The organism is Collinsella aerofaciens (assembly GCF_028206795.1).
In the GTDB taxonomy this organism is placed as follows: Bacteria; Actinomycetota; Coriobacteriia; order Coriobacteriales; family Coriobacteriaceae; genus Collinsella; species Collinsella aerofaciens_AX.
Window position 1 is genome coordinate 173015 of record NZ_JAQLFJ010000002.1, and the last position, 51320, is coordinate 224334.

The 51320-nt window shown below is 58.5% G+C and carries 77 protein-coding genes and 10 tRNA genes (2 of these 87 running past the window's edge); 8 read left to right on the top strand and 79 right to left on the bottom strand.

The genetic code is table 11. The annotated features are described in order from the left end of the window. From PMX70_RS01880 to PMX70_RS01945, 14 genes are all read right to left on the bottom strand, one after another. Positions 1-3087: the 5' portion of a phage tail family protein gene (locus tag PMX70_RS01880; RefSeq protein WP_271742662.1), read on the bottom strand. 2001 nt of this gene lie to the left of the window's left edge; 3087 of the gene's 5088 nt are visible here — the first part of the coding sequence; its start codon is at positions 3085-3087; its stop codon lies beyond the left edge, outside the window. 41 nt (positions 3088-3128) lie between these two features. Continuing rightward, positions 3129-3461 (bottom strand): hypothetical protein, encoded by a 333-nt coding sequence (locus PMX70_RS01885; RefSeq protein ID WP_271742663.1) that lies wholly within the window; start codon positions 3459-3461, stop codon positions 3129-3131. A gap of 74 nt (positions 3462-3535) precedes the next feature. Further along, complete coding sequence (locus tag PMX70_RS01890; protein WP_271742664.1) at positions 3536-3970, bottom strand: DUF5055 domain-containing protein; 435 nt, start codon at positions 3968-3970, stop codon at positions 3536-3538. A gap of 46 nt (positions 3971-4016) precedes the next feature. Next, positions 4017-4496 (bottom strand): hypothetical protein, encoded by a 480-nt coding sequence (locus PMX70_RS01895; protein ID WP_271742665.1) that lies wholly within the window; start codon positions 4494-4496, stop codon positions 4017-4019. Positions 4497-4512: 16 nt separating this feature from the next. Next, a complete protein-coding gene (locus PMX70_RS01900; RefSeq protein ID WP_271742666.1) occupies positions 4513-4908 on the bottom strand; it encodes a hypothetical protein in 396 nt (131 codons plus the stop codon). Next, positions 4905-5396: a hypothetical protein gene (locus tag PMX70_RS01905; RefSeq protein ID WP_271742667.1), complete on the bottom strand. Its 492-nt coding sequence runs from the start codon at positions 5394-5396 to the stop codon at positions 4905-4907. The genes PMX70_RS01900 and PMX70_RS01905 overlap by 4 nt, the downstream gene beginning before the upstream one ends. After that, positions 5393-5758: a hypothetical protein gene (locus tag PMX70_RS01910; RefSeq protein ID WP_271742668.1), complete on the bottom strand. Its 366-nt coding sequence runs from the start codon at positions 5756-5758 to the stop codon at positions 5393-5395. Before PMX70_RS01910 ends, PMX70_RS01905 begins: the two co-directional genes overlap by 4 nt. 5 nt (positions 5759-5763) lie before the next feature. After that, positions 5764-6102 carry a phage head-tail connector protein gene (locus tag PMX70_RS01915; RefSeq protein WP_271742669.1) on the bottom strand — a complete coding sequence of 113 codons (339 nt, stop codon included), beginning with the start codon at positions 6100-6102 and terminating at the stop codon, positions 5764-5766. 3 nt (positions 6103-6105) lie between these two features. Next, complete coding sequence (locus tag PMX70_RS01920) at positions 6106-7143, bottom strand: hypothetical protein (RefSeq protein ID WP_271742670.1); 1038 nt, start codon at positions 7141-7143, stop codon at positions 6106-6108. A gap of 11 nt (positions 7144-7154) precedes the next feature. Beyond that, positions 7155-7733, bottom strand: a complete 579-nt coding sequence (locus PMX70_RS01925; RefSeq protein WP_271742671.1) for a hypothetical protein — start codon at positions 7731-7733, stop codon at positions 7155-7157. Continuing rightward, positions 7734-9329: a phage portal protein gene (locus PMX70_RS01930; RefSeq protein ID WP_271742672.1), complete on the bottom strand. Its 1596-nt coding sequence runs from the start codon at positions 9327-9329 to the stop codon at positions 7734-7736. A 134-nt stretch (positions 9330-9463) separates the two neighbouring features. Continuing rightward, positions 9464-11116 (bottom strand): phage terminase large subunit, encoded by a 1653-nt coding sequence (terL, locus tag PMX70_RS01935; protein WP_271742673.1) that lies wholly within the window; start codon positions 11114-11116, stop codon positions 9464-9466. 83 nt (positions 11117-11199) lie between these two features. Continuing rightward, the gene (locus PMX70_RS01940; protein WP_271742674.1) at positions 11200-11796 is read right to left on the bottom strand and encodes a recombinase family protein; all 597 of its coding nucleotides are present in this window, start codon (positions 11794-11796) and stop codon (positions 11200-11202) included. Between the two features lie 85 nt (positions 11797-11881). After that, positions 11882-12112: a helix-turn-helix domain-containing protein gene (locus PMX70_RS01945; protein WP_271742675.1), complete on the bottom strand. Its 231-nt coding sequence runs from the start codon at positions 12110-12112 to the stop codon at positions 11882-11884. Between the two features lie 322 nt (positions 12113-12434). Here PMX70_RS01945 and PMX70_RS01950 point away from each other — a divergent pair, with 322 nt between their 5' ends. The 4 genes from PMX70_RS01950 to PMX70_RS01965 all read left to right on the top strand — a co-directional run bounded on the left by PMX70_RS01950 (position 12435) and on the right by PMX70_RS01965 (position 14001). Next, positions 12435-12761, top strand: coding sequence for a hypothetical protein (locus PMX70_RS01950; protein WP_271742677.1), 327 nt, complete (start codon positions 12435-12437; stop codon positions 12759-12761). Between the two features lie 64 nt (positions 12762-12825). After that, the gene (locus PMX70_RS01955) at positions 12826-13224 is read left to right on the top strand and encodes a hypothetical protein (RefSeq protein WP_271742678.1); all 399 of its coding nucleotides are present in this window, start codon (positions 12826-12828) and stop codon (positions 13222-13224) included. Then, positions 13224-13448: a hypothetical protein gene (locus PMX70_RS01960; RefSeq protein WP_271742679.1), complete on the top strand. Its 225-nt coding sequence runs from the start codon at positions 13224-13226 to the stop codon at positions 13446-13448. Before PMX70_RS01955 ends, PMX70_RS01960 begins: the two co-directional genes overlap by 1 nt. Then, on the top strand, positions 13441-14001 hold the full coding sequence (locus tag PMX70_RS01965) for a hypothetical protein (RefSeq protein WP_271742680.1): 561 nt from the start codon (positions 13441-13443) through the stop codon (positions 13999-14001). Before PMX70_RS01960 ends, PMX70_RS01965 begins: the two co-directional genes overlap by 8 nt. A gap of 844 nt (positions 14002-14845) precedes the next feature. Here PMX70_RS01965 and PMX70_RS01970 read toward each other — a convergent pair. The 55 genes from PMX70_RS01970 to PMX70_RS02235 form a co-directional block, all read right to left on the bottom strand. After that, entirely contained in the window at positions 14846-15394 is a 549-nt protein-coding gene (locus PMX70_RS01970) for a hypothetical protein (protein ID WP_271742681.1), read from the bottom strand. Continuing rightward, entirely contained in the window at positions 15391-15753 is a 363-nt protein-coding gene (locus PMX70_RS01975; RefSeq protein ID WP_271742682.1) for a hypothetical protein, read from the bottom strand. The genes PMX70_RS01970 and PMX70_RS01975 overlap by 4 nt, the downstream gene beginning before the upstream one ends. An 80-nt stretch (positions 15754-15833) precedes the next feature. Continuing rightward, positions 15834-16160, bottom strand: a complete 327-nt coding sequence (locus PMX70_RS01980; protein ID WP_271742683.1) for a hypothetical protein — start codon at positions 16158-16160, stop codon at positions 15834-15836. 44 nt (positions 16161-16204) lie between these two features. Beyond that, positions 16205-16396 (bottom strand): hypothetical protein, encoded by a 192-nt coding sequence (locus PMX70_RS01985; RefSeq protein ID WP_271742684.1) that lies wholly within the window; start codon positions 16394-16396, stop codon positions 16205-16207. Positions 16397-16445: 49 nt separating this feature from the next. Beyond that, entirely contained in the window at positions 16446-16799 is a 354-nt protein-coding gene (locus PMX70_RS01990) for a hypothetical protein (RefSeq protein WP_271742685.1), read from the bottom strand. Continuing rightward, complete coding sequence (locus PMX70_RS01995) at positions 16799-17023, bottom strand: hypothetical protein (RefSeq protein ID WP_271742687.1); 225 nt, start codon at positions 17021-17023, stop codon at positions 16799-16801. Before PMX70_RS01995 ends, PMX70_RS01990 begins: the two co-directional genes overlap by 1 nt. A 135-nt stretch (positions 17024-17158) precedes the next feature. After that, positions 17159-17806: an ATP-binding protein gene (locus PMX70_RS02000; protein ID WP_271742688.1), complete on the bottom strand. Its 648-nt coding sequence runs from the start codon at positions 17804-17806 to the stop codon at positions 17159-17161. 35 nt (positions 17807-17841) lie between these two features. Beyond that, the gene (locus tag PMX70_RS02005) at positions 17842-18684 is read right to left on the bottom strand and encodes a hypothetical protein (RefSeq protein WP_271742689.1); all 843 of its coding nucleotides are present in this window, start codon (positions 18682-18684) and stop codon (positions 17842-17844) included. 51 nt (positions 18685-18735) lie between these two features. Then, positions 18736-18933 (bottom strand): hypothetical protein, encoded by a 198-nt coding sequence (locus tag PMX70_RS02010; protein ID WP_271742690.1) that lies wholly within the window; start codon positions 18931-18933, stop codon positions 18736-18738. Between the two features lie 49 nt (positions 18934-18982). Then, the gene (locus PMX70_RS02015; RefSeq protein ID WP_271742691.1) at positions 18983-19402 is read right to left on the bottom strand and encodes a beta-sandwich lipoprotein; all 420 of its coding nucleotides are present in this window, start codon (positions 19400-19402) and stop codon (positions 18983-18985) included. Beyond that, positions 19395-19688, bottom strand: a complete 294-nt coding sequence (locus PMX70_RS02020) for a hypothetical protein (RefSeq protein ID WP_271742692.1) — start codon at positions 19686-19688, stop codon at positions 19395-19397. Before PMX70_RS02020 ends, PMX70_RS02015 begins: the two co-directional genes overlap by 8 nt. Positions 19689-20325: 637 nt before the next feature. Further along, complete coding sequence (locus tag PMX70_RS02025) at positions 20326-20634, bottom strand: hypothetical protein (RefSeq protein ID WP_271742693.1); 309 nt, start codon at positions 20632-20634, stop codon at positions 20326-20328. Between the two features lie 52 nt (positions 20635-20686). After that, positions 20687-21013, bottom strand: a complete 327-nt coding sequence (locus PMX70_RS02030) for a DUF4406 domain-containing protein (protein ID WP_271742694.1) — start codon at positions 21011-21013, stop codon at positions 20687-20689. Then, complete coding sequence (locus PMX70_RS02035; RefSeq protein ID WP_271742695.1) at positions 21010-21399, bottom strand: hypothetical protein; 390 nt, start codon at positions 21397-21399, stop codon at positions 21010-21012. Before PMX70_RS02035 ends, PMX70_RS02030 begins: the two co-directional genes overlap by 4 nt. Before the next feature lie 26 nt (positions 21400-21425). Then, positions 21426-21644: a hypothetical protein gene (locus PMX70_RS02040; RefSeq protein ID WP_271742696.1), complete on the bottom strand. Its 219-nt coding sequence runs from the start codon at positions 21642-21644 to the stop codon at positions 21426-21428. Continuing rightward, positions 21637-21927, bottom strand: a complete 291-nt coding sequence (locus PMX70_RS02045; RefSeq protein WP_271742697.1) for a Lar family restriction alleviation protein — start codon at positions 21925-21927, stop codon at positions 21637-21639. The genes PMX70_RS02040 and PMX70_RS02045 overlap by 8 nt, the downstream gene beginning before the upstream one ends. Next, positions 21917-22120, bottom strand: a complete 204-nt coding sequence (locus PMX70_RS02050) for a Lar family restriction alleviation protein (RefSeq protein ID WP_271742699.1) — start codon at positions 22118-22120, stop codon at positions 21917-21919. The genes PMX70_RS02045 and PMX70_RS02050 overlap by 11 nt, the downstream gene beginning before the upstream one ends. Before the next feature lie 8 nt (positions 22121-22128). Next, a complete protein-coding gene (locus PMX70_RS02055) occupies positions 22129-22287 on the bottom strand; it encodes a hypothetical protein (protein ID WP_271742700.1) in 159 nt (52 codons plus the stop codon). Next, positions 22284-22439, bottom strand: coding sequence for a hypothetical protein (locus PMX70_RS02060; protein WP_271742701.1), 156 nt, complete (start codon positions 22437-22439; stop codon positions 22284-22286). Before PMX70_RS02060 ends, PMX70_RS02055 begins: the two co-directional genes overlap by 4 nt. A 174-nt stretch (positions 22440-22613) precedes the next feature. Continuing rightward, positions 22614-22874 carry a Lar family restriction alleviation protein gene (locus tag PMX70_RS10125; RefSeq protein WP_416378128.1) on the bottom strand — a complete coding sequence of 87 codons (261 nt, stop codon included), beginning with the start codon at positions 22872-22874 and terminating at the stop codon, positions 22614-22616. Continuing rightward, positions 22831-23079 carry a hypothetical protein gene (locus tag PMX70_RS02065; RefSeq protein ID WP_271742702.1) on the bottom strand — a complete coding sequence of 83 codons (249 nt, stop codon included), beginning with the start codon at positions 23077-23079 and terminating at the stop codon, positions 22831-22833. The genes PMX70_RS10125 and PMX70_RS02065 overlap by 44 nt, the downstream gene beginning before the upstream one ends. A 5-nt stretch (positions 23080-23084) precedes the next feature. Further along, positions 23085-23279, bottom strand: a complete 195-nt coding sequence (locus tag PMX70_RS02070) for a hypothetical protein (protein ID WP_271742703.1) — start codon at positions 23277-23279, stop codon at positions 23085-23087. Next, positions 23272-23682: a hypothetical protein gene (locus PMX70_RS02075; RefSeq protein WP_271742704.1), complete on the bottom strand. Its 411-nt coding sequence runs from the start codon at positions 23680-23682 to the stop codon at positions 23272-23274. Before PMX70_RS02075 ends, PMX70_RS02070 begins: the two co-directional genes overlap by 8 nt. Further along, positions 23679-23942, bottom strand: a complete 264-nt coding sequence (locus PMX70_RS02080) for a hypothetical protein (RefSeq protein WP_271742705.1) — start codon at positions 23940-23942, stop codon at positions 23679-23681. Before PMX70_RS02080 ends, PMX70_RS02075 begins: the two co-directional genes overlap by 4 nt. Continuing rightward, positions 23939-24190, bottom strand: coding sequence for a hypothetical protein (locus tag PMX70_RS02085; protein WP_271742706.1), 252 nt, complete (start codon positions 24188-24190; stop codon positions 23939-23941). Before PMX70_RS02085 ends, PMX70_RS02080 begins: the two co-directional genes overlap by 4 nt. Then, the gene (locus PMX70_RS02090; RefSeq protein WP_271742707.1) at positions 24187-24360 is read right to left on the bottom strand and encodes a hypothetical protein; all 174 of its coding nucleotides are present in this window, start codon (positions 24358-24360) and stop codon (positions 24187-24189) included. The genes PMX70_RS02085 and PMX70_RS02090 overlap by 4 nt, the downstream gene beginning before the upstream one ends. Continuing rightward, a complete protein-coding gene (locus tag PMX70_RS02095) occupies positions 24357-24758 on the bottom strand; it encodes a hypothetical protein (RefSeq protein ID WP_271742708.1) in 402 nt (133 codons plus the stop codon). The genes PMX70_RS02090 and PMX70_RS02095 overlap by 4 nt, the downstream gene beginning before the upstream one ends. Next, the gene (locus PMX70_RS02100) at positions 24755-25387 is read right to left on the bottom strand and encodes a hypothetical protein (protein WP_271742709.1); all 633 of its coding nucleotides are present in this window, start codon (positions 25385-25387) and stop codon (positions 24755-24757) included. The genes PMX70_RS02095 and PMX70_RS02100 overlap by 4 nt, the downstream gene beginning before the upstream one ends. A 47-nt stretch (positions 25388-25434) precedes the next feature. Further along, a complete protein-coding gene (locus PMX70_RS02105; protein WP_271742710.1) occupies positions 25435-26100 on the bottom strand; it encodes a DNA cytosine methyltransferase in 666 nt (221 codons plus the stop codon). After that, positions 26078-26848: a DNA cytosine methyltransferase gene (locus PMX70_RS02110; protein ID WP_334203825.1), complete on the bottom strand. Its 771-nt coding sequence runs from the start codon at positions 26846-26848 to the stop codon at positions 26078-26080. The genes PMX70_RS02105 and PMX70_RS02110 overlap by 23 nt, the downstream gene beginning before the upstream one ends. After that, the gene (locus PMX70_RS02115) at positions 26812-27021 is read right to left on the bottom strand and encodes a hypothetical protein (RefSeq protein ID WP_271742712.1); all 210 of its coding nucleotides are present in this window, start codon (positions 27019-27021) and stop codon (positions 26812-26814) included. Before PMX70_RS02115 ends, PMX70_RS02110 begins: the two co-directional genes overlap by 37 nt. A gap of 81 nt (positions 27022-27102) precedes the next feature. Further along, positions 27103-28221 (bottom strand): RtcB family protein, encoded by a 1119-nt coding sequence (locus PMX70_RS02120; RefSeq protein ID WP_271742713.1) that lies wholly within the window; start codon positions 28219-28221, stop codon positions 27103-27105. 25 nt (positions 28222-28246) lie between these two features. Continuing rightward, entirely contained in the window at positions 28247-28678 is a 432-nt protein-coding gene (gene dut, locus PMX70_RS02125; RefSeq protein WP_271742714.1) for a dUTP diphosphatase, read from the bottom strand. After that, entirely contained in the window at positions 28668-28832 is a 165-nt protein-coding gene (locus PMX70_RS02130; RefSeq protein ID WP_271742715.1) for a hypothetical protein, read from the bottom strand. The genes dut and PMX70_RS02130 overlap by 11 nt, the downstream gene beginning before the upstream one ends. Before the next feature lie 54 nt (positions 28833-28886). Then, entirely contained in the window at positions 28887-29114 is a 228-nt protein-coding gene (locus tag PMX70_RS02135; RefSeq protein ID WP_271742716.1) for a hypothetical protein, read from the bottom strand. Between the two features lie 10 nt (positions 29115-29124). Next, positions 29125-29571: a single-stranded DNA-binding protein gene (locus PMX70_RS02140; protein WP_271742717.1), complete on the bottom strand. Its 447-nt coding sequence runs from the start codon at positions 29569-29571 to the stop codon at positions 29125-29127. Continuing rightward, positions 29571-29885, bottom strand: a complete 315-nt coding sequence (gene mihF, locus PMX70_RS02145) for an integration host factor, actinobacterial type (RefSeq protein ID WP_271742719.1) — start codon at positions 29883-29885, stop codon at positions 29571-29573. Before mihF ends, PMX70_RS02140 begins: the two co-directional genes overlap by 1 nt. After that, positions 29885-30724, bottom strand: a complete 840-nt coding sequence (locus PMX70_RS02150; protein WP_271742720.1) for a recombinase RecT — start codon at positions 30722-30724, stop codon at positions 29885-29887. The genes mihF and PMX70_RS02150 overlap by 1 nt, the downstream gene beginning before the upstream one ends. A gap of 2 nt (positions 30725-30726) precedes the next feature. Continuing rightward, positions 30727-31644: a YqaJ viral recombinase family nuclease gene (locus PMX70_RS02155; RefSeq protein ID WP_271742722.1), complete on the bottom strand. Its 918-nt coding sequence runs from the start codon at positions 31642-31644 to the stop codon at positions 30727-30729. Next, a complete protein-coding gene (locus PMX70_RS02160) occupies positions 31632-32099 on the bottom strand; it encodes a RusA family crossover junction endodeoxyribonuclease (protein ID WP_271742723.1) in 468 nt (155 codons plus the stop codon). Before PMX70_RS02160 ends, PMX70_RS02155 begins: the two co-directional genes overlap by 13 nt. Beyond that, on the bottom strand, positions 32096-32434 hold the full coding sequence (locus PMX70_RS02165; RefSeq protein WP_271742724.1) for a hypothetical protein: 339 nt from the start codon (positions 32432-32434) through the stop codon (positions 32096-32098). The genes PMX70_RS02160 and PMX70_RS02165 overlap by 4 nt, the downstream gene beginning before the upstream one ends. Continuing rightward, complete coding sequence (locus PMX70_RS02170) at positions 32424-33239, bottom strand: phage antirepressor (RefSeq protein WP_271742725.1); 816 nt, start codon at positions 33237-33239, stop codon at positions 32424-32426. The genes PMX70_RS02165 and PMX70_RS02170 overlap by 11 nt, the downstream gene beginning before the upstream one ends. 63 nt (positions 33240-33302) lie before the next feature. After that, the gene (locus PMX70_RS02175; protein WP_271742726.1) at positions 33303-33530 is read right to left on the bottom strand and encodes a hypothetical protein; all 228 of its coding nucleotides are present in this window, start codon (positions 33528-33530) and stop codon (positions 33303-33305) included. Positions 33531-33533: 3 nt separating this feature from the next. Next, positions 33534-33953 (bottom strand): hypothetical protein, encoded by a 420-nt coding sequence (locus tag PMX70_RS02180; RefSeq protein ID WP_271742727.1) that lies wholly within the window; start codon positions 33951-33953, stop codon positions 33534-33536. A gap of 41 nt (positions 33954-33994) precedes the next feature. Then, a tRNA-Trp gene (locus tag PMX70_RS02185) sits at positions 33995-34077 on the bottom strand. Between the two features lie 76 nt (positions 34078-34153). After that, positions 34154-34229: transfer RNA gene (locus PMX70_RS02190), tRNA-Arg, on the bottom strand. Positions 34230-34232: 3 nt separating this feature from the next. Continuing rightward, positions 34233-34323: transfer RNA gene (locus tag PMX70_RS02195), tRNA-Ser, on the bottom strand. A gap of 2 nt (positions 34324-34325) precedes the next feature. Next, positions 34326-34414: transfer RNA gene (locus PMX70_RS02200), tRNA-Ser, on the bottom strand. 5 nt (positions 34415-34419) lie between these two features. Further along, positions 34420-34493, bottom strand: a tRNA-Gly gene (locus PMX70_RS02205). Between the two features lie 2 nt (positions 34494-34495). Next, positions 34496-34571 (bottom strand) — tRNA-Ile (locus tag PMX70_RS02210). 89 nt (positions 34572-34660) lie between these two features. Then, positions 34661-34736: transfer RNA gene (locus PMX70_RS02215), tRNA-Asn, on the bottom strand. Between the two features lies 1 nt (position 34737). Then, positions 34738-34813: transfer RNA gene (locus PMX70_RS02220), tRNA-Phe, on the bottom strand. A gap of 55 nt (positions 34814-34868) precedes the next feature. Next, positions 34869-34943, bottom strand: a tRNA-Met gene (locus tag PMX70_RS02225). A 1-nt stretch (position 34944) separates the two neighbouring features. Further along, a tRNA-Gln gene (locus PMX70_RS02230) sits at positions 34945-35021 on the bottom strand. Between the two features lie 412 nt (positions 35022-35433). Beyond that, complete coding sequence (locus PMX70_RS02235; RefSeq protein ID WP_271742729.1) at positions 35434-35643, bottom strand: helix-turn-helix domain-containing protein; 210 nt, start codon at positions 35641-35643, stop codon at positions 35434-35436. Positions 35644-35787: 144 nt separating this feature from the next. Between PMX70_RS02235 and PMX70_RS02240 the strand changes: the two genes are divergently transcribed. The 3 genes from PMX70_RS02240 to PMX70_RS02250 all read left to right on the top strand — a co-directional run bounded on the left by PMX70_RS02240 (position 35788) and on the right by PMX70_RS02250 (position 37888). Further along, the gene (locus PMX70_RS02240; RefSeq protein ID WP_271742730.1) at positions 35788-36153 is read left to right on the top strand and encodes a helix-turn-helix domain-containing protein; all 366 of its coding nucleotides are present in this window, start codon (positions 35788-35790) and stop codon (positions 36151-36153) included. Continuing rightward, positions 36153-36689, top strand: coding sequence for a hypothetical protein (locus PMX70_RS02245; RefSeq protein ID WP_271742731.1), 537 nt, complete (start codon positions 36153-36155; stop codon positions 36687-36689). The genes PMX70_RS02240 and PMX70_RS02245 overlap by 1 nt, the downstream gene beginning before the upstream one ends. Before the next feature lie 83 nt (positions 36690-36772). Continuing rightward, on the top strand, positions 36773-37888 hold the full coding sequence (locus PMX70_RS02250; protein ID WP_271742732.1) for a tyrosine-type recombinase/integrase: 1116 nt from the start codon (positions 36773-36775) through the stop codon (positions 37886-37888). Positions 37889-38171: 283 nt separating this feature from the next. Here PMX70_RS02250 and PMX70_RS02255 read toward each other — a convergent pair whose 3' ends face one another. Further along, positions 38172-39683 (bottom strand): IMP dehydrogenase, encoded by a 1512-nt coding sequence (locus tag PMX70_RS02255; RefSeq protein WP_055251158.1) that lies wholly within the window; start codon positions 39681-39683, stop codon positions 38172-38174. 192 nt (positions 39684-39875) lie between these two features. Between PMX70_RS02255 and PMX70_RS02260 the strand changes: the two genes are divergently transcribed. Then, complete coding sequence (locus PMX70_RS02260) at positions 39876-40232, top strand: winged helix-turn-helix domain-containing protein (RefSeq protein ID WP_271742733.1); 357 nt, start codon at positions 39876-39878, stop codon at positions 40230-40232. 216 nt (positions 40233-40448) lie between these two features. On the opposite strand, the gene PMX70_RS02265 is transcribed toward PMX70_RS02260, so the two are convergent. From PMX70_RS02265 to pelG, 9 genes are all read right to left on the bottom strand, one after another. Beyond that, a complete protein-coding gene (locus PMX70_RS02265; RefSeq protein ID WP_271742734.1) occupies positions 40449-41441 on the bottom strand; it encodes a PLP-dependent transferase in 993 nt (330 codons plus the stop codon). Between the two features lie 96 nt (positions 41442-41537). Then, complete coding sequence (locus PMX70_RS02270) at positions 41538-43079, bottom strand: glycoside hydrolase family 32 protein (RefSeq protein ID WP_271742735.1); 1542 nt, start codon at positions 43077-43079, stop codon at positions 41538-41540. A 96-nt stretch (positions 43080-43175) separates the two neighbouring features. Further along, positions 43176-43931, bottom strand: coding sequence for a ChbG/HpnK family deacetylase (locus tag PMX70_RS02275; RefSeq protein ID WP_271742736.1), 756 nt, complete (start codon positions 43929-43931; stop codon positions 43176-43178). A gap of 36 nt (positions 43932-43967) precedes the next feature. Next, entirely contained in the window at positions 43968-45350 is a 1383-nt protein-coding gene (locus tag PMX70_RS02280; RefSeq protein WP_271742737.1) for a PTS transporter subunit EIIC, read from the bottom strand. Positions 45351-45591: 241 nt separating this feature from the next. Continuing rightward, complete coding sequence (locus PMX70_RS02285) at positions 45592-46560, bottom strand: LacI family DNA-binding transcriptional regulator (RefSeq protein ID WP_271742763.1); 969 nt, start codon at positions 46558-46560, stop codon at positions 45592-45594. Positions 46561-46676: 116 nt separating this feature from the next. Continuing rightward, on the bottom strand, positions 46677-47342 hold the full coding sequence (locus tag PMX70_RS02290; protein WP_271742738.1) for a DUF4956 domain-containing protein: 666 nt from the start codon (positions 47340-47342) through the stop codon (positions 46677-46679). A 3-nt stretch (positions 47343-47345) separates the two neighbouring features. Next, entirely contained in the window at positions 47346-48137 is a 792-nt protein-coding gene (locus PMX70_RS02295; RefSeq protein WP_271742739.1) for a polyphosphate polymerase domain-containing protein, read from the bottom strand. Continuing rightward, complete coding sequence (locus tag PMX70_RS02300) at positions 48124-49893, bottom strand: CotH kinase family protein (RefSeq protein ID WP_271742740.1); 1770 nt, start codon at positions 49891-49893, stop codon at positions 48124-48126. The genes PMX70_RS02295 and PMX70_RS02300 overlap by 14 nt, the downstream gene beginning before the upstream one ends. Beyond that, on the bottom strand, positions 49883-51320 hold the 3' portion of the coding sequence (gene pelG, locus PMX70_RS02305) for an exopolysaccharide Pel transporter PelG (RefSeq protein ID WP_271742741.1). Its footprint extends 107 nt past the window's final position; only the last 1438 of its 1545 coding nucleotides appear in the window; its start codon lies beyond the right edge, outside the window; its stop codon occupies positions 49883-49885. Before pelG ends, PMX70_RS02300 begins: the two co-directional genes overlap by 11 nt.

The window sequence follows — 51320 nt, forward strand, 5'->3', positions numbered from 1 at the left end:
GCTCTGCGCGGCGGCTCCAGCAGTCTTTGCAACAGTCATGGCGGTCTCAGCGACAGTCATCGCTCCAGTTGCGACGGTGCTCGCGCCTAGCTTGGCCGTGTTTGCGGCAACCTCGGCGCCAGCCTTGAGTTCGGCGGCGGCCATCTTGCCAGCGCCCGCGACGGTCTTGTCCTGACTAGCCGCGTAGTCCATAGCGGCCAGCTTAGCGGAGTTCAGCTTGTCCCTGGACTGCTCCAAGGCAAGGTTGCTCTCGGCAGTCTTGACTCGCATGGCTTGAGTCTTGACGCCAAGTTTCTCGGCGTATGTCGCATTCTCGCCGAGAGCGGAACGGGCCTCGTTCAGCTTGGTTCGCTCGTTGGCGAGCGCATCTGCGGCGTCTGCCGTAACAGTCTTGGCGCGCTCGGTCGCCTTTGCAGCGAGATCGGTCTTGTCCTTCGAGATTCCGAGAGCAGACGCGAGCTTGCCAAGGCCCTCCTTGGCGCTCTCGACTCCGGTTTTGAGGTTCGACTTGAGGTCGGTCGAGAGAAGCTTCACCTTATCGGACGACTCAGCGGACTTGCCGGAGACAATATTCGCCATAGCGCTGAAAGCCGTGCCGATTCCCTGCAGCCCCTTGGCGATGCCGTTGGTGACTGCGAGGGCGGTGAGGGCTGCACCGAGCATCGTCGCTGCGACGCGAGCTGGCTCGCTGTTGACAAGCAGCTCAAGCATAACCTGAAGGACGGCATTGATTGCCTGGAAAGCGACGGCAGCGGTGGTGAACGCAACGTTCGCTACGGACTCCGCGAGCTGCAGCACAAGAGTTGCGCCGATGCCAGCGGCCTGACCGAGCTTGCCCAAGGCGTCCACGTTGCGCGTGAACCAGTCCTGCCAGCTCTGCAACACGTCGATGCACAGGTAGATGGCACCGCGCAGCTTATCGCCAATCCATGCGACCAGCTGGATAATCGCCGTGTCGGTGAAGCCCTTAATCATGGTGCCGACGCCGTTGATTGCAGCGGAGAGCGTCAGGCACATCTGCGCCGTGAGGTCGAACGACAGGGCGATGGTCTCGGGGAAGTTGAGCGCGACGATGAGCGGCCCGATGATTTCGACAATCTGTCGAACCGTGTTGCTGATAAGGTTCGCCACGCCAGCGATCTCGTTCTTGACGGCGCCGACGATGTCGAGTCCGTCGAACTGGTGCTGGATTGCCTTGCCCAGAACCTTAAAGTCATCGACGAGCGGCTGGAACGCCTTGCCGATGCGGTTCAGCATGTCCATAATCTCGTCGTACAGCTTGTCGGTCAGGCCGTCGCCGAGCGCCCAGTCGTAGTCATCGAGCTTGATGTCGGAGATGTTCGGGGCGCCGCCGCCACCGCCTGCGCCGCCACCGCCGCCGGAACCGGAGCCGCCAGTGCCGGAGCCGCTGGAGGTCTCGTTGAACTTGTTGATTTCGTCGAAGCCCATGAGCTGGCGCTTCAGTTCCTCGACCTGCTTCGCGGCCTTTCCGGCCTTGTTGCCAGCGCCTCCTGCGGCGTTACCGGCGTTGCCGATGGCGTCTGCGGCGTCATCCGCTGCTGCGGCGGTGCCCTCGTATGCGCCGCCGTCGCCGAAGCCCATGTTGGCGATGGCGGTGCCGCCGGTCACCTTGGCGAGCAAGTTTGCGAGCGTGGCAACTGCCTTGACGACAGCGACGGCCACCGGGATGATGGCCTGCAGCATCGGCAGGAACACGTTGCCGATCGCCTGAGCGGCGGTCTGCATCTGGCTCTTGAGGACTCGGATTTGGTTGGCGGGAGACGAGATGGTCTTGGCGAGGTCGCCGTGCGCCCAGCTGACCTGCGACATTATCGCCTTGTAGCGGAGCATGGCCTTCTCGGCCTGCGTCATGTTCGACACCTGCTCGTTGAGGCCCATGTTGTAGGCCTCCTGCTGGAGGCGCGCGGTGGTCAGGTCGTAGCCCAGCGCTCGAAGCGGCTCAATCTCTCCGGCGAGGCCGGAGCGGACCTTCTCGAACGCCTCGTCGTTGCTGATGTTGAAGAACGACGCGAGGTCGTAGGACAGCTGCGTGAGTCCCTTGGACATGGTGTACGCGTTGTTGGCCGCGACGCCCATGCCCTGCGCCATGGTCATGAAGGTGCCCTGGTTTTTCAGGAACTCGCCCGAGTTGATGCCGAGCGCGGCCTGCACCGCGTCAGCGTACTCGTGCGCTGTGGCGGCGTACTGGCCGAGCGAGGTGTCGGCGAGGTTGATATTCTCGATGTAGCGGTTGGACTGGTCGACGCAGTAGGCGATGCCCTGCGCGACCTTGTAGAAGGTCGACGCCACAGTCGCCACGGCGCGGATGACCGATGCCGAGGTGCGCATCTTGGATATGAAGCTGTCGAGCGCGGACTCGGCCTGCTTGGTGCCGCTGGCCGCGCTGGCGCCGAAGCTCTTGGACGCGCTCTTTATCGTCCTGAAACCGGACGCGACGCTCGCGAACTTCTCAGGGAGCTTGCCCAGAGAGTCGTTGATAGCATCGCAGGCGGCGCGGAAGGACGTCATGTCCATCTTGTCGAGCGTCGCGGCAAGCTCGGGCAGCTTCTTGAGCGCGTTGACGGTGGTGCCCAGGTTGGACCTCGGCAGGGCGCTCAGCTCCGCGAGCGAGGTGTACAGGCTGTGGAACTTGGTCGCGTCGAAGCTGACCTGGTTCATCTCCGCGACCGAAGCGGCGATTTTCCTGATTTGGTTGGCGATGCTCGAGGACAGCTTGAGTCCGCTCAGCGAGCGGACGGAGTTGACCGTCTCGCGCACCTGGGCGGAGCTGTTCATCTGGGACGCGGCCGACGCGATAGCGGAGACGTTCTTCGCCACGGTGGACGAAATCTTGATTCCCTGCAGCTGTCGGACGGCGTCCGCCACTGCGGCGATGTTCTTGCTGTCCACGCGGGCGGACGACAGCTTCCCGATGCCGTCCGCGACCTTGGACAGCGACGTGCCGACGCCGCGAGTGCCCGTCTTGAGTTCTTTTACGTCATCGGCTAGGCCTCTGACGGCGCTGCGGGCGTTGTCCGCCTTGGTCTCGATAGAGATTCGCAGCTGGTCGATGCTGGCTTCTGCCACGGCTACCCCATTTCTGGGGGCGCAATCCCGCCGTGCTTACACTAGGCTGGCCCATGTCCCATGAGCCATAAAGCCATTTTCTCGTGCGCTGCCTTCTCCTCGTGCGCCGCAGTCTCCTCGGGAGTCCTAGACGACGTGATGCCGTAAGGCTCCTCCGGGTAAGGCTCGGGGTCGGCATTCTTGACGAACGGGTTGAGCGCCGGGACCAGCGAGGCGATGGAGTTGTAGACGTAGAGTCCCATCTGCCAGCGCTCCCACTCCCCGCGCTCGTCGCGCTGCCTCTGGGACTCCCTGAAAGCGGCGTACAGCCAAGGGTCGCCGTCCCAGTACTGCTCGACGGTCATCCCGAATGAAATGGCAGAGGGGAGCGCCATATCGAACGCGTGTCCAAGAGGACAATCGCCCGTATAGCGCTCCCCTCCATCGGAAGGTTTCTTATCTTCCCCGGCTAGACCAGACGGAACTTCATTCGGGACTCGGTAGGGTTTTCGATAAGAGCGGTCATCGGCTGGTTGAACAGCGCGACGAGCAGCGCAATCATGTACGGCTTGTCCTCGATACCCTGCCAGATGCCAAGAACCTCGTTGAAGGTAATCTTGGGCTGCTCCTTCTTGAACGCGGGCATGACGAAGTCGCTGATGAACCTCTCAAGGGAGGTCAGGGTGCTGTGAGAGAGCATTTCGGTGGCGTACTGCGACGTGATGCCCTTCTTCTCCATGTCCTTGACCATCTTGCGGGAGTAGCACAGGGTGTACTCGGTGCCGGTCTCCTCGTCCTCGATGACGATCTTGTCGTGGCCCTTGATGTCCTCAAGCGCCTTGGCAGCGATGTTGATGTCCTCGGCGTTCTCGGTTGCCTCGATGTTCTCGGTGTTCTCGTCCATGTCTTACCTTTCTTTCGGTTTGCAATCCCTATCGGTTCGGTTTTGTCTAGGCGGCGTCCGGCAGGAGCTTGGGCGCGGTGACAGTGGAGACGACAATGGTGGTCTCGCGGACCTTGTCGACCTCTCCGCCGTTCTCGAAGTAGCTCAGGCCGCCCTGCCAGAAGTAGATGCCGTCGTGTCCATCGGGCTTGCCAGCGGCGTCGACGCCCATGACGATTGCCCACCACTCGGCCTCGCCCAGCTTCTCAAGGCCAGCGAGCTTGGTGGAGTCGCCCTTGGTGTAGTTGGCGGTCATCTTGACGGCCTCCTGCTTCTTGACGCCCTTGACGTTCTTCTGGGATTCGTCGGCGAGCGTGGTGGCGTCGAGGTTGTTAGGCTCGCCGCCGAGGTCGCTGTAGCTCTTGATGTTCACGACGTTCTCGGCCTTGGCGAAGTCGGCCGCAGTGGGGGCGGCGGTCAGGTTCTTAAAGTGGAAGAAATAGGTGTTGATGGTTGCGGTGGGAGTGGTGGATGCAGCTACTGCCATGTATTTTCCTTTCAAGTTACCAAGGCGCAACGGTGCCCGACTTGTCGAGCTTTGCGCGCCAAGTCGCAGCGAGACGGCGAACGCTGGGGTCGACATCGGCAACTTCCGTCCAATTCGACCTGCGGAAACCGCAACGGGCCAGCGCCTCGTCCGCTGCAACTAGGATGTTTCGTGCCTCGAAAACGCTCGTGCCGGAAAACGACTGGGCGTCTACCGCCGTCCGCGTCCACAGCTCCACGCCGGAGCTGTCGCGCGTGCTCTCGTCCTCTCCGGGGAACCGGAACTGAACTAGGAGCGCGGGCAGTTTCGAGTCCTTTGAGTTGATCGCGCTGGAGGTGACGGTGCATTTCGGGTACCTCTTGGTCACCTCTTGGCGCACGTAGTTGAAGATTCGGGTGGAGTGGTCGTTCATGACTTGAAAATCCTCTTGGCGGTATTGACGACCTCGGAACGCGCCTCGTCCGCACCGGCGCCCATGAATCGGCTTGCGATATGGCCGTGCGTGAAGCCGTACGTGCCGTCGTCCTTCGGGTAGGTCCAGCCGGACTCTCCCCTGCCGCTCTGGTTGACCGTGTAGCCGTTCTCGGAGCCGTATGCGGCGTCTCCACGGATGCCGGAACCGAACTCCAGGATGTGGCTCAGGGGCACCTCGTATGAGCCGTCGGCGGGCGACAGGACCGGTCCGTTTGCGAAGGCCTCCGCGCCGTCCGCAGTCCTGCGGTAGCCGATCGTCTCGGTCACGCGCGTAGAAGGGCACAGCTCTTTTGCCGTGTCGGCCGCAGTCTCGGCAAGCTCCTCGGCGAGCTGGCCCGACTTCTCGTCGAGTCCGTCCGCGTATCCGCGAAGCCGCTTCTCAAGCGCCGCGAGCGAGCTATAGGACAGCTCTGCCGTGATGTTCATCGGCCGTCGACCCTCGTGAGTCCGAACGCGAAGTAGTTGAGCGACGGGGACACGCGCTTTACCTCGTACGCACCGGACATGGAGGGCTGGCCGTCAGCCAGCAGCTCGGGCTTGTCCCCTAGCCACATGCGGTCGCCCTCGTCGATGCCCCAGCGGTTCGACTCGGCCACCAGCTGCAGGTCGTATGCGACCTGCGTTCCGAACGGGCTGGAGGAGCTGTCGCCGCTGGGGGCGGACGCGTTCACGCGGACCTCGACCGGGTCGGACCAGCCGTTTACGTACTCGCCGGTACCGTACTCGCCGTCCATGATTTCGGTGCGCGATGGCTTCGAGAGCCACATGGCGCGCCTGTTGCGCTCCATGCACCTCACTGGACGGACCTCGACTTGCATCGCGGGACGATGCGCTGCAGGAGCTGCTTGGAGACGCCTGCGTTCGATCGGGTTCGGGTGATGCCGTTCTCGACGTGCGTAATCTCGTTGTCGGCCCCGCGCCAGTTGTACATGTCCGCCGCAATCAGGCACTGCAGGGAGTCGTATCGAGGCTCCCATGCGACCGAGTCCGGGTCGTCGGCGAACGGGTTGCGCGTCTCCAGAATCAGGGAGCGGGCGGCAGACAGGTAGGCTGCGATCAGCCCGCCGTCTGCCTCCTGCCCTGCTCCCGTGAGGGCACAGACCTGTTTCAGCTTGTCCTCGTCGCTAAGCATGTTCTAAGCGACGCCCGGGGTGACGAGCTTCATGAACGGGATGGCGCGGTGCTCGCTGTAAGCCAGCGTCCAGTTGCCTGCGGTGGCGAGCTGGGCGTCGGTCGGCGAGATGACGGGGTTGCCCTTGTTCGGGTTGCTCGCGCCGGTCTCCTTGGGGGCGGTGAAGTTGAAGCCGTTTGGGTGGATGGCCTCGCGCAGGCGGTAGCCGAGGTAGCTGGTGCCGCCGCGCTTAAGCTCGTCGCGGCCGTTGAACACGGGGCGGGCGACGCTGATGTCGGCGTAGCGGAAGGCGCCCTCGCCGAACAGGTAGGTCGTGTAGGTCGCGGCCTTGGCGCCCTCGCCGGAGGTCGCGGGGGTGTGCGGCATCTCGTCGGTCACGAGGACGGTAAGGCCGTTGACCTGGTAGACGTTGAGGTCGGTGGTCACACCGTTGGGGTCGGTGTACTTGAGGTAGTCCACGCGCTCCATGTCCTCGAATGCCTGCGCAACGGAGGAATGCATGAGGGCGAGCTTGACGGTGGACTTGTTGTCGCCGTAGACCTTCTGGGCGGCGTCGGACAGCGTGGTGGCGGTCAGCTGGTCGACGGTGACGGTGTGGTCGGTCATGCCCTTGGCGCCGATAACGGCCTCGGCGATTCCGGCGAGGCGCTTGTTGCGCTTGGTCTGGCGCCACTTCGCGGCACGGGCTGCGATGGCGGCCATGGGGTTGGCGGTTGTGAAGTCCTGCGGGAAGTCGTCGGCGTACCAGCCGTGGGCGCGACCGTAGACGTAGCCGGTCTGCGAGCTGGCGCCGATGGTGGACAGGGTGATGTCGGTCACGCCGTCGTAGTTCTGCTCGTCGGCCTCGTCGAGGGCGTTGTAGAACGGGATGGTGAACTGGTTTCCGGCGTTGACCTTGGACTTGATAAGCGGGTCGTCGACCATGATGCCCGAGGTCACGAGGACGTTCTTGACAAGGTCAGGCTCGTCCTGGTAGTCGGCGAAGAAAATGTCCTCGTCGAACGGGAAGGTCTTGTCGGCCATGTAGAGTTTGCCAGCCATTTAATGCCTTTCTAAGAGAGGTTCTTCCATGCGTCGGGGTTCTGCTGCTTCCAAGCGATCTGCTCGGTGTCGCTCATAGCCCTGAACTGCTTCTTGGTCGTAATCGCGCCGTTGCCCTCGTCGCCGCCATGCGGCTGCGGCATCCCAGCCAGCGCCTGCTTCTTGGCGTCATCGGCTGCGGCCTTGGCCTTGGCGGCCACGACGTCGGCGATTGCCTTTGCGGCTGCGGTCGTCTCGTCGCGGGTGCCGCCGATGACGGAGCCGATGAACGGCTTGTACTCGTCCTCGGACATGCCGGCGCCTGCGAAAACCGCCGCTGCGGTCGCCTCGTTGAGGTCGCGCAGGGCCTGCTTTGCCGTCGCGTTTGCGGCGTCGAGCTGCTTCTGCCACTGCTCGTCTGCCGTGAGGTTCTTGTTGGCCTCGTCCTCAAGGGACGAAATCTTGCCGTTTGCCTCCTCAAGCTGGGCTTTCAGCGTTTCGATTGCGGCCTTTCCGGCGTTGACGTCCTCGCCGTTGGCCCGCATGATCGCGTCGATGACCTCCTTGGAGGCACCTTCGCCGAGCAGGGACTTGAGCTGGTCACGATTCATTTAGTTGCTTTCCTTTCCTTGGCTACGCTTTGTTGACGGGGGTCGCGTCCCCTTGCCTGCGGCGCTGACGCTGCCGCCTGCGGACTCGCCGGGTTTCCCGGCATTGCTATCTGCACCGGAGTCGTCTCCGGGGTTGACCGATTTGGCCTGGGCCAGCTCCATCTGGCGCTGCGCCTGCTCGTCCGCGTAGGACTTCGAGAGGTCGTATGCCGTCTCGGGGTCGGGGAACATGCCGCAGTACTCGAAAGCGAGTCGCGGGTGCACCTTGCCGCAGCCGAGGATGGTCGACAGCACCTGCGCCTTGGACTGGATTGCCTCGTAGTTGCGGCGAGTGAACTTAATGTCGACGTCGCGCGGCCTGAGTCCGAGGTTGATGGAGGTATCGAGGATAGTGGCGACTGCCTGCAGGAACAGGCGCTCGCCGCGCTTGAAGTGGACCTCGGTCTCCTTGCAGCGGCTCTCGCTGTTGGACCAGCCGTCGCGCATGGTGACTGCGGCGCCCGTGTCCGAGGTGGAGCCTGAGCCACCGACGTTGAACGGCATTCCGCAGATGGACAGCGCGGTCTTGTAGAGCGCATCCACCAGCGTCTGCGTCTGGTCCTGGTTAAGCTCGGAGGTGAGCATCTGCACCGAGGCCTTGTTCTCGTCGGTGGAGTGGATTTGCAGGCATCCCATCTCCATGAGCTTCTTGAAGCCCGTTTCGGCGTCATCGTCCTCGAACTCGACGTTCTCGAGCACGAGAAGCGCCTGCACGAACTGGGCGATGGCGTCGACCCTGTTGGACTCGATTTCGTTGATTGCGTCGAGCAGGCTCAGGACGGCCTCGAAAACGCCCATGCGCTCGGAGTTGGCGTCGTACTCGATGATCGGAACCATGCCGAGCGGGTTCACGGCCGTCTTTACGGAGTCGCTGTCGACCGTGAATACGAGTCGGTCGGTGTAGACGCTGTAGATTGGTTCGTTGGTCACGTCATCCATGACGTAGGTGACGGCGAACAGCGGCTCATGGAACGCGTCGTTGGTGTAGACCACGAACGTCCTGCGCGGGTCGAGCGACGCGACCTTGAACGGCTGCTCGTCGTCGATGGTCTTGCCGTCCCCCGAGTTCGGGAGCACGAGCCTGTAGCCGACGCCGCAGACGCACATCCACTGGACAATCTCCATGTCGCAGGCGTGCTTGTCGGCGGCGATGCAGAAGTCGTTGAGCTGCTGGACCTTGTGGCTCAGCTCATCGTTCACCTGCTCGACGTCCTCGCAGTCCTTGGAGGAGCCGTGCGCGCTGTAGGCGATAGGCTCCCCGGCAAGCGAGTCGGCGCGGTCCTTGGCAATCTGGTACGCCCTGTTCTCCAGGACGATGTTCTTGATTTCGGGACGGACTTCCTTCTTGCGGTAGATGACCGGCTGGTAGCCGAGGAAGTACTTCCACAGGTAGTCGATGTCGGAGGAGTTGCAGCCGTGCACCATCGTCGAGCGGTCCAGCACCTCGCGCACGTTCGCGGCGGTGATGTTCTGCTCGCCGCACACGATACGGCGCCTGCCGTGGAGCAGGGTGCTCTTGATGCCCTTGTTTTCAGATTCGCTGTAGGTCTCAGCCAACTTATCTCCGCTTCTCGCTCGATGCTGGCTGGCCGGAAGGAAGGAGGTGAAAACGGCCAGCCAACAGCGATTCAATGGGGATTGCGCCCCTATTGGGAGATGTTCGGTTCGGCGCCGAAAACCTTCGTGCCGGATTAGAACGGCCTCTTGGTTACGCGCGCCTTGGCCCTAAGCGACTTGCTCAGGAAGTCCGCGAGCATCGACAGCGCGTCCGGCGCGTCGTCGTGCTGGTTCTTGCCGTCGAGGACGTACGAGGTGATTTGGCCCATGGCGATCGAGTAGTCGGAACCCGGCTCATAGAGCGTCGTGTCCCTGAAAACGCAGTTGTCGATGACCCACGAGGAGCTTGCGAGGATTCGGGTCTCCTTGTTCGACCCGGTGTACTTTTTGGAGACGGCGCACAGCGCGCCCCTCTCCTTGAGCATGTCGGCGACGTCCTCGGCGACCTTGCCGCCAGCGGCGTTCGACTCGAAGCGCGCCTGCTGTACGCCGTATTTGTCGATGAAGTTCACGAGTCGCTGGTTAACGGTCTTTGGGGCGGAGTGGTCGCACAGGAAGTCGACGATGAACCACTTGTCGGAGCCACGCCACTGCGCGGCGATCGGCATCGCGCAGTAGTCCTCACCCGCGCCCTTGGTGTCGACGACAGCCATGACGCGGTCCGGCTCCCCTGCGGGCAGCTCCAGATAGCGTTCGAGGGAATCCGGGCTGTACAGCTGCCCCTCGCGGACGAACGGCGTGCCGTCGTACTTGGCGGCATAGGTCGCGCTGTCGGTGGTGCGCTGCATGTCGAGGTAGTACTTGCGGTCGAACCCTACGCCGTACAGGTAGTCGAAGTTGCTCTCGCCGGAAATCGGGTCGAGCGCGGGGATGGTCAGGATGTGGAACCCGCTCTCGCCCTCGTGGAGACGGGTCATGCGGCCGATTGGGTCGTTCACGTCCCAGCGCGTGCCGACCATGAGCTGCCTGGAGCCGGTCTTTCGGCGGTCGTAGCACTGGTTGATGTAGGCCTCCCACTTGCCCTGCAGTCGGCGCGGGGACATGGCCTCCTCGAGGTCCTTGACCAAGTCATCCGCATACAGCCAGCCGCCCTCGCCGACCTCGACTGCGCCCGTCAGGGTGCCCTCGACCGATCGGCAGGTGCATGTCGGGTAGGCCCCGTGCTTCTTGAGCGAGAAGGCCTCGTCCTCCGAGGACTGCCACACCAGTGGCGAGTCGGGGAAAATCTCGGAGAACCTGTACTCAGGGTCGATTACGAACTGCAGGCACTGCTGGTAGAAGTGCTTGGTCAGCTTGTCCGAGTGCGCCGTCATCAGGTTGGAGTGGAGCGGGTCGCGCCCGAGGTGCCAGACCATGGCCATCGAGCAGTTGGACGATTTTCCGGTACGCGGAGGCATGGAAACGCTCAGGAACTCTGCGTTCGGGTCGGTCTCGAACCACTGCAGCTCCTGATAGAGCCGCCACAGCTGCTTTCGCCTCGGGAGCCATAGCCTGCTGTCCGGCGTTCGGTCGATTTCCATCGCCTGCGCGAACGAGTCGAAATCCCACTTGCCGTCGAGCGTCAGCAGGTCGCGGTGGGCCTCCATGAGGGCCGAAATGCCCTCGACGTCCGCCCAGCCGCCGCGCATGGCGGCAATCACGGCGTCGAGCGACGCTTTCAGGGCGTCGTGTTCGTCCGTCCCGTCATGCCTGCGCTGGCGCTGCATGGACACGAGGTCGCGGTACGCGCCTATGTCCCTCGGGTTCAGGGAGATGTAGTTGAGTATGTTCTTGGTAAGTGCATCCATGCCGCATAGGGTCGCGGCGGTGCAATTTCCGCTCGTGCGGCAAAGAAAAAGCCCCGCCGGGGAAATCCCGACAGGGCTTGCGTCTAGCCTTCAAGCTCTCCTGAATCGATCAGTCGGCGCCTTATCTTCGTGTAGGTGCTCACGCCTATGCCGAGCTGTGCGCAGGCGTCGCGCCGCTTCTCCTTCTTCGCCTTCACCAGCGCAACGTGGCGCTTGAACTCCTCCACGTCCACCTCAGCTGGCGGCCTGCCCTCGCGCCAGCCCGGTTTCTGCTTGGCGACGGCCTTGCCCTCTGCGGTTCGCTGGGCGATCATGTCGCGCTCGAACTCTGCCATGGCGAACATCACGGAGACCATCATCTTGCCTACCGGGGTGTTGTCCAAGGTGCCCATGTTGAGCACGCGGACGGTTATCCCACGGTCGAGGAGCGACCTCACGACCTCGCAGCCGCCAGTCACGGTGCGCGCGATTCGGTCGAGCTTGGTCACGACCAGCGTGTCGCCGTCCTGCAAGCGTTCCAGCAGGGCATCGAACTCCGGTCGGTCGGTCGTGGTGCCCGTGAACGCCTCCTGCACTATCTCGGTGCAGCCCGCCTCTGACAGCGACTCGTGTTGAGCGTCTAGCGAGTTTCCGTCCCTAAGCTGCCCTTTCGTGGACACTCGGGCGTAACCGTAAATCATGTAGAATACTCCTAGTATCAGCCACTCAGCGCAAAAAAGTGGCCCGGCAGGTCGTGAAAGCGAGCACGCGGCCTGCCATTCTCCCCTACTGACAGTCCAATACGTGAGAGCCGTCCGGCAGTCTCGACCCCACGGGCACCAGTGCCAGCTTGTAGCCGAGCGGTCCCAGGTACTTCGAGGCCGTCGAGAGCGTCGGGTTGCCGTCCTTGAGCGAGCAGGACAGCGAACCCTGCGCTATGCCGATGACCGCCGCCAGCTCACGCTGCGTGTATCCGCGCGATTTCATGATTTGCTTGTAAGCATCCGAGTAGTTCATGGGTTCTCCTTCCGTTACCGACAATATAGGGTATTCCCGTTCGGCTGTAAAGGCCTTTTTGTTTTTTTTGGGTGCTCGGGGGGCTTAGTAGCGGGGTTGCCTTGGGTCGGAAAAACTGCCCGGTACCCCACGTTTATTAGGTGCTATAGTGCAAGCAGTCGAGCAATAAGCCACAAACTCAACGGTTTGCAACTCGCCAACAACGAACGGGTATCGCCTATATCTATAAGGAGTGACAAACGACAAACGGCGATGATTGAACGGCTATAGCCTATATAGCCAACGATGAACGGTTAGAGCCTATATGCAAGGAGGATCAAACATGGCAACAACCTATTACGTCGAGGACAAACGCGGAAACGCCTCGTTCATCCATACCAACGCGCACACCGCCGCCGGAGTTATTACGGCCGCGCTTAATGCATTGAACGCAGACCTATTAGGCAACTATCTGTATTACACCCCGGACGAGGTTGTAGCGGACATTATGGACGCCCTGGAGGTTAACCGCCGCCGCGCCATCTTGTATTACGCCGTGGCGCTGGAGGGTATCGAGGTGTATCCGTGCGCCTATAGCCGCAACGCCGGGGCCTATAAGCGCGGCCACGTTTCGCTAACGCTTGACCTTGAGGCCAACGAGGTTTTTTAACAAAAAAACGGCCCGCACAAACGGAACTTGTGCGGGCCACGGTACAGAATGGAGAACTGATACCATGAGCAACGATACCACCAACGAACTACAGGAGCAAACAAACCATATCGCTGAAATGCTAGTAGCAGCATACGAGGACCGTCTTTACACCGACGAGGACGGTAACATGGAAGTACTAGACGAGGGCGAAGAGCTACCAGACGACTGCGATACCGTTGGCCTCCTCGAATATCTTGACGATAACTACGACGTCACCGCTACCGTAAACATGAGCAACCGCGACGTCCCGACGGGTTATCGCATTATGGTCGCCTGCGGCGGCCCAAATATCTACATCGACACAAACGACTGCGAGGTGCAGGGGTTTTGGTGGACGGACCGCGCCGTGTCGTATATCCCCGGCGAAGTGTGCAGTGCTATCGACGACGAGTTCACCGAACTTTACTGGGGGTGCTACTAGTGAGCCTCATTCACACCGTCGAACTAGTTGCAAACGTCCGCGCGGCCGTATACACCACGGCCGCGCCCGGGCGCTATCTGATAGCAGTCGAGGAGTGCCACGGCGGCAACTGGGAGCCTGCAGGCGACGCCGGTACAACGCCGGTTGATCCCTTCGACGACGTCGCGATTTATTCGATATGTTTCTTTATGTTCTCCGATTACTGGGAGGATCAGAATGATTAACTACCAGCTCACACCGTCGTACCGCGTCGCCGTCGATTACGACTGCGGGCCGCAGGACCCACCGTCGCACCTGCTGGACACAGTTTTTTACGAGGTCGCATCATGCCATAACCTCGATATACACGAGGGCGCGCCCGCCGTTATCAGCGCGCTGGAGGAGGTCGAGAAGGCCGTTAGCGATTATTTCTACACTGGTTACTCCGGCGTTGCCCGCGCACTGGTGAAGCACCTAAAACGCAACGGATACGAGGCCGTATATCACTCGTTCGCTGGTGTATGCCCGTCGGACTGGTGCGACGCCGTCGTAGCAGTGAACCCAGACGAGGGCGTAGCGCTCGACGCTGCTATATCCGAGTGGGATAGATGGTTTACGAACGATTATTACGTTTTGAAACTGGAGCGCCGCCACGTATGGAACGATGCCGCCGGGGATACCCTCGAAACGTGGGACGAGGTCGACAGTTTATGCGGAGTTGCGCTCGAAAACTCGTACGACGCCGCCGAGGTTGAGCGCGTCGCCAGTGATTATTTCGACGTCGAGGAGGTCGCGTAATGCTGTTCGAGCTTGCAAAAACGTCTACCTGGTATGCGTACTGGTTAGGCGTTGCCGTTGGCGTTGCAGCGTGCGCCGTTGTCGCCGTCGTTTTTTCAATCCTCAATAACTAGAGGAGGTGTAGCCCGTGAGAAACGTCTTTATCTACCTGCTAGCGTTGGCACTAGCGCCCGTTATCCTGCCCGTTATCGTTCTCGTTTTCCTACTCAAATACAACTAGACCAGCGGCCCCGGCGTTTGTCGGGGCCGTTTTTTATGCCTCCTGCAACGGCTCACGGCCTACACCGTGGGCCGTTTTTCGTTTCTGATCCTCGTACTAGCGTCACGGCCGTACCACGTGAGCCTATATATGTGCGTCGTTTGTGTTCAACATATGGAGACGCCTACACCTACGCAACGCCCGCACCGGGCATATCAGCGCCACGTTCAAGCCGTTTATAAGGCGATTCTAGCCCCGTTTTACGCCCGTGGCACTGCTGCACCGTCAACGTTTTTACGCCCGTTTTTGGGGGATTGTAGCGCCTTGTACTGGTACGCCGCGCTGACGCAGTGAGCGCACATATAGCAGGTCAAGCCGCCAAAACGCGCTCGATCGCCCCAAAACCCTGCAACCGGAAAACGGCCGTTCGCCAGCCAGTTTCCGTCATAGCCAGAAGTCGGGAACCAGAAAACCCTATAGTGCGCGCGAAAGTCGTGACAGTCGCGGCGAGCGATCGGATTTTCCTCCCTTAGTGGCTGCGAAAGTCGTGACAACCCTATAGTGGCCGCCAAAGTCGTTAGTGGCCCCGAAAGTCGGCACAAAAAAGACCCCTCTGCGTTTTATTGCAGTGGGGTCTTTCGCTTTCTAGTCGCTCGGCGGCAGCTCCTCGACCTTCTCGATCGTCACGTCCTCGGCTGGCAGCGCGGCCATGTACTTGGCCTCCAGCTCGGCCTTGGTAGGCCCCTGAGCTGCATCTTCGTGTTTGATGACCGTCTGGGACTCGTCCCTGTAGCCGAAATTGTTCTTACCGAGAAAGATTCCTGTTACCGGGTTGCGGTAGCCGTTATTCTGCATCGCCGACTCCCAAGAAACTTCCAAACTTTGCAAAATATTTTTGAGTACCACTGCCGATTCGGTGCTCAGCACCTTATCAAGCCTCGTCCTCTTGCCCTTGGCCCAGTCCAGAACGTCGTTGCGCGTCATCCCGAAGCTCTGGCACATTCCGCTCACCAGAATCTTGGAGTCGTGCCTCTCGCACAGGTCGACGTAGTCCTCGAACCGCTGCATCAGCTGCTCAGGGTCGCTCGCGTCGATGGACGGCCACCTGATAAGCTCCCTGATCATGCTCAGAGTCTCGCTGTTGTTGGACGGTGTCTGCGTGTTCGGGCTGTTCCCGTACCTTCCCTGCGTCATAAATCATCCTCCGTCGCTGCACCAGATGCCGAAACGTACATACCCTTGGAATCGCGGAGCGGCTTGGGGAACGTGTCCCTAAGCTCCGAGTACCCCCCTGCCCCGCGCTCGGTGAGCGAATACCTGTTGGTGCCCCTCTCGCGTCTCAGGAGGCCCTTCGAAACAAGCCCGCCGCATATCTCGGCGATTCCGTCCCTGCCGCAGCTGCAGAAGAACTTCCTGTCAAGCTCGTTTCCGCGTCGCGTTACCTCGGTGGAGCAGAACGGCTCGCCCTGCTTGTGGCGCCAGCCCACGACCCGCAGGAACGCCAGCTCGCCGACCGTCAGGGACGCCAGTATGCTCCCGGGACGCCTAGCCAATGCTCTGCCTGTAATGTAATGCTATGCTATGGCAATGCAAGTGCATATGCATTTGCATACCTCCTATGAACGGTTATCACCTATACTTTATCGTTCCACCAACGGGCGTTGGCGGCGCGTTTCCGCTGGTCGGAGATGCTGTTGTACCTCTCGACCTCCTGCTGGAACCCATAGCCGGAAACCGTTCGCTTCTCGTCGTTTTTCACCTCGAAAACACCGCACTTGGCAGCGGTTTCCAGCACACTTTGCGCCTTCTTCCGGCTGATGCCCAAATCTCGGCTCACGGCCCTCGAAAGCTCCGCGAACGTCAGCTCCAGGCCCTCGGCGGCGGCGCGGTACAGCTCGCACTTCGCGGCGAACCACACGCCAGCGCCCTCGGCCCCGCACGAGTCCGTGAGCCTGCGCACCCTTGGGCTGTCCAGCTCGCCGATCGGCTGCGGGTACCACGACATCACGGGCAGTCGGCGTAGCGGCCGTGGCTGATGTAGCGGTTGTACCGCGCGTAGCCGAAAACGCTGGCCCTGCGCCTGTTGTCGGCGTGCTGGCACTCGCGGCACTTGCGCTGCAGCCCGTCGGCGTTGGCGCGGTTGCGGTTGAACTCGGACGCCTCCAGCAGCCGACCGCAGTAGTTGCATCGCTTCACCTTCACCCCCCTATCAATAAAACCTGTTTTAGAGTCTCGCATACGGGGTCTAACAAACGTCTCGTGAGTCGAGCGACTTGATGGCCGCGTAGGCGATCTTCTTGGCCTTGTCGTAGGGTATGCCCATGTCCGCGGACACGTCGTGCCAGTCCTCGTCGAACAGGAAGTGGCGCACGACCAGCTGGCAGGCGGTGTCGCCGCACGTCCACTCGATTTCGGCGACGTCGTCCCACGCGCGGTCCAGAATCTCCTCGCACCTGTCGATGCACCATCCGATGCGCTCCTTGCCGACCTGCGGCTTGGTGGTCTTGAGCTGCCGTTTCAGGCGCTCCAGTGAGCGTGCGGTGACCTGGTAGCCGCGAAAGTCGTAGAGCGACTGGCTGATTTCGCCCTGTCGCAGCACTAGCGGCCGCTCTTGGCGTGGACGGACAGGTTGAACAGGGCGATTAGGTCTGCGAGCGCCCACAGGTTCATGCACTCCACGCCGAACGCGACGGACAGCAGCGTGGATACCAGCCACGCCTCGGCCAAGAGCAGGGCGACGATGACGATGACCATGCCGACGATGGCGGCACTCACGCCGACGATTTGCTTCACGAGCGATGCCTTGGTTTCAGTCTCGTCCAACAGAACTTCCTTCCGAACGAATGAGAGCCGTTTTAAGGCCCCGTTTTAAACAAAAAAGGACACTGACTGGTTTCAAACCAGAAAGTGCCCTTAAATCAAATCCTGTGGCTTTCTAAGCCCATTTGAGCGATATGCTCACCAGCCGAACTCCTTAGCCATGTCCGCGTAGCGCTCTCTCGTTGAGCGCCTGCGGCCCGTGTCCACCTCCAGCGGCAGGCACATCTCGAGGACTCGGCTGTACGTCCTGCGGCAGGCCATGTCATCGGGTGCCGCCAGCTCCCTGCGCGTCAGGTTCGTGCTGATGACGGTGGGCCTGCGGCTCTGGTAGCGGGTGTCGATGACGCTGTAGACGATTTCGCGGCCGTAGTCGGTCTCGCGCTCGGCACCGAGGTCGTCGAGCACCAGAAGCTCTGCCCGGCTGAGCGTCCCGATCGTCTCCGCGACGTCGTCGTACCTGCGGCTGAGGACCCACGGCATCGAGCGCATCAGCACCCTCATGCCCTTCTCCAGCGCCGCGTTGGCGATGCAGCAGCTGAGGAACGTCTTGCCGCTGTCGGGAGGCCCGAACAGCAGCAGCCCCGAGTGCAGGTCGGGGAGTCGGTCGGCGTACTTCCTGCACTTCTCGACAACGTCTTTGCCGAACTCGCCGTCGTCGGCGGCGAAGGTCTGGGACGCCATCTCGGGGACCGGGAAGCACTCCGACCTGCGGGTTTCGAGCGTCGAGCACCTGCACTTGCAGGGAATCAGCAGTTCGCGGCCCACGTCCCAGACCCTGCGCTCCACAGGGAATCCGCAGGTGGGACACGTCCTCGGCTCCATCACAGCGTCCCGGCGAAGTCGAAGGCGTCGAGGGACTGGGCGTCAGCCCCCGTAGCGGTCGCGGAATCGTCCACGTAGTCCTTGAAAATCCATGTCCTGACCGCTCCCTTCCAGTCCTTCATCGGGTTCTTGCCGACTTTCCAGCCGTTAGCATCGTACCACGAGACGAACCTTTCGGCTCGGAACGTTTCCCCAGTTAATCGCAGGTTTCTGGATTTGATGAAGCCCTCGGCGTAATCGGCGACCTCCTCGACGGACGGCTTCACGAACTTCTTCGTCCGCCGTTTTTTCGGTTGTTCGGGCGCGCACGCGCCAAAACCTTTGGGATTAGGTTGAGTATCAACCCTAGAGGAGTTACTAGTACTCTCTCCTAACCTATCCTTACCTAACCTAACCTCGGTATCCATTTTGTCTACCAACTGACAGTCAGGTGTCTCCAGTTTGTCTACCAGTTGGCTACCAAGTGTATCCACTTTGGCTACCGGCTTGAACATATCCGCAGGTAAGCCCGTGTCCGTCGTCATGTACGATTTGTTCTCGTCAATGTAAAGCGTGGCTAACTCGTCTTGGTAGCGAGTTGCGTGGCGCCTGTCCGACCGGACGTAATTGTTGACCCACCACGACTTGATGACCGCCGTGCCGGAGTCGAACGTCAGGATGAACTTCTTCGCCACCAGCAGCCGCAAATCGTCCTCCGACGCGCCGCACATCCTGCGGATTGAGCGCGGGTTGTTGACGAAACCCCAGTCGTCGGCGTTCATCCCGAGGTGGATGTACAGCGACTGCGCCGACATCGGCATGTCGAGGAAGGCGTCCGACTCGACGATGGTCTTGGCGAACATTCTACGTTCCGCCATATAGTGACCCCCTAACAATAAAATATTTATTTGAGCCTATTTTGAGTAGTTCCAGGCTGCGATCAGCTCGCCCTCGTCCGGGTACAGGCCGACAACCATCGGGCAGTTGTCCCTGTAGGCCGAGTCCTCGTCGCGGTGCCTGATTTCGAACTCCTCGGTGCCGCCGATGATGATGACCTCGCGGGCGTACACCTCGCCGCCGCAGAAAGGGCAGCGCCTGAGAGTCGGTGCCATTTTGCCTCCAAAGTGGAGCGCCCGACGTGTTGCCGGGCGCTCCGATCGACTAGTCCTTGCTTGTGATCTTCACGCCGGGCAGCTCCTGCGGCAGGAAGTTGAACTCGTAGTTGTACTTGTCGGTCTTGGTGGAGTCGATTTGCTCCACCGTGTACATAGTCCAATCATTTAGGTAGATGAAATGCTTCTGGTACTTGCCGTTGGGCAGCTCGGCGACAATGTTCAGCTCGTCGGTTTCCGGGTCGGTCTCGATGGAAAGACAGCCCTCCATCTGCAACAGCACCTTGTCAGAGCGCATGTTGATAACTGTCACTCGGCGGCGAACGTTAAAGTTGTCGGCATCTTGGGATAGGTTGTAGCTAACCTGGCTACGCTCGGTGCAGCCAGAGAGTCCCAGCGTGGCGATAATGCCCACCACGGCCAAAATAAAGGCCACCGTCGCGGCGACCGATCGCTTAGTGTTATCCATTTGTAATCCTTACCTTTTGCTGTTCTGCCTCAATGCCCAGTTTGCCCAAGATGAACGCGAGTGCATCGTCTGCGGATATGTCGCCGTGGACAGTCCGATCGGGCAGGCGCACACACTTGCTGGCCTTGTAGTCGAAGTAGAAGTACGCGAGACGCGACACGTCAGGGCCGTCCGGGTACACGATGCAGTCCACCATGTACGCAATCCAGCTTTCGTCGTAGATGTTCCAGCTGTACTGGACATAATTGACGCGCTTGCAATCAGACACGACCCTGTACTTGCACATTTGGCCACCTTCCTGCGGCAGTTCAGGCAGAAGTTCCACGTGCCTTTAACGTAGTAACCCTCGCAATCCTCGACCCTGCATCCGCAAGCGGAGCACTCGAAGCCGTTAGTACATGCGCCGCATTCGCTTTCGTCGTAGACGTTTTCGCAGGTCTGCTCGGTTGGTACATCCATGAGCACTGAGATCGGTACGACACCGGAGAAGCTGTACTCGTCCCAAAATGTCCCAGGCCATTCTTTTCCGTCGTACCTGTTGCGCTTGCATCGCTTCTCGGCGCACACCTCGGCATCATGTTCGTTGTCGAACGCCATATAGGGAGAATCCCATTTGTCCTCCCATTCGCCGCCGTAGTCGACGACGAGATAGACGGTGCGCTTAGCCTTCATCTCCCACCTCCACGCCTAACGTTTTCAGGAAGTCGATAATCATGAGGGTGTAGCAGTCAACTTCGACATTGCAGTCATCGAAAACCACCATGCGTTCCGCGCGGCATTTCGCACATGATGCACCGATAGCCTTTTGGTTGCCAGTGAGCGCTTTAAAGTAATAGCACGGTGCTGCAGCGCCCCTGAAATCACATTCGTACGCATCCTTTATGGCATATCGAAGGTGGCAAATCTGCTTCTCCAGCTCTGGTTTAATCCGCATTGAGTACCACCGCCCCGCACTCAGGACAGTGCTTGTACGGATACCGATCGAAGTCGGGCATGTCGAACTCGCTCATGCAGTTGGAGCACTGGAATGAGTTCTCGAAATCGCCACCAACGTTTGTCATGACGCATGTTGGAATGTCGATTAAGTCGGCGAGCCTTTCGACGATGGGGATGTAGTAGCCAGCAAAAATGTTGCTGTATTTCTCAACGGAATCCGCGATGTTGCGGTAGGCGCTGTTACCGCATTCAACAATGTCTCGGTCGTTTTTGTAGTACTCCCCGTTTGCTCGCATGTATGTGAGTTGGTTCCTCAGTCGCGCCGCTACCTCGTGGCGTTCGTCATCGCTAATCCTCATACAGCACCTCAAGCCCGTACGCGACGGCGGCATCGTGCTCAATACGGCATCCACGTGCGTTCTCCCAGCCTTTGCAGAAGTAGGCCGCATGGCACAGGCTCATGTTCTCAAGCGACTTCGCAAGGTAGCAGAGCGGAATCTGCACAACGCCGCGCTTCTTCATGGCCTCGTCGCTGTACCATTCATCTGTAAACAGGGTATTTACGAACTCGTAACCCATCTCACGCAGCTTAGCGTGCGCCTTGTCCCTCGTCTGCGCGATTTCCTCGTCTGTCTTACCAGCCATGGGCTGAGAAATCATCGCTCGCTTATTCACTGCTGCATCGCCTCCAGCATATCGTTCAACATGGCCGCCTCGGGAGACGCGATGTGCGTCACCAGGTCAGTTGCGTTGCACGCAAGGGCGATGAACAGGATAAGAACAATGATGCCGCAGGTTATGATCGCAAAGATACTGTCATCTGAGTAACAGCACGTCACGTCATGGCAGTAATCCGTATCGCTGTCATCTTTCGAGCGGATGGCCCACATAAGCATGCGAATCGCCACGGCGAGCGCGACCGCCAGAAAAACACAGATGACGCCGCTCTTGGCGACCTGCATGGCCGCCCATTTCGGCGCGAACTCGGACAGGTGGTTCAGCAGGTAGTCGGCACCGACGCCCAGCTGGTTGGCTATCTCCTTGATAGCGCTGGAGTCCATATCCTCCTCCTTATTTGGTTGTTTGGTTAGTGAAGTTCCTCGTACTTGCAGTAGCGGGTGCCGCGAATCTCGGAGCAGAACGTGCGCTCCAGCTCGTCACCCTCCAGTTTCTCGTACCGATCGCGGTATTTTTGGCAGTCACAGAATCCAGTGCCGCGCTCACCGTAATGGTTGATGCACGTCTTGCAAGTCGGCAGCAGCAGGCGCCTGATGAAGATGATGGGGTGGCGCCAGAAGCTAAGCATTGTCGCTCCTAGAGTTCCACCGCTTGACAAGCTCGTCCTTGGTGAACCTGATGACTCCATAGACGAAGTTCTTGTCGCCGCAGTAGGCGACATCGTCTGGAGAAAGATGATGGCCGAGCTGTTTCCACTTCTCTGCGGTATCCTGAGATACAACGTGGATTCGCATCTCCACGCCGCAGTCACACCTGATAACTCCCTGTCTAATCCGCGAGCCTACGTCAGGGCGCGTGTACGGCTTTTTGGTTATCGGCTGTCCGCAGAACGGGCAAGGTTTAAGCTCCATCTTCGCTCCTAGAGTTCCAGGCATACGCAGCCTCCTCCATAGAATGTCCCATCAGCATGGACGTCGCGGGCATGACGAAACACTGCGGGCTTTCGCAGCAGATAATCACAAGCTCGTTATTGCCCCACTTCCCGTTCCTGATAGTCGGTGCCTCGCCGCAGAACGGACACGGCTTAAGATCGAACGTCTTCATCGGTCCTCCTACCACTTCTCTACAGAGCTGCAATATGCCTCGGTCTGGAAAGTGTCGATGAAGTAGTTGAAGTCGTCGTCGATTTCAACAATCGGGTCATCGTTTTCCTCGAACTCGTCATCAGGAACGTCGATGGTGTACTCAACGTTGACGGTGTACTTGCTCATTTTTCCTCCTTCTCCTCGACCGAATCGCAGTAGGAAAAGGACTCGAACATATTGATGAAGTAGTCTGGGTCATCAAATATGTCAACAGAGTTGAACCATGCGTCATCTGGAACTTCGACGATGTGAACCGTGCGAATGATGTACTTGCTCATTTCTCCTCCTTACGAATGGACTTGACGGTATCCTCGATGGCTCGGTAGCAGTCCTTGCAAATCTCCTTGCTGTAGACGCTGAGCATAAGATTGCTGCTGGGCGCACCATTGCGAGTTAGAGATAAGTGCGCTGGCAGACCATTAATCGGGCGATAGCAGAGGTCGCAGAAATGCCTAATCATTCGGCTCAGCCCTTCCGTTCCACAGGTTGATTGACGCGTTGCGGCCAGCCTCGGGAGGTATGCCGAAATCATAAACTTTAACAAGCGGCCCATCGGATGCGCAGTTGTCACAGTGGACGTAATACGCAGACCACGGCTTACCGTCTCCCCTCTCACCGTATGGCCTAGAGTACACGTGAGAACTACCACAAAACGGGCATGGTTTCAGATCAATCATGGTTGAGCATCCCTTCCATGTCGTTGCAATGTTCATTCCATCGCTCGATGACCTCGCTGGTCAGCTGCACGTCATCCGGTCTGTACTCGTCGGCATGCGACCCGGTGAGCACATAGTCCAGCTGCGCATAGGTGTTGCACTCCGTGCAAGCTACCTTTGCTGATAGGGTGCCGTGCAGATAGTCGTCAACAATCGTGATGTGCAGGTGCTCGGTAGAATGGCACCTATAGCATGGCTTCATGGTCGTCATTCATCCACCTTCTTCATAAGATCGCGCCCGCAGAACGGGCAGTAATTGATCGGGATGCTCCATGCGTACGGAGGGTCGACGACGATGATGTTCTCGCCGGTGTCCATCTCGCCAATCCGCATCTCGACACCCTCGTCGTAATCGCCGAAGTTGAATCGCGTCTTACCACACATCACACAACCGTTAGCCATCGTTCTCACCCATCAGCTTGCGGATGCGGTCGGCAATGTCGCGCATAGCAGCTGAGTCGCAGCTGGTTATGTCGCCAATGGCGCACGTGTCGCAATCGGTGGTGTTCTTGCCAAAATATGTGCAGGTGCCGCAGTACATTTTGCTTGCCGCCTTGTCCAGGTCATCCAGCATCCTCTTCCAGCTGTCGGGCTGGACTAGATGCAGGAGATGCGGCAAGAAGTTGCATTTCTCCTCTTCGTCCCCGAATACACCTCTGGTTATCCAGAAGCTTGTCCGTAACGATGGCAAAGCGCAGAGTTTGAACTCGTCCACATTGAACTTCACGCCGTTGTTGTCATACAGCACCTCGGTATCAAGCGGAATCTCGCGGCCTTCATGGTCTTTTGGTAACTCGACACTCATTTACAACGCTCCTTAAGCTCGACAAAACACTTTTCCATATGGCGCCATAACTCCTCTACGGAATCGTCCGCAGACGGCCTATGCTGATGAAGGTTGCACGGAAAGAAAATCTCTCCGTATGAGTCGACAATGAACCATGTTCCAGAATCAGCCATGTAAGAATAGGCGGTGACTTTGACAAGCGCTCCGTCACCATCGTAGAGACGGGTCGTGTCCAGCGGGATATAGTTCCCGTCCATGTCTTTCAGCGGGGTAATCATTTCTCGCCCTCCATCTCGTTCAGAAACTTGCCAGTGATAAGTCGGTGCAGCCAATCTGCGGTCTTGTAGATGTCCTTGTCGGCATCGTCCTTGAGTCCGATGCGATCGGCATACTTGAGCGCGTGAGCGACGTCGGCAATCTTCGCGCCGCTGATTTCACCGCTGGTTTTCAAGATGTTGCAGACGCGCTCGATTTTCTCGGCAGTCTGCATCCCGCCCTGCTTGTAATGGCTTGCGTACTCGCTCATTCTGCCGCCCCCAATGCAGCGGAAACCTCGTCCTGAACCTCTTTGAGGAGCTTGCAGACCATGGCCCCAGAGTACTTGCTGGTCGACTTGGTGCTCAGGAACTCGATGGTCTTGGTCAGCTTGCAGACCAGGTCGCAGAGCACCTGCGTTCGGGTTCGGCTATCGGTCATTTCCATTCCTCCCTTACGTTGCGTATCCTTAGGTACGAATCGACTTTCGCGTTCTTTGAGACGTAGCCCGCCATGGTGCCGACTCCGTTGCGGCACCTGCTGGACGTGTGAATCCGGCGCCGTCCCTCGTCCCTGCACTCCTGCGAGCAGTAGACGGAGTTCTTGGCCGCGCCGCCGAAATCCCTGCCGCAAATCTTGCATGTGCAGGCGTAGCGGCGGCCGTCCTCCTCGTAGCTGAAATAGTGGCCGCCGACCATGCTCCCGTCTCGGCAGGCCGCGCTGACCATGGACTTAGCGGCTGCAACCGACACGGCTGCGGCAGTTACGCTCACGTAGCGCTTGCCGTCATCGCGCAATACGGCGTGCCATTTGCCCGCAGGCTTCTTCTTGTCCGTCATTTGTTGATCCTCGCGACGCAGACGTAGCCGTTGTCCCGATATACGCGGATAATGTCGGAGAGTCCGTTTGCCCTGATGTAACTGTCGATGCAGGACTGCACGTTGTTTGATGCCTTGCGGCCAACGCGGTAGTCGGTGCTACTCGTCGTGTACTTATGCCTGATAATTGAGAGTCCGCTGCCGATAAATGCGTCGATAAGCGGCTTGTACCTGCTGTTGCCGGGGCCGGGGCGCTTTCCCGCATATGCTTTCTCGGGCCACAGTGACTCGTCGAACGCCTGCTTGAAGGCCACGGACTCGGCTGCGTCATGCGACTCCTCGATAGCCGCGTCAACGAGGCAGTCGATGCGGGTGTCGCAGAACAGCTGCGCGATGGTGCGCACCGAGACGCGCGTGGTGAACGTCGGCATCGTGCGGTACGACTCCTGCGGCACGACGGCTGTGATCAAATCCTTTACGGTGGCTCCCATGTCGCGTGCGACCTTCTTGCAGATGGCCCACGACACTCCTAGGTTGATGTCGTACTCGTCGCCATCCCTGCATTTGGTGACGGCCTTGGTGCCGTCCTCGAAAAAGACGATGGTTGCAGGTCCGCTGAACTTCACGGACTTGACCTTGATGTTATTCATTTGTTCTCCAATGGTGGAGCCGCCGGATTCCCGGCGGCTCTGCTGCTCTATAGCCTGTCGACCGCCTCGATGCGCTCGCCGAGCCAGCGCATGACCGGGACGGCCATGCTGTTGCCGCACGCCTTGTAGCGCAGTGAGTCCGGGCACTCCTCAGCAGGCTTTCCCTTCCACGGGATTCTGGTGTGGTTGTCCGGGAAACCCTGCAGCCGCTCGCACTCCAGCGGAGTCAGGCGGCGAACTACCGAGCTGATGCCGCTTTCTGCGGTCGTATTATCATTGATGTTGTGATAACCTGCGATCGGCTCCGATTCGTCGGAGCCGCTGCCGTCCGTCGCTCCTTGGTGATGCTTGAAAGCGACGACTGGCGGGTCTTTGCGGGTGTGGGCGCTGATCGTTCCGCTAACTTCGGTGTCCACGCTCGTGTTCTTCTGCGTGTCAGTCATGCACACGAGGCTCTGGTTGTTGACCGTGCTCAGGGTCCCGCTGATTTCATCTTGAATCAAAGGTCCTTTGCCCCCCCCCTGGTTTGCCTGCCCTGTCTCGGATAAGCCAGCTGTGCATGTCTCACTCTCCTCGTACATAACCGCAGGATTGTGGTAGTCGGCAGTGAGTGTCGGTGACTGCTCCACAGCGGCTCCGATGCCGCCTGCCTTTGAGCCTTGGTGGTACTTGAACGCCACCGCCGGACGGTCAATCGTCGTCAGGGTGTACATAGGCTCCCCAGGTTCTTGGAACCCCATTGCCGCCGTTCTCGGGCTTGCGCCCGATGATGTTCCCGGCGATCGAGAATGTGTCGTGCTGGTCATCTGGGTTTAGGCGTCCTGCTCCGCTACCTTGCGCAATGCTGCGTCCAGAAGCGGCGGCAACGGCTTTCCTCTTTTCTCGGCTCGACGGAGTATCCCAGCGCATGCTTTCTGGCTCAAAGAGTACTTCGCAGGCGCGCGCGTCTCCAAGGTGTCCGACAAGAAAGAGACGTTCGCGCCTTTGGGCCACGCCGAAGAACTGCGCGTCCAGTACTCGCCACGCCAAACCGTACCCGAGGGCATCCATTTCTCCGAGCAGCTGTCCGAAAGCCGCCCCCTCACACGAGAGCGCTCCTTTGACGTTTTCCCACAGGAACCACCGAGGCATAAGCTCTTGAACACAACGTATGTACTCGAACATGAGTCCAGAAGCTCCCTTAAGACCTTCTCGCTTTCCTGCGATCGAGAAGGACTGGCATGGACTTCCTCCGACCACAAGGTCAACTGCTCCATGAATCTCCTTTTTCCAATCTACTTTGGTGATGTCCCCAAGGTTCGGGACGTTCGGCCAACGCTCGGCAAGTACCGCGCTAGGGAAGTCGTCTATCTCGCAGAACGCGAGCGGTTCCCATCCGAGCGGTTCCCAAGCAAGCGTCGCCGCCTCGACTCCCGAGAAGATGCTTACATATCGCATTTGGCACCGGCCCAGAACATGCATGAGCCGTCGCAGGGCGTTACGCTGTCGATGATGCAGTCGATGAACTCCCCCGTCGAGAGCTGCTTGTTCTTGATGTTCAGCAGGTAGTTGTGCTGCGCCATGCGCTCGCACACGCCGTAGTAGCCGCCGCTGAAATCGTCCCACTTGGAACAGCTTTGGCAGTCGTGCTTCATTTGAACCGACCTCCGATGCAACCGACAACGGCAATCAAGATGAACAACACGACTACGGGGCTGGCATATGCCGTTTCACGTTTACATGGAGCGGTCATGTCGCCACCCCCTCATGTCGGTCGCCTTGAGGTTCCAAATCGGCTTTAGGTGATGGATGACCTCAACTGTCGGCTCGATAAGCCGCAATATCTCGTCGGCGCTCTTATATGCCTCAGGCGATTCGTCGAGCGTCGCTTCACAGGCGCTCGGGCAGTAGATGCCAGCCTCTTTCATCTCTGATACAAACTTCTCGGTGTCCAAGTTGGCGCGTGCCTGCGCACGACTCATGACACGACCAGCGCCGTGGGGAGCGGACTCGTTCCAATCATTGTTGCCCTTGCCGACGGCGATTACTGAGCCGTCGCGCATGTTGAACGGGATAAGGACCTTCTCGCCAGTGTGTGCGCTGATTGCGCCCTTGCGGATAACGTTGTCATCGGATATGTAGTTGTGCATCGTCTCGAATCGAGCGCTCAGGTCCAGCTTGATTCCAGTGCGTTCCTTAATCTGCTTGAGAATGTGGAAACGGTTATCAGTAGCGTATCTCTGGCAGATACGCATGTCGTTGAGATATGCGCTTGCCGCAAAGCTCACGAGGTACTTGAGATCGCGAGGAACATCTTCCTTGCACATTTCCTGCGCCATTGTCTGGTGATACTCGGCTACCTGTTTGCCCAGATTGCGAGAACCGGTGTGAACCACAAGATATTGATACCCATACTCGTCCTCGTCGAGTTCAACGAAGTGGTTGCCGCCGCCCAGCGTGCCGATGGAGCACTCAATCCGCTCGACCCCTTTGAGATAGGCGCCATTCACAACACCGTAGTCATTCTCAAGGCTGCATTTCGGCTCGTTGTGAACGCTGAACCCAGTTGGTACAGCTTTCTTCACGTCGCGGTTGAATTGAATCAAATCGTAGCGGTCGATACGCTCGTCGAGAGGGGCGCAGAGCATACCGCAACCGATGTCGACTCCGACCAGATTCGGAATAACCTTGTCGCCAAGGTTCGCTGTGAACCCGATCACGCAACCCTTTCCGGCGTGGGCGTCGGGCATGATGCGAATCGTGGCACCCTCGAAAGCCGGACACGATGCAATCTCGTCAACCTGCTTCTTGGCGCTCTCCTCAAGATTCTCAGCGAAAATCTTTACATCTACCATTTTGACCTCCTTTTATATAAGTGCGTTACTCGACCCCAGTGCTGCCGTAGCCGTTCGCCCCACGGTCGCTGTCCGACAGCTCGTCGACGTTCAGGAAATCGACGTCCTCGCACTTGATGATTACCATCTGGCAGACGCGATCGCCCGGATACACCGTGAAGGCCTTCTCGCCAAGGTTGAGCAGCTTGGCCTTGATGGGGCCTCGGTATCCCGAGTCGATGATGCCGACTCCGTTCGACAGGCAGATGCCGTAGTTGCACCCGAGTCCCGAGCGCGGGGCCTGCAAACCGAAGTAGCCATCGGGAATCTCCATGCTCACGCCGAGGTCAATCCAGGCGGACTCCCCGACCCCGATGGTCACGGGACGCGGAATGAAGGCCCGCATGTCTGCTCCGGCATCGCCCTTGTGCTTTCGCTCGGGCGTGTGCCCGTACTCAGCGACGGTCTTAATCTCCATCTGTTCCATCTCCTTCCAGCGGGTGCGCACGACCCGCCAACGGGTAGCTGGCCTTGAACCAGTCGCATTTGCAGGGACACTCGATGCACAGCCGGAAGTCCTCGCGGTCGAAATCCGAGTCGGTAACGACGGCGCCCGTCTTGCACTCGTTCAAAAGCCACCTCCTTCCAGAAGCGGGACGGCCCGTGAAGGCCGCCCCGCACACAAATCAGTACTCGACGAAGCCGTTACAAGGCTCGTCGCTTTCCTCGATCGCGTTCTCCTGCACCCAGCCGAGCACGTCCGCAGCGCCGATGCTCTGGCGCTCGTCGTACCACTGGGCGTACTTTCGCTTGCAGAAGCCGCAGCCGCTCTCGCCGATGAACGCGAACGACTCGCATTGTCCGCACTCGTAGTTGGGTCCGGCGTCTGGCGCGCCGTCGCGCTCAAGATTCATCTGAATCCTCCTAGAACGGAATGTCCTCGTCATAGACCTCGGCAGCGGCGACAGGAGCCGCCTGACGGGGCGCTGCGGGGCGAACGGGAGCGGGAACAGGCGTGCTGATAACGGCACCGCCCTGCTCGTCTCGGCGGCTCATGAACTCAATCTCGTCCACGATGACCTCCAGCTTGGAACGGCGCTCGCCGTCGCGCTCCCAAGAGCTGTAGCGCAGCTTGCCCTCGATGGCGACCTTGGAACCCTTGGCGAGGTAGTTGGCAATCTTCTCGGCGCGGGTGCCGAACATGGTGCAGTCGACGAAGTTCGGGTAGTCCTCCCACTCGCCGGTCTGCTGGTTCTTGCGTCGGTCGTTGACGGCGATGCCGAAGCTGAGCACCTGCGAACCGCTCTGGGTGGCGCGAAGCTCTGGGTCGCGGGTCAGGTTGCCCGTGACCAGCACTCGGTTAATGGACACTATTTCTTCCTCTCGTTGAGCAGCTTCACGATCTTGTCGCGCTGTCGGCAACCGAGGCTACCGAGACGGCGCTTCTCGTCGATGCCAAGCTCCTCCAAAATCTGATCGGTCTTGGTCTTGCCGACGCCCGGCAGGGACCCGATAAAGTAGCGCAGGCGCATACGCTGCGCCTCGGGAGCGTCGAGCACTTCAAGCGGCTCGACCTCCATCCACTTCATCTTGCGGCGAATCTCGGCGAGCTGTTTGCGCGCCTCGGTCGCCTTTTTGAGCGCCAGCTTGCGCTCCTCCTCGGTAAGCTCATGGTTGGTGGGCATTACTCGGAAACCTCCTCGATAATCTCGCCAGTCTCGGCGTCTACGTTTGCGGGCATATCGGTCGGCTCGGGAGCCAGCGGGTCCTCGAAAAGGCGGTTGCCCTCCTCGTCGAGGACGATCGGGGTGCGGTCATCAGCCGCGACGATGCTTGCCTGCTCGACGGAACGCGGGAGCTTGCCACGGTTGAACGCTTTACGGATGACAGTCTTTTCCGCCATTGCCGCGTAGTCCGTGACCCAGGGTCCGAACTTCGAGGTCTTGGAGCGCTCCCTGATTTTGTCGATTTCATTTTTGGTCATCTTTGTGAACACGAATCCACCGTCTTTCAGGTGGCACGTCAAATAGACCAGCTTAAGGTCCTCGTCATTGTGCTCGGAGTCGAAGTTGGGCCTGTAGTGGAAATGCTTACCGGTCTCGTCCTCGTAGTAATCGAAATCGTCGCCCTCGTAGACGCACTCGGTGTCAATGGTGCTGACCTGACCAGAGCGGCGGACAAGCTCCAGCATTCCGTTCTTGCCGAGCTGGAACTGGGCCTCCATGCGTTTGGTCTGTTTGTTGTAGTACGGCAGGACGTATGCGTTGCCCATGATGTCGTTCGGCTCGACACCAAGCTCGGCGCACTTCATGCAGCACGCGAGGATGCTCTGGACGGAGCACTCGGCGAGCTTGGGCGTCTGCTTGTACGTGGCGATCGCCAGCTGAGTCAGTCGCTCGGGCGTGAAGCCCTTGGGCATGACCGCCTGCAGCTGCGGTGCGCAACGCTTGATAAGTCCGGCGAAGGAGTTGTCCTGATTCTGGGACTGCTTAATCTCCTGTTTCGCCTGCGTGATAGCTCCCAAAGTTATTCCTTCTCTTTCTTAGCGGCGGCGAACCTGATGCCGCCGTTCGTGTCTTGACCGTTCTTCTTGTAGCGCGACCAGGTGAACCTGCCGTCCGGCGTGACAATCCCTCGGTTGTCGCCGATTAGCTGGCACAGCCTGTTGACGGCGCCTTGGTATTCCTTGACCGCAGCGTCTCGGGACTCCTTGGCATTCAGCCAGTCGGTGGCCTCCTTCGGAGTCTTGTCCATGTCGACAAGCTCGCCGGGCGTCCGGTGCTTTGCGAGGAGCGCCTTGATTTCAGCCCCGACCTCTCCGATCGGCGGCTCGACGTCGTCCTCGACCATCGACCAGAAGTCATCGACCTCCTTGTTGACGGCTCGGACGTCCTCCTCGTCGCGCATGACGCGGAACTCCTTGTAAATCTGGCCGCCGATAAGCACGGCCACGTCCGCGAACTTGCGCCCGGTCACGCTCATGTAATGGGTAATCTGAGTGATGTAGTAGATGGGCACGCCGTCGTCCCAGTCGTGCTCCCTGTAGAGTGACGCCGTCTTGATTTCCAAGATTCCCCAGCCGAGATCGGGGTCTTTGACCTCGTAGTCTAGTGACGCTTGAGCGTGAGGACGCTCGATGCTCTGGCAGACGGCGTTGACGCGCCTGACGATGCGGTCTGGATGCTGACTGGCGTAATGACCACCCACGATGGGTTCGAGGATGTTCCCCCATTCAACAGCCTCATTGTCCGAGAGGTCTGCTGGCGGGATGTATCCGAGCTTTTCTGCCCAGACCTCGTAGGGGCCGCGATAATGAGAGAGTCCCATAATGGCAGCAACGTCGGAACCTCCGATTCCCTTACGGCGCTGGGCCAGCCATGCGTCGTTGTCGCCATCAGGAGTCCTGATTAGCGTGAAGTACTTGTTCTCGCCTACAATCGACATGGGTTCACCTCCGCGACCTCGTCCATGCTCATGAGTCCGAACGGGATGACGGTGATAATCATGTAGTCGTTCTCCACGCCCCTCATACGCGGCCACTTGCTTACGTCAGCCTTTACTACTTGGGAGTCGTCCTTCCAAGCAAGACCATTTAGCGCGTCGGAAATCAACTTTCCGATGTTGTCCCAGTCTGGCTTGAACGTATCCTCCTCACAGAGGACCTTCTTCGGACGTGACTTGGGGAGGACGCGGTACGCATCGACAATTAGGATGAACGGCTCACGCCCTGTCTGGTGTTCAGCCGGAAAGACGTTGCCCTCCCTCTCGATTGCATCAATATAGGCCGCTCGAATCGCCTGTTCATCATCGTGCGTCCGCTTGGTCGTGTAGGTGCGGCCGGTTCCAGTGAAGCGCGGCCTGTCCTTGCCACGGACGAAATCGACTCGGAACGTCGTCATAGCAGCGCTCCGATGTCCTTTAGATAGCGGTCAAGCTCGAACACGCTGATGCGTGCGCCGCGCTCGCCGTCAGGCTCGATGAAGTCGATAAGACCCTTCTCGCGGTCGCGCCGGAGCCTATCCTGTCCGAGTCCGGTGAACTTGCCGCACTCGGCTACCGTGTAGGTAATCCTCGCAGGCAACCCGGCCGCCATTGCGATCGACAGTGTCGACTGCTGCGGCTGCTCTGCTTTTGTCACGCCCTCGATGAACTCCTTTGCTGACTTCTCGACGGCCCTGAGCATCTGGTCTGCAAACCAATCAACTGTCGGTCGTCCTTTGTTGTTAGAGTCCATCTGACACCGCCCCGCAGTAGCGTCCGATGAAGTATGCTTGGCCTTTTCCAATTACTTTGGGAGTGCGGTTGATGGTGACTCGACCGTCACTATGGGTAACCGCCGTCTCCTTGATGCGGAACAGCTTCATGTCCATGGAGCGCTGGGTCGGCACGTTCCGGTTGGAGCCGGACTTGCCGAGGTAGCCGTCGCGCTGGAGCAGCTTGAAAAGTCGGTTCTGACCGATCTCAAGACCGTTCTGGCACATCATCTTGGCAAGCTCGCCAATAAGACAGGTGCCGTCGGAGTCTGCCACGGCGTCTGCGAACAGCGCCTTGGGCTTCATGTCCTCGATGGTCGCCTCGTGGAGAGCGATAAGCTCGTTCTTGCGGTCGATGGTCTTTTGGGCAATCAGCAGGGCGCGCGCCATAATGTCGGCATCGCTGTCCTCGGCGCTGGTGGCGATGTAGCCTCCGTCCTTGCGGATTGACGGCAGGACCTCGTGAGTAACCCAACGCTGGAACGGTGCGGCGTTGGGGCTGCGGCTCACCATAATCACTCGGTAGAAACCAGACTCGTTGATAAGCCTGAGTCCTCCCTTGCGGCGAGCGTCGCTGGTTTCCATCTCACACACATTCTGTGGGAGTTCCGCCGACCAGCACTTCTCGTCATCATCGAGAAGTCGAGTGATGCCGTTTGCGTCTCGGAAACCGAGAGCCTTGGCGACGTCGGTCGCGGCAAGCCAGATTTCATCTGACTCGGTCTTGGTCGCTCTGAGCTTGCCGAACCGCTCGCTGTTGAACAGCTGCAAATCTGCTACACTCATGCCGACCTCCTTCCTAGGTCAAAGCCCCCGCGCTGTGGAATGTGGCAGGGGCTTTTTTTCGTGCTATTCGGTTGTGTCTTGGTTGGGATAGACCTTCGACAGGAACATGCCGAGAGCCGTATAGATGTAGTCACCGTCGCACAGCGGCTTTGCGTTCTCTAGGCAATCCTCGAAAACGTCCTTGTGCTCCGGGTCGATTTCGATTCTGATGAACTCTGGCTCATTTTTAAAAGCCTCAATCAGCTTGAGTCCAGACAGGCACGTCTCGCCTATAACCAGATAATCGTCCATCCGCTACTCCTCGACGAAGTGCTTGATGATGTTGTTGAAGTTGCCCTTGTTGCCGTAGACCTTCTTAGCGATCGCGGCGAGCAGGCCCTTCTCCTTGTCGAACTTCTCGTTATGCGCCTTGACGACGGTCTTGGTGCCGTCCTCCCAGTAGACGATGGTCGCGGGGCCATGGAAGATGACGCGCTCGATTTTGGGCGTGCTAGCCCAGCAAAATGACCCGAGGTATTTCGGGCTTGAAACATCAGGGAACGTCCTTGATATGATGTCACGTTGCAGGGCTTCCACGATGGCTTTCTTGATGGCGTGGCAAGAATTGCAATAGTAGATTGCCTTCGCAGTGTTTTTGTCGAACCTGAGCGTGACGCTGGCGCTGGTTTCGCCGTTACAGTTTACGTGGCGATTAAGGTCGTCAATATAAACCATCAGTTACCTCCTTCTTAGGTATTTGGTTTTGGAGAAGTGGGCAGGCGCGGAGGGATTCGAACCCCCATCGGCGTTACCGCCACGGTTTTGGAGACCGCTGCTCTACCAGTTGAGCTACACGCCTGTTGAGTGCTGCCCAGGAGTCGCACCTGGTTGCGCGGATTTGCACTCCGCTGCCTAGCTGTTCGGCCAGCAGCACATGGAGTCGCCAGAAGGATTCGAACCTTCAACCTGCTGTTTAGGAGACAGCCGCCCTATCCCTTGGGCTATGACGACAAATGGAGGAGGGTGTGGGATTCGAACCCACGGATCGCTATCAACGACCTGCTGTTTTCTAGACAGCTGCAATAATCCTCTCTGCCAACCCTCCGTTGGCGGAGCATGTAGGACTTGCACCTACGGGCCTCGTGCGAGGTCTACGGGTTAGCAACCCGCTGCAGTAGCTACTGTGCCAATGCTCCGAAAGTGGAGCCGCCTGCGGGAGTCGAACCCGCATTGCCAGTTTGGAGGACCGGAGTTCTACCTTTGAACTAAGGCGGCGATGGTTGGTGCGGCTGGATTCGAACCAGCAGCCTCTCCGTTATCAACAGAGTGCTCTGACCCTTGAGCTACGCACCAATGGACCCGCCAAATGGGATCGAACCATTCACTCAGGCAGGGGCAACGTAATCCCCTGCGTGCGTCATCCCCTAGTGGAATTGGCGGCATGGCTCGCGCGGCAGGCCTCGAACCTGCGACCTCCCGGTTAACGGCCGGGCGCTCTACCAGCTGAGCTACACGCAAATGGTGGCTTGGGGAGGAGTCGAACCCCCGACGCGGTGAACTTCACTCACCCGCTCTTCCTACTGAGCTACCAAGCCGTTGGCGGGACAAACCATACGGCGCAATGGCTGCTCCGCTGGGCATGTCCCATGTTGGTCGCGGGAGGGGGATTCGAACCCCCATGTCACGGCTTATGAGGCCGTTGAGTTACCCGTACTCTATCCCGCGATGGCTTCTCGGCAGGGAATCGAACCCTGATTGACTGAACCAGAATCAGCCGTGCTAAAACCGTTACACTACCGAGAACGTGTTTGCCAGCGGCGACGGCAACCGACACGGCTGCTGTACACATCTTCTTGCGACGCGACCGCCGAAGGGCAAATGGCGGTCTGGGTTATCAGATGCCCGTATCGGCTGCTGTCGCCGCTGGCGGCTGGGGCAAGGTCACAAAACCCCAGTGTGTCCGTGGTTACCGCGCGACGCGGTCTGGCACTCACGGCTTACCACCCGCACGGCGCGATGCCGATTGGGTCCTACCACTTTCGTGGCGAATATTCGGTACTCAAAGTGCGCGTCCCGTCTGGGACATTGCGCGGTTTCCCGCGCGGACTCGGCTGCTAGTAGGGGTTCAGCAAGGAGACAAAACTGAACTGGCTCCGTGTGGTATGGGAGGAGAGAAGAGGGCAGTCGAGTCCGCGAGGGAAAACGCGGTTGGAGGCTACTGGTCTGAGTTGCGCCCAGTAAGCCAATCGAGCGAACAGCCGATGAAGTCGGCGAGGATAACGGCCTCTTGGAGAGTGAACGGGCGCTCACCTGTGAGTTTTGCGTGAGTCGCGTTCCATCCGAGTCCTAGCAAATCGGCAACTTTTTGCTGCGTGATTCCCTTTGACTTGATGTACTCCGAGACGTTCTTTGCGCAGGTATTCACTATCGTTACCTCCTTTCCGACTGCTTTCGTTCGCTAGCGGCTTTCGTTCGCTAGCTCGCAATTCCGTATGTTGCTTCTTATCGACAGTCGTGTCAACAACAATTTGGGTAAAATTACTTTCAACTAGAAGGAAAGGAGACGAAAATGACCCTTCTAGCTGGGCTGCAAGGCATCCTCGACAGCCGAAATATGAAGCCTGCCGACTTGTGTAGGCTTTGTGGATTAAGCACTGGAGTGATGTCCAACTACATGAGCGGAAAGCGCGTGCCGTCAATCGCGAACGCGATTACGATCGCCGAGGCGCTTGGCGTCACGCTCGACGAACTCGTCGGCAGGGAGCCGACGCGCTATGCGCCGCCGCCGCTGACAAAAGACGAAGAAGCGCTTCTAGACGACTACCGCAACTGCACGCCGACCTCTAAAGAGAAAATCGACGAGTACGCGGAGTTCCAGAGCGCTAAAAGCAAAGAGTCCACGCGAGATTCCAAGCGTTCTAAGAGGAGTGCGTAATGGCTAAAACCAAAGAGCCGCCGTTTCTGGTGGAGTTAATCGTTCTGCTGCTGGGCGGCATCGGTTTTCTCGTGACGCTGCCCGTGGCGGCGTGCACGCTTATCGTCGACGACTACAAGCCGTATGCGCCGTACTGGTGCGCCGCGTTCGCCGTCTGCCTGGTATGCGCCCTCGTACTCAGGAACACCGAATGGGGCAGGCGCGAGCTTCAGGACGACAAGAAGAAGCCGACCTCAGCGACGAAGCCCGAAACTGCCGAAAAGCCGGTCGCGGCCCCAAGCCAAGAAGCGATTGACACAACCCCGGAGAAGGTGAAGAAGGCCCAGCGCAAGGCGGGACTCCGCTGCCCGAAGTGCGGCTCCACCGACGTCACGTTCCTGAACAACACGTCAAAGTCCACAAGCGCTGGAAAGGCGCTCATTGGCGCCGAACTGTTCCGCCTTGAGGGCATGGTGGTCGGTGCCGCGATGGGCAGGAAGGGAAAGCGCGAGTACCTTTGCAACCACTGCGGCAAGCGGTACTCGGTCAGGAACTAGAGAGCAGGAGGCGCCGCCACCCGCCAAGATGAACGACGCCTCCAGAGGACTTATCCCACACACGGTAGGAAAGCAGGTTAATTATGCCACGGAAACGCGCTGAGAGGGGTTCTATCGCCCGTTTAGACCGAAACCGCTACAGGATTAGGTATTGGGGGGACAAGGGCGACGGAAAGGGCTACAGGCGCTTGAGCGCGAACTTCACCGGGACGCTGACGGAGGCGAGGGCGGAGCGCGACAGGCTGATAGCGACCTACTCCACGGACGATAAGCACAACCACACGCTGATGGACGCCTACTACAGGCTGTACCTGCCCGACTGCGAGAAGCGTGGCCTCGCGCCGAGAACGCTCGTGATGTACAAGAGCGTCTGGAAGAACCACGTCGAACCGAAGTTTGGAAAGCGCCTGCTCAGGGACATAAAGCCGCTTGAGATTCAGAGCCATGTAGACGGCCTGACCAGGAATCAGGCGCTCAAAACAATCACGCTGCTGTCCAGCATATACGGCATAGCCAACAAGTTCGAGATGACCGACAGGAACCCGATCGTCGGTTTCACGATACCGGAGCGCTGCGAGAAGATGGACGACGGAATCTATCGGATTGGAGAGCTGCTGTCCATAGCCGAGCACGTCAAGGGCAACAGGATCGAACCGATATTCCTGCTGTGCGCTTTCGGCTCATGCCGACCGGGTGAGGCGAGGGCGGTGACTCTCGACGACATGGAGATGGTGACGGCGAAGAACGGTATGCCGTGCCTGCTCGTGAGAATCAACAAGGAGGTAGTCGACAAGCGCGACGTAGAGGAACGAGTGAAGCGCATGGCGAGCGAGCGCTACATAGTTGTGCCGTCGAAGTGGGGTGAGCGCCTGCTTGAGATTGCGACCGAGAGGGCGGCCGAGGGGCACGTCTGGCTGTTCGAGGGCCGTGGCGGCAAACCGGCATCCGGGATGACGGTGAACACGGCTTGGAAGAAGTCTCTCGACGGCAGCGGCACCCACCCGCACACCATCAGGAGCCTGCGACCGTCTTGGCGAACGGCATGGGACTACGACATCCATATCGAGGGCGAGAAGCTGGAATTATTGATGGGCCATAAGCCGAGTGGAGTGTCCGAGAAGCACTACATCCGACCGGATAAATTGATGTTGGTCGACGTCGTAGCGGACGCTTTTGTAAAGTCCGGATATGTTTCATAGGGACTTTTAGGGACTAAATCTTTTTATGCAGGCGTTCTACCTGCGGAAATGCTGTAGTTGCTAGAATGACTGATGATAGCAAATACGACAAGCGAGATGCCTGCGACTTGCATGCATCTCGCTTTATCTAAATAACGTGGTTGTGAATCAACCGCTAATTGTTACCCGCCCAAGCATGATCGGGTTTTCCAAGTGCCGCAGATTGCCGTGAAAGAGGAGTGACGCGTACTTTGGTACGCGAGCGACGGTTTGAACGGCAAGGTGCGGTGCTTGGGAAAGCCGCCTAGCGGTAGCTGACGCTCTGCTGGGAATCCTTGACGACAACGTCGTGGGCGCCGCCTTCGACGATCGAGGTCGAGGAGACCAGGGTCAGGCGCGCCTTCTCCTGGAGCTCGGGGATCGAGAGGGCACCGCAGTTGCACATCGTGGACTTGACCTTGTAGAGCGTGCCGCCCACACCGTCCTTCAGAGAACCGGCGTAAGGCACGTAGGAGTCAACGCCCTCGACGAAGCTGAGCTTCGCGGCGCCGCCCAGGTCGTAGCGCTGCCAGTTGCGGGCACGCGCGGAGCCCTCGCCCCAGTACTCCTTCATGTACTGGCCGTTGACGTTGACGCGCTCGGTCGGGCTCTCGTCAAAGCGGGCGAAGTAACGGCCCAGCATCATAAAGTCGGCACCCATAGCAAGAGCGAGCGTCATGTGGTAGTCGTAGACGATGCCACCGTCGGAGCACACGGGCACATAGACGCCGGTCTCCTCGTAGTACTCGTCGCGAGCGCGGCAGACGTCAATCAGCGCGGTAGCCTGGCCACGGCCGATGCCCTTGGTCTCACGGGTAATGCAGATGGAACCGCCACCGATACCGACCTTGATGAAGTCAGCACCGCAGTCGGCCAGGAAGCGGAAGCCCTCGGCATCGACGACGTTGCCGGCGCCGACCTTGACGTCCTCGCCGTAGTTGGCACGGATCCACTCGATGGTGCGCTTCTGCCACTCGCTGAAGCCCTCGGAGGAGTCGATGCACAGGACATCGGCACCGGCCTCGATGAGCAGCGGCACGCGCTCGGCGTAGTCGCGGGTGTTGATGCCGGCGCCGACCATGTAGCGCTTGTCGCCGTCGAGCAGCTCGTTGGGGTTGGTCTTGTGGCTGTCGTAGTCCTTGCGGAAGACGATGCCCATGAGGTGATCGTTGTCGTCGACGATGGGGAGGGCGTTGAGCTTATTGTCCCAAATGACGTCGTTGGCAACCTTGAGGCTGATGTTCTTGTCGCCCACGATGAGCTGCTCACGCGGGGTCATGAATTCGGAGACCTTCGTCTGGTGGTCATCGCGGCTGGGGCGATAGTCACGGCTGGTGACGATGCCCAGGAGCTTGCCCTTGGGGGTGCCGTCGTCGGTAACCGGCATAGTGGAGTGACCAGTCTTCTCCTTGAGCTCGATGACCTGCTCCATGGTCATGTCGGGGGTCAGCGTGGAATCGGACTGAACGAAGCCGGCCTTGTGATCCTTGACGGCCTTGACCATAGCGGCCTCGGACTCGGCGCTCTGGGAACCGTAAATGAAGGACAGGCCACCCTCGGTAGCGAGCGCGACACCCATGTCGACGCCCGAGACGGACTGCATGATGGCGGAAACCATGGGGATGTTCAGGGTGATTGCCGGCTTCTCACCGCGCTTAAAGCGGGTTAGCGGCGTCTTGAGAGAGACGTTGTTGGGGATGCACTGCGAGGACGAGTAACCAGGGACCAGCAGATACTCCGAAAACGTGTGGGACTCACCGGGAAAGAACGTAGCCATGTTTCTCCTTTTTCCATGCGACCGGTCGGCTGCAGGCCTCGTAGGACCCAGCCCAACCTTGGGCGCCCAATACTGGGCAAGTATCTTAACGCACTTTGGCTGCTACAATGCATGATTTAAGAAAGCACACGAGGGTTTGACGCAAGGCTAGCGTTTGCCCAGTAAACACTTTAGCGGGGAGACGTGCGGGATATGAAGTACAAGACGACGGCACGACTGGTCATTCAATCGTGCGACAAAGATCTGCCGGGTGTGTTTGGCCACGGCTGCGTCTTGCTGCTGCAGGGCATCGCCCGTGAGCACTCCCTCAACCGCGCCGCCAAGAGCATGGGGATGGCCTATTCCAAGGCATGGCGCATCGTAAACGAGGCCGAAGGCCAGCTGGGTTGCAAGCTCATCGAGCGCGACGGCGCCCGCGGATCTACCCTCACCCCTGCCGGCGAGCGCGCCATTGAGGCATACGAAACCCTACAGACGGAGATCAACAACGTCATAGCAACCCGGGCCGACACTCTCATCGCCACCATCAACGCAGAGTCGTCTATTTAGGGCTGTTTAATAGCCCGTCGCACTTACGAATTAAGATGCGTGCCACAAAATGGGCCTATTTACTACGTTTAGACGAATACCCCCGACCATGCCGAAAATTCCGAAAACAAAACCGCTGGTAGACGGCTTGACGATTTTCAAAAAAGGCGGGTATGGCCGACCCCTAGGGGTTAAACGTAGTAGATAGGCCGTTTTCGTGGCACAGGCCCCGATGAGCTACTTTCTGAGATCGTTGTCTAGAGTAGCGGCTACCTGTAAAGGATCGTCAGTGCCGGCGAAGAGGCGGATGGTGGTTGCCTGCTTGCCGCGCGGAGCTGAGAGGCGCGTTGTTGGGCCGCCGGCGGGTGATGTGCGAAATGTATCCGGAAGCATGCTGAGGAATTCGCCCACATTGCAGCCGATCAGGTCAAACTCTACCGCCGGACCAAAACCGTGCTCCAAGATACCCGTCGCGACGGCGTGATCGGGGTGTGAGGTCAGCCCGGGATAGCGCACGTTGTGTACCATTTCATTCGCAGTCAAATACTCAGCCAGCGCACGGGCGCGATCGAAGTGAGCCTGCATGCGGGCGTCGAACGTGTCAAGCCCACGCTCTAGAACTTCGGCCTCATCGGCGGACAGATCGAGCGCGGTCATCCCGCACCCCTCGAGCAGCACATGCGCGCACTCGGCAGCAGCATCCACGCGATGGCGCTTGAGCTGCGAGCGCGCGACCGATGCCGCCGCAAGCTTGCGCGGAGCCTTGCCAGCACACACGCGATCGAGCGCCTCGAGTGACAGCACGGCACCCAGACGCAGTGGATCACACCCAAATACGCCAGCCAGAGTGTTATCCACTACGAGCAGCGCATGAGCCTCACGAGCCGCGCGACCCAGAGCGCGCAAATCGGGCACACGCAGACCAAAGCCGCCGATCGAGTTGACGAACCACCACAGGTGCGGCCCCGCGGCAGCATACGAAGCATCAAAGCCCCCGGACGCAGCAGCAAACGCCGCGACAGACGGCTCCCCCAGCAGCACCACATCGCAGCTATCAAAGCCACGAGCAAACGCATCGGTAAAGTCATCGGCAAACGCAACCAGGCGGTCACCGGGACGTACAATCCCCAGCTGCGACAGCGCTGCCGGCATATGTGGGGCCGCAACCAGACGCGCCTCACGCGCACAGGCCCTCAAAATCCAAGCCTCTTCTAGCTGTTGCACGTCCACGCGGCACCGTCCCTTCACAAACAAAAACCCAAGATGCGGATGTTCCCCGCATCGTGGGCAACGGCTGCAGTATAGCGCCGATACGCGACAAGCCGTTTAGATGTTGAGCACGTGATAGGTCACTTTTGCGCCCGCAGCGTCAACGGACACGCCATAGGCCTCGGGGTAGATGCGCGTCGAGAACACGAGCGCGCCGTCGTTGACGAACACCTCGACCGACGAAACGTCGCCCACAATGCGCACGTTACGCACCTCGTCAACGGGCTCCCAGCGCACGGTGCGCCCGCAGCCGGCAGAGGCACGCGACTCATCGGCAAAGCGCATCTCAAAGCGCGCGGGCAACTCGCCTTCGGCTGGCAGATACGACAGCAACAGCTCACCATCAACGGTCGCGGCAAACGCGCCGTCAACGTCATCGACCCTAACATCAAAGCAGGTATCGCCGGCAACCTCCAACGAACCCTCCCCCACATGCGCCGAGGCATAATGATGCTCGATCTCGCGCGCCGGCTGCTGCAGCACCACACCATCGGCACCAACCGAAAGCTCGCGCGGCACCGTCAGGCAGTGCTGCCAGCCCTCAGCAACAGTCGGATCATTGCCATAGGAACCATCGCTCGGCAGACCCATCCAACCGATCAGAATACGTCGACCGTCTTCCGACCTAAAAGTCTGAGGTGCATAAAAATCAAAGCCAGCATCCCATACATGGAATTCACCAAGCTCATATTCAGAGCAAATATCTCCGTCGAGCGTAAAGTACCCCGAATGATACAAATTGCGTCGATCCCAATCGGCACCAGCCAATCCCTGGGGGCAAACGGACAAAACACTAACGTCAGACAGCTCAAAATAGTCGGGGCACTCCCACATAAACCCAAATTGATGGGTTGTCGTGATTCGGTTCTGCAGAGTCCAATCAACAAGATTATTGGAAGCAAACAGCAGGACCTCCCCCTGATCAGAAAAGCAGTTCGCGCCATGAAGTCGCTTGAACAGCTCTACCCGAGAAGAGGTATCCCCCTGAAGACGTTCATTCCCGGTATCGACACTACGACGAGCGCCTTGCACCATAAGATATCGTCCACATGGAGCGTCGACGGACCAAACCTTCGGATCGCGCACGTGGCACGAAAGATCATTGGGATAATCGTCATTGGTCATGAGCAATTGCTTTGCACCAAATGACGAATCATCCGCCGTATTAACCAAAATGGTATTTGCCTCACGACCGTTGTAAATATAGTCACAAGAACCGTCGCCACAAGGCAGCTTGACATTACCGGTATAAAACAGCGAAACCATACCATCATGAACCAGCGCGGAACCAGAATACACACCATGGCAATCGAAGGATTCATCCGGCAGCAAAGCGACGCCCAGGTCTTCCCATTTCATAAGGTCACGGCTAGTGGCATGTCCCCACATTTTTGAACCGTTACCCTCAGCATCCGTGGGTCCATACTGATAAAAAGCATGAAATACCCCATCACGCTGATGAAGTCCGTTTGGGTCATTTAGCCACCCACACGGCGGCATTAAGTGAAACTGTTGAGCCCAGCGATAAGAAACGCTCTTGGCATTTAGCTCGCAGTCTTCAACAAGCCGAAGCAAATCTCTTGTGAGCGAATTGCTCATAAAAAATCATCCAATCTCAGATGCAACGCACTGATGATGCAGTGCGCGCCATAGCAAAAACTGCCATAGCGCGCAACGTGAATAGCGCCGATTGTCTTAGCAGCCAAATCCAATTGGACGCAACATAACATCGTTATCGTCTAGCCACTTTTTCAATACCGGAGACGACAGCGCAGCCTGATCTTTCATTCTGCCTTCACGCAACGAAGAGATCTCCATCAGGCCCTCATCAAGGAAAGCAGGGTGAAACACCACGAACGTCTTCTCGTGGGTCAAAATTCCCGATTCGCTACTCATCAGAAAATGAAGAGGGTCGTACGAATCGTAAACCATGTTATTTGGCAAATCGGGCGCATAGATACATGAATGCTCTCTTAGGCTCGTAAGAGTGAAGTCAACATAGGGGACTCCGATCCTCTTAGCGACCCTACTCAAGCCCTCATCAACGTGCGGCGTTCCCACGGAATGACAATCGATATAGGCCGGAAGTAATCCAAACAAGCTCTGAAACTTGCTTACCTGCGCCTGAGTTTCGGCTTCAATCTCATCCACATCGATTAAATCCACTTCCGAGGTTCGATAGCGCCTTGAAGGAAAGAAATTCCCTTCGTCGTCAACCAAACCGGAATCCAAAGTTGAGTTCGATACCGGCTTACCCGCGACAACATTCACGTGAAGACCGATCGATATGCCCTCATGAGCCGCAAGGGATCGAGCATCATCAGAACGAACACCGGTATTGACGATAACTCCGACTGAAGAAATGCAGCCATTTTCCAGGGCTCGCAGAATGCCGAGCGAACAACCCTGCGTCAAACCAAAATCATCGCATCGAACAATTAACTCACTCACAACAAGCTCCTTGACACCGTTTCTGTCGCTAAGATACTAACCGAGCTCCTCTTCGGACTTCTCGCCAAAGCCGAGAACCACGTGCAGGGCGGCGGTGCCAAAGAAAGCGATGGCGCAGCCAACGCAGTACATCGGAATATTAGTAGCCGTAACAATAGAGGGGAAACCACCGGCAGTAGACATCTCGCCACATCCAGTTGCAGCAACAAAAGCAGCAGCGACTCCGGTCATCAGGCACATGATAGCCATGGATTTACGGTAGCGCAGGGAGATGCCGTAAATCACTGGCTCGGTGATACCGCCAAGAAGGGCGGGAATAATCGTCGAGAATGCAACGGACTTAAGCTGGGAATTCTTGGCCTTAATGAACACACCCGCAGCAGCGCCAGCGGCTGCAAAAATCGTCATATCAAGCGCCGCCATTACGGGATCGGACCCCAAAGCCGCGATGTTAGCGATCAAGACCGGAATGATAGCCCAGTGCAGACCAAACAGGACCACGAACATCCAGATGGAACCAAGGATAAAGCCAGCAGGAACAGGCATGGTAGCCATGAGCCACATCACAAAGTTGGACAGGGCCTGGCCAACGTAGAAACCAAAGGGGCCAACCAGAAGCATGGTCACGGGAACAACCACAAGCAGGCAAAGCGTAGGAACGATAACGACCTGCAGGTCCTTGTAAACGATGCGCTTCAGCAGACTCTCAACAATGTACAGCAAAGTCGTCGAAAGCATCGCGGGGAACACCGTCGATGCATAGCTCATGAGCACCATCGGGAGACCCATAAAGCTGCTCATCTCGCCATTGCCACCGAGGGCAGTAAAGTTGGGCTCCAAAAGCGAAGCCGATACAGCAGCAGCCAGATACGGGTTGGCGCCAATTTTACGCGCCATCGACACAGACAGAACGATCGGCAGGAAGTAGAAAATGGAATTAGAGGCCGCCGAAAGAACAGCATACGTACTAGAATCCGCAGCGAGGCAACCCGTCATGGTGCAAATCGAAAGAATAGCCTTAACGATTGCAGCACCACAGAAGGCCGGAATGATAGGGGTAAAGCTACCCGAAATCACATCAAAGACCTTGTTTCCATAGAACTTAATGGCATTCAAAACGCCAGGCTCGCGCACGGGCTCTTCAGTCTCATCATCCAAGGTGCCCTTGCCAAACGAATCGCCCAGAATTCCGATGATCTCCCTATAAACACCCTCAACGGTAGGGCCGACAATTACCTGATACTGAGTACCCATATCAGCAACGCCGAGAATACCGAGAGCCTCAAGCTCCTCCTTGTTGGCCTTGCTATTGTCGACCAAATTGAACCTCAAACGTGTAGTGCAGTGCGTAACCCGCTTAATGTTGGACTTACCGCCAACATGCTCGATGATCTTCTTAGCATCAACCGAAGCTGCCATGAACGAACACCTCTCCCCTTCTTCATCAGAATAACCTTCGCCACTTTAACCTCATTGGTCCTTTATAAGCACCGAGCATCAAACGATGCCAAAGACTCCTTTAAACCAATTAGGCGGTTTTCCCGGGTGTTAACCTAGTGGCTAACTTAAATGTAATCGTTTTCAGTTAAACTGCAATCGTTTTCAGTTTCTTTCAGGGATGAGCGGTATGTAATTCGCGGTAAAGGGTATCCGAATGAAATCACTCGACGATTTTGTGCCCCAGCTGAACCTGACGGAAGTCTTTCTTTTGCAGCGAACTCGCAGACGTAACCTCAAGAATCATTTGAGCGGCAGTGATGCCCATCGTTTTATAGCCAAAGTGCACCGTTCTAATTCCGCCGCTAACGGCACGCAAAAATTGGTTATCGCCAAAACCAGAAACGCGTCGCGCAGGATCGCCCACACCGACCTCAGCTAAGGCACGGATAGCTCCCGCGGCCATCGTATCCGTAGCGCAAGAGATAAAGGCAGGAGCGGGTGTTTCTTTTAGAAGCTCACAAGCATGGCTGTAACCGCCATCCACCGTAAAGGAACTTTCGCGATAAAGATTTGAATCGAGCTCACGACCGGCATCGGAGAGTCCCGCGCGAAAACCGTCCTCGCGAAGAGCGCCAGCCGAGATGTCCCGACGAGTGGCGCCCATATACGCAATTGGGCCTTCACAACTGGCGCACACGTGATGAGCAAGGTCGCGCGCCGCCTCGTATTCGTCATAATAGACACAATTGCAGCCGTCAAGTTGCTGACCGGCCAACACAACGGGGACTCGCGCAGAATCAAAGAATTCCTCATGCTCGGGAGTAATTACAGTACCGGCAAGAATGATGCCGTCAACGGGATACGACTGAAAAAGCTCAAGGAACGAAACCTCGCGCGCCGGGTCATTGGCAGTGTTGGCAAGGAGCATTTGATACCCCTCGGCCTGAAGCCTTTCCCCAATGCCCGCCGTCAATCGGCTAATGGACTCCGAGTTGATCTTAGGCACGATGACGCCGATGAGCTTGGTAGACCCCGTGCGCAGCGCGCGGGCCTGGTTGGAACGCACGTAGCCGGTCTGCTCGATCGCCTGCTTAATGCGCTTGGCCTTATCTGCCGAAATATAGCCACCGTTAAGATAGCGCGAGACCGCGGCGCTCGAAACGCCCGCCAGCTCGGCGACATCTTTCATCTTTACCACGAGTACCCCTGTCATTGAAATCGCTTTCATCATGATACCCATGAAGGCACTCCAGATGAATCGATTTCACCCAGGTCGAAAAAACATCAGCGAAGGCTGGAACCAAACTAGCCGTGGTATTCGCCGTTGTATTGGATGAGCGTGAGGTCCTCTACGCCGTCGAGCGCACGGATCGCGTCCGCATAGGGCATGTCAACGCCGTCCGAGAACACCTCGACGGCCATCTCCACCTTGTCGCCGCGCATGGTCTTGGACTTCACCGTGAACTTGGTGCGACCAAAGGCGCGCACGATATCGTCGCCCGTGGTCTGGCCCGTATAGTGGATCACAAACATGTACACGCGCGCCTTGTCCTGGTGCGCCGCAAAGCCCGCTATCATCGCCACGATCACCACGGCAGTAAGCCCCACGAGCGCATACATACCGGCGCCCGCCGTAATGCCCGTGGTAATGGCCCAGAACAGATACAACAGGTCGAGTGGGTCCTTGACCGCCGTACGATAGCGGACGATAGACAGAGCACCGACCATACCGAGTGAGATGACCACGTTCGTCGAGATGGCGAGCGTGACCATGCAGGTGAGCACGCACATGCCCACAAGCGTCACGGCAAAGCTACGCGAATACACCACGCCGGTAAAAAAGCGCTTGTACACGTAATAGATCAGGATGCCCATGGCGAGCGCCACAAGCAGCGAAAGGCCAATCTTGGCAGGGTCGACCTGGCCAAACGCCTCCAAAACGGAGTTCTTAAAAAAGTCCCTGGTGCTCATGGTCTAAATATCCCCTCGGTTCTCAAAATCCGATTCCCAGTAATTAAATCCGCGCAGGTAGGCGGTCTTTTCGTAACACAGGCAGTACTTGGAGACCGCCGTAAGCTCGGCCGCGCCCGGCGGCACCAAATCGCGCACCAGCTGCGGGCAAAACTCCGTAAACTTGACCTCCATCACCAGCTTGCCGGGCTCCAGGACCGGCAGCACGGGCAGCGTCGCGTCAAAGATATCGAAGCTTCCCACCGCGGCACGCACGTTCATGTCAAACGTAATACGCACGGTGCCCTCGTCCATCACCCACGGCTCACGCTCGTAGTCCACGATGGTCCGCGGGCGCATCATGTTGCAGATGCACTCGATGTAGAACTCGCGACAGAGCGGATAGGGGCTCCTCAGCAAAAAGCCGTAGTCGCCAGCCAGAATCTGCTCAAACTCGCCACGTGTGAGCGGCGCGTCCTCCTTATAGATCCAGCTACCGTACTTCTTTTTGCGCTCGAGCTTAATCACCTTGTCGCTGCCGTTATAGATGCGAACGCGATACTTTTTGCGCATGAGAATGCCGGCGTCTTTTTCCTCGTAGGCCGAGTTGCAGTAGTCGTCAAAATACAGGCTGCGAATGGTGTAACCGCCCGCCCGCGCATGCTTGTCCAGCTTAAACACCGGCGCCATGCGACAGGCAAGCGCAGCGTGCTCGCCCTCGTTAATGAGATATTTGAGCTCGTGGCGGTAACGTTCCTGTGTGGCACGCACAGGCGGGGCCGCCAAGCGCTCAAGCAGCGCGCTAGCCCTCCTCATACGTGTCCTCCACGACCTTACCGCCGTCTTGCACGTAAAAGCACTTCATGCCGTAGTTCTTGCCGTCGTCGGTCACATAGTAGTCAAACGCATCTTGCGTATAGCCGTCGGAGTTGGTGGCACGCACGCGCACAAAATACTGGCCGGCATCGGGCGCATCGCAGGTCACCTCGGGAAGCAGCACGTCCTCGGCCTTAAAGACCACATCGCTTATGGCATAGTCGCGCGCAAGCTCTACAGTGTAGCGAATGTCGCGCGCCTCAAAGTCGTAAGACGCATCCCAGTTAATGCGCAGCTTACCGTTATCGATCTGCGGCACGCCGATGTAGAACGGCATGGGCTTTTTAAAACTCTCGCGAAAGCTCTTGTAGTTCTCCTCGATCTCGGAGGGAATCGCCGCGGCGATCTGCTCGTATTGGTCCTTGGTGACAGGCAGATTGTCGATATCGGGCGAAGCAAAGACCAGAGATTCAGTCACCTCGCGGTAGTGCTTGATCATCTTGGCCAGGCGAGTCTCGGTCAAATACGAGCGCAAGTCCTTGACGGCACGGTCGAGTTCGCTGCGGAACGACTTGCTGCGCAACGCGCGGTTAAACAGCACGTTGCCCCAGTAGTTGCTTGCACCGCGCTCCCAGCTCGCGTAGTCCGAAAACCCGGTAAGAGAAAGCTCCAGCTTACGCAGCATGCCGTCGTTATCCCAATCCAAAAAGTACCAGGTATTTGAGTTGAGAGGGCTGTACAGATAGCAGTTACGGTTCTGCGTATCGCAGTTGCCCGTCAGGATCTGAAACGCCAGCCAATAGACCAGATTCTCGGTATCAAAGTAGGTATCGAGCACATCATCGATCTTTTGCGACTCATCGTTGAGCGCATCGAGCATCTCGATGAGCTTGGTGTGGTCCGAATCGCCCTTAATCTCGAGCATGCCCTCAAACGCCGTCTGGTTATAGTCGGGGTCATCCGCCAGCTTAATGGTGTCCTCGTAGCGATGGAAATCGAAGCTGTTCACCTTGTACAGGTGCCCGCTCTTATCCAGGCCATGTGCCTTAAGCGCCGTCTTGTTGAGCTGCTCCACCTGCGTAAACAGGCCGTAGTCCTCAAAGGTGTCGTTGGTCTTTTCGGTCTGGTCGCACACCCACAGATGCACAAACTGCGTGCGCAGGCCCATCATCTGGGGAATCCCACGGATAAGGTCGTAGGCCATCTTGTTGCGAAAACGCATACCCTCGCCCATGTGCTTGTTGAGCGCAATCGCGCGCTGTTGGCGCCAGGTACCCTTGCCCTTTTTGAGCTCCACCTTGTAATTCTTTTGCGAGTTTACACTCGATGTCTGGCCACGCACCTGCACGGTAGCATTGGGCGCTTCCTCGCCATAGCCAACCTCGCCGGCCACCGGGCCGTCTTCGTCGCCCGCCTGCAGCAGGCCCATAACCTGATAGCGCGTCACGCCCATGTCGGCATAGTCATACACCGAGTACGTGTTGATCTCGGCCCAGCTGTGGTCGGTGTTCTCGGAGCTGTTACCGCGCGAGACCGTCAGGTACATGGTCACAATACCCGAGTCGTCGTAGACCTCGTACAGCTCGTCCTTATCGCGCAGGTGCTTAGTCCCGTCCGAGGCCTCGGCCTTTTTGATCTCGTCCTGCTTTTTGACTTTTTTGGTCGAGGAGTCTTCCTGCACCGAGCAGCCCGAAAGCAACAGCACACCGGCAGCCGCCTCAAACAGACGGCGGCGAGACATCATTCTATCGGTCATCAGGACCTCCCCAATGCTTGCGATACACGTGAACTACTGCGCGCTCAAACGCGCCATGTGGCTCACCCTTATGGCGACCTTCCTCATAGCGCTGTTCGGCACGGTCGAGCAAGCGGCCCAGCTGTGTAAAGCGACCCGTTTTGTCGGTCGCCACAATGGGCTGCTGGCTCAGGATACGATACGGCAAGTTGGCGGTATAGGTATCGAGCCGCAGCAGCGCCACGATAAAAAACACCGCCGCACCCAACAAAAAGCCAAAGCCGTAAAACTGCTGCGGCAAAAGCAACGACACGGCAGTCGCCAGCCCGGCCACACCGGCAAACAGTCCCGAGGCCAGCACGGCCCCCTTGTAGTCGGTAAAGTACAGCAAGATGAGCAATAACGTATTGCCCACGGCATACAGGCCATAGCCCACGCATAACGTGCGGAAATACCCGTGCATCAGGTTGTTAAAGCCCAACGGTAGGGCCGACAGCACCGTGGTCTCGAGCGAGATGACCGCCGCCGTCACAAACAGTTGCTTGAGCGCACAAAAGCGCAGTTCTCGGTTGAGCGTGGCAAGCATTTCCTCCTCGGCCACCACAATGTCGCCCACCACGCCACCGTCGTTGAACAGGCTGTAGTAGTCGCGGTAGCGCGGATAGAAGTTGACCTCGACCGAGACCACAAAGTTGACGGACGTGACCAGGATCGTCAAAAACGCGATGAGCGCCGGCACATCGTGGTAGGGCGCACCATAAAACAAGCCCTTGACCTGCACGCCAATGGGACCGGCCCATATTATCACCAAGTGCGCAAAGAGGCCCAGGTTGGTAAACAAGCCCGTGAGCGCCAACGGCATAAACTGATCGAGCCACCGTAAAAAGAGCCAGGGGCTGCGGTCGCTCTGCGGAAAATACCTGTACAGCAGCACAACGTCCCAGGCGAGCATGACGCCGTAGCCCAGAGCAATTGACGCCAACAGGCCCTCGACCGGCGGCAGTCCCAGCGCCAGCGCGGCCAGGGCGCACAGGCACGCCACGCCAATGGCAGCCGCAAAGCTGCATAGGATACCGCGGTAATCCTTGATGGCCGTGAGGTAACTCATGCCGTTCCAGTTGACGATCATAATGTTGAACAGCCACAGGCACAGCAGCCCCTGCAGCAGCGTGGCGCCCGAGAACAGCAGAAAGACGCCGTAGAGCACCGTGCCCGCAACGAGCGTGACAGCATTGGAGCCCCAAAACGAGGGCAGAATCTCGTCCTCGCGCTCGGCAAACAACATATCAGCCAAAAAGCGCGTGCCCGGCATGGAGAAAAAGCTCGTGAGCGTGAGCGACGCCAGCAGCGTATAGGTCACCATGCACACCAGCAGGTCTTGGTTGGCGCGTCCCACGCCCCACAGACCGCACAGCACCAAGATACCCACCTGGAGCAGCACGCCCAGC

What these genes read in the sequence shown, in the direction of transcription:
- PMX70_RS01885 (WP_271742663.1), bottom strand. Translation starts at nt 3,461, where the DNA reads ATGGCGCTCCCCTCTGCCATTTCATTCGGGATGACCGTCGAGCAGTAC.
- PMX70_RS01890 (WP_271742664.1), bottom strand. Translation starts at nt 3,970, where the DNA reads ATGGACGAGAACACCGAGAACATCGAGGCAACCGAGAACGCCGAGGAC.
- PMX70_RS01895 (WP_271742665.1), bottom strand. Translation starts at nt 4,496, where the DNA reads ATGGCAGTAGCTGCATCCACCACTCCCACCGCAACCATCAACACCTAT.
- PMX70_RS01900 (WP_271742666.1), bottom strand. Translation starts at nt 4,908, where the DNA reads ATGAACGACCACTCCACCCGAATCTTCAACTACGTGCGCCAAGAGGTG.
- PMX70_RS01905 (WP_271742667.1), bottom strand. Translation starts at nt 5,396, where the DNA reads ATGAACATCACGGCAGAGCTGTCCTATAGCTCGCTCGCGGCGCTTGAG.
- PMX70_RS01910 (WP_271742668.1), bottom strand. Translation starts at nt 5,758, where the DNA reads ATGGAGCGCAACAGGCGCGCCATGTGGCTCTCGAAGCCATCGCGCACC.
- PMX70_RS01915 (WP_271742669.1), bottom strand. Translation starts at nt 6,102, where the DNA reads ATGCTTAGCGACGAGGACAAGCTGAAACAGGTCTGTGCCCTCACGGGA.
- PMX70_RS01920 (WP_271742670.1), bottom strand. Translation starts at nt 7,143, where the DNA reads ATGGCTGGCAAACTCTACATGGCCGACAAGACCTTCCCGTTCGACGAG.
- PMX70_RS01925 (WP_271742671.1), bottom strand. Translation starts at nt 7,733, where the DNA reads ATGAATCGTGACCAGCTCAAGTCCCTGCTCGGCGAAGGTGCCTCCAAG.
- terL (WP_271742673.1), bottom strand. Translation starts at nt 11,116, where the DNA reads ATGGATGCACTTACCAAGAACATACTCAACTACATCTCCCTGAACCCG.
- PMX70_RS01940 (WP_271742674.1), bottom strand. Translation starts at nt 11,796, where the DNA reads ATGATTTACGGTTACGCCCGAGTGTCCACGAAAGGGCAGCTTAGGGAC.
- PMX70_RS01945 (WP_271742675.1), bottom strand. Translation starts at nt 12,112, where the DNA reads ATGAACTACTCGGATGCTTACAAGCAAATCATGAAATCGCGCGGATAC.
- PMX70_RS01950 (WP_271742677.1), top strand. Translation starts at nt 12,435, where the DNA reads ATGGCAACAACCTATTACGTCGAGGACAAACGCGGAAACGCCTCGTTC.
- PMX70_RS01955 (WP_271742678.1), top strand. Translation starts at nt 12,826, where the DNA reads ATGAGCAACGATACCACCAACGAACTACAGGAGCAAACAAACCATATC.
- PMX70_RS01965 (WP_271742680.1), top strand. Translation starts at nt 13,441, where the DNA reads ATGATTAACTACCAGCTCACACCGTCGTACCGCGTCGCCGTCGATTAC.
- PMX70_RS01970 (WP_271742681.1), bottom strand. Translation starts at nt 15,394, where the DNA reads ATGACGCAGGGAAGGTACGGGAACAGCCCGAACACGCAGACACCGTCC.
- PMX70_RS02005 (WP_271742689.1), bottom strand. Translation starts at nt 18,684, where the DNA reads ATGTTCGCCAAGACCATCGTCGAGTCGGACGCCTTCCTCGACATGCCG.
- PMX70_RS02010 (WP_271742690.1), bottom strand. Translation starts at nt 18,933, where the DNA reads ATGGCACCGACTCTCAGGCGCTGCCCTTTCTGCGGCGGCGAGGTGTAC.
- PMX70_RS02015 (WP_271742691.1), bottom strand. Translation starts at nt 19,402, where the DNA reads ATGGATAACACTAAGCGATCGGTCGCCGCGACGGTGGCCTTTATTTTG.
- PMX70_RS02020 (WP_271742692.1), bottom strand. Translation starts at nt 19,688, where the DNA reads ATGTGCAAGTACAGGGTCGTGTCTGATTGCAAGCGCGTCAATTATGTC.
- PMX70_RS02025 (WP_271742693.1), bottom strand. Translation starts at nt 20,634, where the DNA reads ATGCGAGCAAACGGGGAGTACTACAAAAACGACCGAGACATTGTTGAA.
- PMX70_RS02035 (WP_271742695.1), bottom strand. Translation starts at nt 21,399, where the DNA reads ATGGACTCCAGCGCTATCAAGGAGATAGCCAACCAGCTGGGCGTCGGT.
- PMX70_RS02040 (WP_271742696.1), bottom strand. Translation starts at nt 21,644, where the DNA reads ATGCTTAGCTTCTGGCGCCACCCCATCATCTTCATCAGGCGCCTGCTG.
- PMX70_RS02045 (WP_271742697.1), bottom strand. Translation starts at nt 21,927, where the DNA reads ATGGAGCTTAAACCTTGCCCGTTCTGCGGACAGCCGATAACCAAAAAG.
- PMX70_RS02050 (WP_271742699.1), bottom strand. Translation starts at nt 22,120, where the DNA reads ATGAAGACGTTCGATCTTAAGCCGTGTCCGTTCTGCGGCGAGGCACCG.
- PMX70_RS02055 (WP_271742700.1), bottom strand. Translation starts at nt 22,287, where the DNA reads ATGAGCAAGTACACCGTCAACGTTGAGTACACCATCGACGTTCCTGAT.
- PMX70_RS02060 (WP_271742701.1), bottom strand. Translation starts at nt 22,439, where the DNA reads ATGAGCAAGTACATCATTCGCACGGTTCACATCGTCGAAGTTCCAGAT.
- PMX70_RS10125 (WP_416378128.1), bottom strand. Translation starts at nt 22,874, where the DNA reads ATGAACATTGCAACGACATGGAAGGGATGCTCAACCATGATTGATCTG.
- PMX70_RS02065 (WP_271742702.1), bottom strand. Translation starts at nt 23,079, where the DNA reads ATGAAGCCATGCTATAGGTGCCATTCTACCGAGCACCTGCACATCACG.
- PMX70_RS02070 (WP_271742703.1), bottom strand. Translation starts at nt 23,279, where the DNA reads ATGGCTAACGGTTGTGTGATGTGTGGTAAGACGCGATTCAACTTCGGC.
- PMX70_RS02075 (WP_271742704.1), bottom strand. Translation starts at nt 23,682, where the DNA reads ATGAGTGTCGAGTTACCAAAAGACCATGAAGGCCGCGAGATTCCGCTT.
- PMX70_RS02080 (WP_271742705.1), bottom strand. Translation starts at nt 23,942, where the DNA reads ATGATTACCCCGCTGAAAGACATGGACGGGAACTATATCCCGCTGGAC.
- PMX70_RS02085 (WP_271742706.1), bottom strand. Translation starts at nt 24,190, where the DNA reads ATGAGCGAGTACGCAAGCCATTACAAGCAGGGCGGGATGCAGACTGCC.
- PMX70_RS02090 (WP_271742707.1), bottom strand. Translation starts at nt 24,360, where the DNA reads ATGACCGATAGCCGAACCCGAACGCAGGTGCTCTGCGACCTGGTCTGC.
- PMX70_RS02095 (WP_271742708.1), bottom strand. Translation starts at nt 24,758, where the DNA reads ATGACGGACAAGAAGAAGCCTGCGGGCAAATGGCACGCCGTATTGCGC.
- PMX70_RS02100 (WP_271742709.1), bottom strand. Translation starts at nt 25,387, where the DNA reads ATGAATAACATCAAGGTCAAGTCCGTGAAGTTCAGCGGACCTGCAACC.
- PMX70_RS02105 (WP_271742710.1), bottom strand. Translation starts at nt 26,100, where the DNA reads ATGTACACCCTGACGACGATTGACCGTCCGGCGGTGGCGTTCAAGTAC.
- PMX70_RS02110 (WP_334203825.1), bottom strand. Translation starts at nt 26,848, where the DNA reads ATGCATGTTCTGGGCCGGTGCCAAATGCGATATGTAAGCATCTTCTCG.
- PMX70_RS02115 (WP_271742712.1), bottom strand. Translation starts at nt 27,021, where the DNA reads ATGAAGCACGACTGCCAAAGCTGTTCCAAGTGGGACGATTTCAGCGGC.
- PMX70_RS02120 (WP_271742713.1), bottom strand. Translation starts at nt 28,221, where the DNA reads ATGGTAGATGTAAAGATTTTCGCTGAGAATCTTGAGGAGAGCGCCAAG.
- dut (WP_271742714.1), bottom strand. Translation starts at nt 28,678, where the DNA reads ATGGAGATTAAGACCGTCGCTGAGTACGGGCACACGCCCGAGCGAAAG.
- PMX70_RS02135 (WP_271742716.1), bottom strand. Translation starts at nt 29,114, where the DNA reads ATGAATCTTGAGCGCGACGGCGCGCCAGACGCCGGACCCAACTACGAG.
- mihF (WP_271742719.1), bottom strand. Translation starts at nt 29,885, where the DNA reads ATGCCCACCAACCATGAGCTTACCGAGGAGGAGCGCAAGCTGGCGCTC.
- PMX70_RS02155 (WP_271742722.1), bottom strand. Translation starts at nt 31,644, where the DNA reads ATGTCGATTGTAGGCGAGAACAAGTACTTCACGCTAATCAGGACTCCT.
- PMX70_RS02160 (WP_271742723.1), bottom strand. Translation starts at nt 32,099, where the DNA reads ATGACGACGTTCCGAGTCGATTTCGTCCGTGGCAAGGACAGGCCGCGC.
- PMX70_RS02165 (WP_271742724.1), bottom strand. Translation starts at nt 32,434, where the DNA reads ATGGACTCTAACAACAAAGGACGACCGACAGTTGATTGGTTTGCAGAC.
- PMX70_RS02170 (WP_271742725.1), bottom strand. Translation starts at nt 33,239, where the DNA reads ATGAGTGTAGCAGATTTGCAGCTGTTCAACAGCGAGCGGTTCGGCAAG.
- PMX70_RS02175 (WP_271742726.1), bottom strand. Translation starts at nt 33,530, where the DNA reads ATGGACGATTATCTGGTTATAGGCGAGACGTGCCTGTCTGGACTCAAG.
- PMX70_RS02180 (WP_271742727.1), bottom strand. Translation starts at nt 33,953, where the DNA reads ATGGTTTATATTGACGACCTTAATCGCCACGTAAACTGTAACGGCGAA.
- PMX70_RS02240 (WP_271742730.1), top strand. Translation starts at nt 35,788, where the DNA reads ATGACCCTTCTAGCTGGGCTGCAAGGCATCCTCGACAGCCGAAATATG.
- PMX70_RS02245 (WP_271742731.1), top strand. Translation starts at nt 36,153, where the DNA reads ATGGCTAAAACCAAAGAGCCGCCGTTTCTGGTGGAGTTAATCGTTCTG.
- PMX70_RS02250 (WP_271742732.1), top strand. Translation starts at nt 36,773, where the DNA reads ATGCCACGGAAACGCGCTGAGAGGGGTTCTATCGCCCGTTTAGACCGA.
- PMX70_RS02255 (WP_055251158.1), bottom strand. Translation starts at nt 39,683, where the DNA reads ATGGCTACGTTCTTTCCCGGTGAGTCCCACACGTTTTCGGAGTATCTG.
- PMX70_RS02260 (WP_271742733.1), top strand. Translation starts at nt 39,876, where the DNA reads ATGAAGTACAAGACGACGGCACGACTGGTCATTCAATCGTGCGACAAA.
- PMX70_RS02270 (WP_271742735.1), bottom strand. Translation starts at nt 43,079, where the DNA reads ATGAGCAATTCGCTCACAAGAGATTTGCTTCGGCTTGTTGAAGACTGC.
- PMX70_RS02280 (WP_271742737.1), bottom strand. Translation starts at nt 45,350, where the DNA reads ATGGCAGCTTCGGTTGATGCTAAGAAGATCATCGAGCATGTTGGCGGT.
- PMX70_RS02285 (WP_271742763.1), bottom strand. Translation starts at nt 46,560, where the DNA reads ATGAAAGATGTCGCCGAGCTGGCGGGCGTTTCGAGCGCCGCGGTCTCG.
- PMX70_RS02290 (WP_271742738.1), bottom strand. Translation starts at nt 47,342, where the DNA reads ATGAGCACCAGGGACTTTTTTAAGAACTCCGTTTTGGAGGCGTTTGGC.
- PMX70_RS02295 (WP_271742739.1), bottom strand. Translation starts at nt 48,137, where the DNA reads ATGAGGAGGGCTAGCGCGCTGCTTGAGCGCTTGGCGGCCCCGCCTGTG.
- PMX70_RS02300 (WP_271742740.1), bottom strand. Translation starts at nt 49,893, where the DNA reads ATGACCGATAGAATGATGTCTCGCCGCCGTCTGTTTGAGGCGGCTGCC.